The sequence below is a fragment of the Pantoea sp. JK genome, from assembly GCF_026130245.1.
GTDB classification, from domain to species: Bacteria; Pseudomonadota; Gammaproteobacteria; order Enterobacterales; family Enterobacteriaceae; genus Pantoea; species Pantoea trifolii.
Map to the genome: position 1 here is coordinate 173,015 of NZ_JAINFN010000010.1, position 57,671 is coordinate 230,685.

The window sequence follows — 57,671 nt, forward strand, 5'->3', positions numbered from 1 at the left end:
GGTTCAGCGGGCAATTTGTCGCTGCTGCTGGAGGATGGCAACTTGCTGGCGACGCCAACCGGCTCCTGCCTCGGCGAGCTGCAGGCCGATCGCCTGTCGAAAGTGACGATTCAGGGCGAATGGATCTCCGGCGACAAGCCGTCGAAAGAGGTGGCTTTTCACCGCGCGCTCTACCTGAACAATCCCGCGTGCAAAGCGGTGGTGCATCTGCACAGCCACTATCTGACGGCGCTCTCCTGCCTCAACAATCTCGACAGCGAGAACTGTATTCGTCCGTTCACGCCGTATGTGGTGATGCGCGTCGGCGATGTGCCGGTGGTGCCGTATTACAAGCCGGGCGATCAGCGCCTGGCAGACGATCTGGCCAATCTGGCCTCGCGCTATAACGCCTTCCTGCTGGCCAATCATGGTCCGGTGGTGGTGGGCAAATCCCTGCGCGAAGCCGCCAATAACACTGAAGAACTGGAAGAGACCGCGCGCCTGATGTTTACGCTCGGCGACCGCTCGATTCGTTATCTGACCGATAGCGAAGTCGCGGAATTGAGGAATTTCTAATGCCTAAGTTTGCAGCCAATTTATCAACGCAGTTCGGTGAGCTGCCGTTTATCGAACGCTTTGCCGCCGCGGCCAACGCCGGTTTTCGCGCCGTTGAATTCCTGTTCCCGTATGAGTTTCCGGCCGAGGTGATTAAAGCCGAGCTGGAAAAACATCAGCTGGAACTGGTGCTGTTTAACACCGCCGCAGGCAACGTGCAGGCGGGCGAGTGGGGCGTTTCCGCTATTCCGGGCCGTGAACAGGAAGCGCGTGCCGATATCGATCGGGCGCTGGAGTATGCGCTGGCGCTCAACTGCCAGCAGGTGCATGTGATGGCGGCAACGGTGCCAAACGGTGCCGATCGTGCAGCCTATGAAGAGACTTTCGTGCGTAACATGCACTATGCCGCCGAGCGTTTTGCGCCGCACGGCATTCGCCTGCTGCTGGAAGCGCTTAATCCAGTCACTAAGCCGAATTATCTCTACGCCAGCCAGTATCAGACGCTGGCGATGATGGCGCGTATCGATCGGCCCAACGTTTTTACCCAGCTCGATCTGTTCCATGCGCAGTTGGTGGACGGCAATCTGACGCATCTGATTCGCGAATACGCCGGTCGTTATCGCCATATCCAGATTGCTTCTGCGCCGCACCGTCACGAACCGGATGAAGGCGAAATCAACTATTCCTATCTGTTTAACCTGCTGGATGAAGTGGGCTACGACGGTTGGGTGGGATGTGAATATATCCCGCGTGGCCGCACCGAAGCGGGCCTTGGCTGGTTCGCGCCTTACGCCAAATAAATTCTTGTTTATCGCCAACGCAGCGGCCTATCCGCTGTGTTGGATAAGTCATATCTGAATCTGCCAATACCAGAGAAAGCTGTACCCTAAAAATACTTATAAAATAGAGGATTATCATGTCAACCGCGTTGTTGTTAGCTATCGCTACCGCCAGCATCGTGATTTTGCTGTTGCTGGTGATTAAAACCAAAGTTCACCCCTTTGTGGCGCTGCTGATTGTCAGCCTGCTGGTGGCGATTGCCACTGGCATTCCCGCCGACAAAATCATGGAAACCATCTTTAGCGGGATGGGTAACTTGCTGGGGCATATCACCATTATCATCGTGCTGGGGGCGATGCTCGGCGCAGTGATTGAAGCCTCGGGCGGTGCGGAGTCGCTGGCACAACGCTTCAGTAAATCGCTGGGCATCAAGCGTACCGTGGCGGCGCTGACCATGGCGGCGTTTATCCTCGGTATTCCGGTGTTCTTCGAAGTTGGCTTCATCATCGTGATTCCGTTGATTTATGGCTTCACCAAAGTGGCACGCGTATCACCGCTGAAGTTTGGCTTGCCAATGGCGGGCGTGATGCTGACGGTGCACGTAGCGCTGCCAACGCATCCGGGCGCGGCAGCGGCTGCAGGGATTTTGCATACCGACATGGGCTGGCTGATGATGCTCGGTATCCTGATCTCGATTCCGGTCGGTATCGTCGGTTACTACGTCGCAAAAGCGATGAACCTGCGTCAATATCACCTTTCCGTCGATGTGCTGGAGCAGTTGCAGCTGGCGAAGCCGGAAGGCAAGCCGAAAAACGACGCGCCACCGCCGGGTGCGCTAACCATTACCGGCCTGATTGTCGTGCCGATTCTGTTGATCGTGATGGGAACGGTAGCACACACCACGTTAGCAGAAGGCAGCACGCTGCGTTCGGTGATGACGGTGATTGGGACGCCAGCGATTGCACTGCTGATTGCGCTGGGACTGGCGGCGTGGCTGCTTGGCGTGCGTCGCGGCTGGAGCAAAGAGAAGTTAGAAGACCTCACCGGACGTGCGATTCCCAGCTCTGCCAGCGTTATTCTGGTGGCGGGTGCGGGCGGTGCCTTTGGTAAGGTTCTGGTGGAGTCGGGTGTGGGCAAAGCGCTGGCGCTGACGCTGGAAACCTTGCATCTGCCGCTGGTGCCAGCTGCGTTTATTTTGTCACTGGCGCTACGTGCGTCGCAGGGATCGGCAACGGTCGCCATTTTAACCACCAGTGGTTTGCTAAGCCAGGCGGTGGGCGATGTAACGGATATGCAGCGCGTGCTGGTAACGCTGGCGGCCTGTTTCGGCGGCTTGGGGTTGTCGCACGTGAATGATGCGGGGTTCTGGGTGGTGACGCGCTATTTGGGCCTGTCGGTAGCTGATGGCCTGAAGACGTGGACGGTGTTGACTACGGTGATGGGGCTGAGCGGTTTCGCGCTGACGTGGCTGGTGTGGGGGATGATTTAAGGGTTTTCCCTCACCCTAACCCTCTCCCGCGAGCGGGAGAGGGAACCGATCGGAGCAGGCATACGGCAGCATCTCCCTCTCCCGTGGGAGAGGGTCGGGGTGAGGGCATCAAACCGCAGAGGACAAACTAAGACACCAGCTCCTGCGCATACAAATACAGCGCCTTCAGCTGCGCCATCTTCTCCGCATTGCCTTCATGCAAACTCGCCAGCGACTCCAGCTCCAGCAGGAATGCCTGCACGCGCTCAGCATTCAACGCTTCGCGGCGATGCTGCAACCAGCGCTGCTGCTCAGCGTCATCCAGCGTGCCAGGGAAATTACGTGCGCGATAGCGGAACAATAGCTTAGCAATGCGCTTATCTTCGAAGCTCAAATCCAGCGCCGGTAAGTTTTGCGGCGGCGTCTGGCGGATAATATTCATACCCGCGCGATCGGCGTCGCTGAAGAAACCGTCATACAACTGCGCATCCACATCATCCGAAGGCGTAAACGGTTCGGCGTCGGCAAACAGCACCACCACTTTCTCACGTATTTCCGCGTGTTCGCGCAGCAGCTTAAGGTTAGCGAGACACTGCTGACGATCGATATTCAGGCGTGCGGCATCTTCCGGACGCAGCGTGCTCGCGGGCGCCAGCACCGGACACTTATTAATATGCACCAGCTTGATCGGCACCGCAGGCAGATCGCCTAAATCGCTGTGACGGGTATACAAACGCTCACGCAGTTCATCTGACCCAAGCTCCAGCAGCGGCGACATATCACCGGCCAAATCAACGACAATCAGCGCGTTACGGTTATCCGGATGCCACGCCAGCGGCACAATCCAGCTGGTGTTACCGCGCGCCGCGCCGAACATGCCGGAGACGTGCACCAGCGGTTTCATCTGCGGGATATCAATCAGCGTCATCAGTTTCTGTTTGTTGCGATGGGTAAACAGAAACTCAAATAGCTTCGGCTGCTTCTCTTTCACCAGTTTCGCCATCGCCAGCGTGGCATAAACGTCCGACATCGCATCGTGCGCCTGTTCGTGCGCCACGCCATTAGCCTTGGTGAGATGCTCCAGCTTAAAGCTTGGAAATCCATCGTCATTTTCTGGCCACTCAATGCCTTCCGGGCGCAACGCGTAGCAGGCGCGCATCACATCGAGTAAATCCCAGCGTGAATTGCCGTTTTGCCAGCTCCAGCCGTACGGATCATAGAAGTTGCGATAGAAGATATTGCGCGTCACTTCATCGTCGAAGCGCACATTGTTGTAACCAATCACACAGGTTTGCGGCTCGCTAAACAGGCCGTGAATGCGTTCGGCAAACGCCGCTTCTGTTACGCCACGCGCTTTGGCGGTTTGCGGCGTAATGCCGGTGATCATCACCGCTTCCGGCTGCGGCAAATAATCGTCCGCTGGCTGGCAATAAAACACCTGCGGTTCACCTACCGCGTTGAATTCTTTGTCGGTACGCAGGCCCGCAAACTGCGCAGGACGGTCCAGCGACGGGCTTTTACCGAAGGTTTCATAATCGTGAAATAAGAAGGTGAACTCAGAGGCGGGCACGGCGTTATCCTGGCAATGGAGAATCAACGCACAGGATAGTCGTCCGTGGATAGCAGTACAACCTCGATCATCCTCGCTGCGAGCGGGCGCGCAGCATTTATGCGCAGTTCATACTTTTTTTCAATTTATTCAGATCTGTAAGCGCTATTTGCCGTAAAACGTGCGGCGGTAAATTCATTTTTTGATTTTGAGGAAGAAGTGTTGAAAAGGCGTCTGCTGGTAACTGTATCTGGAATGATTATTTGGGCATCGTTGGCGCAGGCCGACGACAGCATGCCATTTCCCCTGACGCCACCGCCGATTGATGCGGCTTCGTGGGTGCTGATGGACGCCACAACCGGACAAATTCTCACTGCCGGCAATCCGGATGAAGAGCGTAATCCGGCCAGCCTGACCAAACTGATGACCGGTTATGTCGTGGATCGCGCGATAGATCAGAACAAAATCAGCCGCGATGACAAAGTCACCATTGGCAAAGATGCGTGGGGTGCGGGCAATCCGGTGTTTAAAGGTTCTTCGCTGATGTTCCTCAAGCCGGGCGATCAGGTCACGGTGCGCGACCTGATGCGTGGCGTGATTATCGATTCGGGTAACGATGCCTGCGTGGCGCTGGCGGATCACGTGGCTGGCAGCGAAGGCAGCTTCGTTACCATGATGAACAGCTATGTGCAGAAGCTCGGTCTGTCGCACACCCATTTCGAAACCGTGCACGGCCTTGATGCGCCGGGTCAGCACACCACCGCACGCGATCTGGCAGTGCTGTCGCGCGCTATCATCAGCGGCGAGCCCGATTTCTACGCCATGTACGGTGAGAAAACCCTGAGCTGGAACGGCATCACCCAGAACAACCGCAACGGCTTGCTGTGGGATCAAAATCTGCACGTCGATGGCCTGAAAACCGGCCACACCGAAAGTGCTGGCTTCAACATCATCGCCTCTAACGTCGTCGGACGTCATCGCTTGATCGCGGTGATCATGGGCGGCAAGAGCCCGAAAGGGCGTGAAGATCAGGCGCGCAAGCTGCTGGTGTGGGGCCAAAACACCTTTGATACCGTGCAACTGTTCCACGCAGGCAAAAAAATCGGCAGCGAAAACGTCTGGTACGGCAATCCGCATAAAGTAGATGTCGGTACCACGCAGGATATTTACCTGTCGCTGCCGCGCACCGAAGTGGCCAACGTGATGGCGAAATACGTTATCGATCGCAAAGATCTGGAAGCGCCGCTGAAAGCGGGCGAGCAGATTGGTGAAATTCAGGTGATGGATAAAGATAAGCAGCTGGCAAGCTATCCGCTCTACGCGCTGCAAGCGGTTGATCAGGCTGGCATCATTACGCGCATCAGCGATTACTTGAAACAGAAACTGTAATCCGTCGCGTATTTCCGCGTCATCATCGTCGCCGTGCTGCGGCGGTGATGGCACAATCGCTGTTTCTGCCGCTGATAAGAGGCAAGGTATGAAAGCATCGATTGTTGAACGTAATCCGCAAAGCTGGCTCGGTTACCATCTGCAAGGTCCGTGGCAGGAAACCGTGCCGCGCGGCTTTAACCAGCTGAAAAGTTGGGTGAGTGAGCACAAGGTTGAAGGCGAATGGCTGGCGATTTATTACGGCAATCCGCAGGAGCTGCGCGTGGAAACGGTGATTACCGCGCCAGAAGAGGTGATTCCGGCGGCGGGCGACGATATCGAAAAAGGATTATTGCCGGGCGGCCGCTATTTTCACGCGCGTGTTGAAGTGCTCAACAACGATTTTTTCAGCGCGTGGCGCAGTTTGTTCGATAGCTTAAATGCGCAGGGCGGCTGGCAAGTGGACAATCGTCCGTGCTTTGAGCATTACCTTTCTGATGGATCCGATAGCGGCGACTGGCTGGTGGATATGTATATTCCGGTACGTGTGGCTGATTAAATTACGCGGTCACCCTAAATGGCGCCCCTACAAAACCGCACCCGTAGGGTCGCCATTCATGGCGACCTTATCAATAACCGCACCAAACCCATTGCGTTACATCAATGTTTCCATTGGGAAAATTAGATGTAACACTCATGTTGTATTTCAGCAAAACACGAAAAATAATTGCGTTCGACCCTGATGATGCAGCCGTTGCCAGGGTAACATAGCGCGCAAATTTTTAGCGTTCCCGGACAACCATGTTACGCGCTGACAAGCCCATCTCGCAGATTGAGTTCTGGTTCTACCGCCACTATCGCGCCGTGCACGGCGTGCGCATCGCTATCGCTTTTGTGCTGTGCTTCCTGTTTGTACGCCTCACAGACATTCCCGAAGGCACCTGGCCGCTGATTACGCTGGTGGTGGTGATGGGGCCGATTTCTACCTGGGGCAACGTGCTGCCGCGCGTAGTGCAGCGTATTAGCGGCACCTTCGCCGGTCTGATATCCGGCCTAATCGCGCTCAAGCTTGAGCTATTTTCGCTGCCGGTCATGCTGGTGTGGTGCGCCATCGTGATGGTGGTCTGCGGCTATTTGACGCTGGGCAAGCATCCCTACATGGCGTTGTTGATCGGTATCACGCTCGGCGTGGTGGTAGGCGCACCGGCCGGGGATTTCACCATCGCCATGTGGCGCGGCGGCGACGTGATTCTTGGTTCGCTGATGGCGCTGCTGTTTAGCGCCATCTGGGCGCAACGCGCGTACACGCATTGGCGTATCCAGCTATCGGATGCATTTATCGCCATGGCCAAGCTGCATCACACCGGCTTCTCCGCCAATCTGCTGGAGAAACCGCGGCTGAATAAACCTTTCCAGAAACTGCTGAGCGGCGTGATCAAAATGCGTGCGCTGCTGGAACCGGCGAGCAAAGAGACGCGCATTCCGAAATCGGTGTTTGAGGCAATCCAAACGATTAACCGTAATATGGTGAACACCATGCAGATGCAAATTGATGCATGGTGGTCGTCACGTGAAAGCCACTTGATTATGCTCAACGCGCCCACGCTGCGTCGCACCCAGCAGATGACTGAAGACACGTTGAATGCGCTGGCAACGCTGATGGTGAAAGGCGAAACCGAGCAGATCACCGCCAATAGTCACGCGCTGGAGGAGATCACCCAGGAACTGGAGCAGCTAATTGCCAATCGCAGCGGACGTTCTGAAACCACGGCGATTTACGGTTACGTCTGGCTGAGCCTTGAACAGGCGCGTCAGCTGGAGCGTATGACCGATTTAGTGCGTCTGGCGCTGCGTAAATAGTTTTCTCAGGCAATGACTTAATGTGAATCACCCTTTCTTTGCGCTAAGATAAGCGCCAGTCCGAATTTAGCGGTGAGAATTGCAACCCTGGCGGCCAAGCCGCTAAGCTAAACGTTATGACTATTCCGCCTGCCGACGCAGGCCTCAAGAAAGGTGCCAACATGGAAAATGCCAAGCAATCATTTCAGGACGTACTGGAGTTTGTGCGTATGTTCCGTCGTAAAAACAAACTGCAGCGCGAAATCGTGGATAACGAGAAGAAAGTCCGTGATAACCAGAAACGTGTGCTGCTGCTGGACAACCTGAGTGAATACATCAAACCAGGCATGAGCATCGAGGCGGTGCAGGAAATTATCGCCAGCATGCGTGTGGACTATGAAGACCGCGTTGATGAGTACATCATCAAAAACGCTGACCTCTCCAAAGAGCGTCGCGAGCTGTCGAAGAAGTTGAAAGCGATGGGCGAGCCAAAAGCGCAATAAATCGTAGGGTCGCCATTCATGGCGACCTGGCGCGCAGTAATGCGCAATTCATATGAAACAGCGCGATAATCATCGCGCTGTTTTTTTTATTCCGCCGCCAACGCCCACCACAGCTTATCCAGCGCGTAATAACGGTCGCGTTCCGATTCAGGCTGATTCAAATCGCGTTTCCACGGTTTCGCCAGAATGAAGTGCAGGTTCTTCACTTCATCTTCGCGCCACATCTTGCTGTGCTGGAATGGCAAAGTTTTCAGCGCATTGTATTTATACGAAAGCGGCAGCCAGCGATCTTCGAACACTTCATTGAGTAAATCCTGCTCGGAGAACGGATAGCGACGCAAATCGGTAATGCCCGCCACTTTCTCCTGCAGCCACTCAAACACCGCCAGATCCGGCTTCAGCACCAGGAAACCGCCGTTCAGATAGCGATCAAGCGTGGAGGGTTCCGGTTCGCCGCGATCCTGCCAGGTATAGTGACAATTCTCCGGCTGCCAGCTGGCCGGATAGCTAGCGATCTTGTTGGGATTGCAGCGACAGGCGTGACACGCTGCCAGCGCATGCTTGCCCAGATCGAGCGTAAACAGCTCATCCATATTGCGCAGCACCAGCATATCGGCATCGAGAAACACCACGCGCTCGCAATCCACCAACTCCCACGCGCGCAGTTTGCTCCACACTTCACCGAACTGCGCCGAAGCGTAATGCTGCTCCAGTTCGGCATTTGGCATCAGCGGATCCACCGGATGGATTACGCAGCCCAGCGCTTGCAAGGCTTCACGCGTCTCCAGATCGATGGCATCGGTGACCATCACAATCAGCGGCCAACGGGTTTCACTGCGCTTCAGCGAGCGGTGCAGCGCCTTCACGCCAATAAAATAGTCCGGCTGCGTTAACAGCGTTACCCATGCAAACATGGTTTCTCCCCCTCAAACTTAATCAAACAAAGCAGTGACATAGTCATTGCTAAAACGGCGTTGCGGATCGAGCTGATTGCGCACCGCGCGGAAAGCGTCCCACTGCGGATAGATATCGCGCCACTGATAGCGCTGCGGGTCGTAATATTTGCCCCAGTGCGGACGTCCGCCTTCGGCTGCCAGCAGCTTCTCCACCTCAGTGAGAAAATGCAGGCCATCCTGCGACAGCGAACCGTCATCGGCGTAATAGACCACGAAGCCGAAGAAGCAGGTAGCGTGCTGATACGCCGGACTGAGCCAGGCTTCAGACGCGCCCGTGCAACGTAGAATGATCGGATAGTGCATATGCGGATGATTCTCGGCATACCACGCTTTGATCTTGCTGATAATCTGCGGCGTTTTCTCCAGCGGCACGCCGATTTCGACGTTGATCTGCGGTACGGCAATACCGCGACAAAACAGCTGATAGATATCGCCACTGATGTCGGTGAAATCGCGGAAGCGCGTCACGGTGCGGAACTGCTTGCCGCCTTTGCCGTGAATCTGCGTATCTCGATGCATCTGTGCCAGCGTCTGATCGATGGTCTCATTAAGGCTGCTGTCGGTGTCATCGCCATGCTCAATCACCTCACGCTGATTGGCATGCCAGGCTTCAGCCTCTTCGTCGCTGGCTTCATGCGCGTTCCATACGTGCATCAGGTTGTCATCGACAAACCACCAAGCTTTGCTCATCTCATACTGCTGATTCCACTCCACCAGATCCTTTTCCAGCGTATCGGCGGAGACGGCAAACTTGTGGCAGGTAAACAGGCGGAAAGGGCGGGTACGCAGCGTCACGGCGGTAACAATGCCTAAGGTGCCGAGCGAAACCTGCGCGGCGGCGAAATCGGGCTCGCCGCGCACGAATTCACGCACGCTGCCGTCGGCTAACACCATGCGGATGCGCAGCGCTTCATCGGCGATTGAGCTTTGTGCCAAACCCTGGCCGTGCGTGCCGGTGGCCATCGCGCCCGCCAGCGTTTGCACCGCGATCACACCCGGGGACGAAGCCAGCATGCGATCCATCTCGGTTAAGGTGCTGTAAACCTGCTCCAGCGGCGTGCCGGCGGCAAAGGTGACGCTGTCGGCATCTTGCGCAATCACGCCATTGAACGCGCTGAGATCCAGCAGCAAATCCTGCTCATTCACGCCCAGCATGCGGCCCGGCGACAAGCGACTGCCCAGTACGCGCACTTTGCCGCTGGCGGCGCGCAGCAGTTGTTGTAACTCCGGTTCAGTTTGCGGCTGTTGTAACTGACTGCGCTGACCAACCACCGTGTTCTGCGCCCAGTTCCACAGTGCGCTGTCCTGGTCAGTATTGTGCGTATGGCGTAAGGGATAAAGGTGGGGGTCTTTGTTCACTACGGCGTTCCTTAAATTGAGGTCTGTGACGGTCCCAGGATTTAAAGCGTAGACCATCACTGCAAAGCCGCAGTCTACGGGGCTTTGCGCACGTAACGCAGCGTGGCGGTGACGGCTAACTGACGGTTACGACGGATGCTGTCTTCCTCGCTATCGTTTGGCGTGAACAGCGTGTGAAAGGTGTAACGATTAGAGACGTGGTGCACACAAATGCTGCTGAGCAAGCGGTGCACGTCGACGGTGTCCAGCCCATCAATAAACAGCCCTTGCTGCTGGCCGCGCGTCAGAATGTCATCCAGCAGATCGAGCGCACTCTTATTCAATGCCTTGATACGTTCGGATTGCATGATGTAGCGCCCGCGCAGCAGGTTTTCGGTACACACCAGCCGCATAAAGTCCGGGTGGGAAACGTGGTAATCGAAGCTGGCTTCCACCAGTTTGGTCATTGCCAGTTCCGGCTCCATCTCGGCGAGATTGAGGCCCGTTTCGTGCTCACGAATCGCCTGATACACCTGCTCCAGCACCTCAATATAGAGCTGCTCTTTATTGCTGAAGTGGTACACCACCATGCGTTTGGTGGTTTGCGCGTGCTCAGCGATCTGCTCCAGCCGCGCGCCCTGCATGCCGAACTCGGCGAACATCTTCAGCGCACCGGCAAGGATGCGTTTCTTCAGCCCTTCAGGGTCATTTTTGCGTTTAGTTGTGGTGTCCGACATAGAGCTCAGTAATAAATCCATCAAAAGGAAAGGATAACACAGCCATTTTCTCGCTGGTGGCGATGCGAGCCACACGGCGGCTTTATGCTTTTCAGGAATAGCTTTCCTGAATAAATCATAATGCAGGAATAAGCAACTGCGTATACTGCGGTCATCTGTCGTTACGACAGCTTATTTTGACTCGCGCAATTATAACGATTAGGAAGCTTTTTATGCACACACGTCTGTCATCGGTAAAAAATAAATTCTTTTTAAGTGCTGGGGCTTTGCTGCTGGCCAGCGCGGCGTTGTCGCCGTTATCCATCGCGCACGCAGCGGATAAAACCTCGGTAAAAGTCGGCATCATCAGCGGCGAAGATGAAGATGTCTGGCGCGAAGTGATCAAACAGGCGGCGGCAAAAGGCTTAACGGTGAAAACCGTGATCTTCAACGATTACAACCAGCCGAACGAAGCGCTGCAAAACGGCGAAGTGGATGCCAACGCCTTCCAGCATCAGCCGTTCCTCAATAACCAAATCAAGGTGAATCACTACGACATCGTACGCGTCGGCGATACCGCCGTGTGGCCGATAGGTCTCTACTCGAAGAAAGTCAAAAGCGCGAAAGCGCTGAAAGAGGGCGCGGTGATTGGTGTGCCCAACGATCCCTCTAACGAAGCGCGCGGTCTGGTGCTGCTTGAGCAACAAGGCTTGATCAAACTGAAGCCGGGCGTCGGCATCGCGGCCACCACCGCGGATATCACCGCCAATCCGCATCATCTGAAAATCAAAGAGCTGGATTCCGGCATCATCGGCCGCTCCGTTCCAGATCTGGATGCCGCCGTCGTCAACACCGATTGGGCGCTGAAAAGTGGCCTGACCGCCGAAGACCGCATTGCGCAGGAGCCGGTAAAAGATAACCCGTACAACAACTTTATTGCGGTGAAGAAAGAGAACGTCAGCGCGCCATGGGTGAAAACGCTGGTGGCTTCTTATCAGAACGATGCCGTGAAGACCGTGTTTGACAAGGTCTACAAAGGCACGGGCGAAACGGCCTGGTAAGGAACGATAAAGATGACGTTATTCTCAGCAGCCGAAACGCCCTTTACCGCCGTGAAACGCGGCGTGGCGGAAAGTGCCCATGACGAGGCGCAGGTGAAGTTTCGCGACAGCGGCAGCGTGGTGCGCCTGCAAGGCGTGTCACGTCGCTTTGGACAAACCCAGGCGCTGCGCGATATCTCGTTGACGGTGCAGAAAGGCGAAATTCTTGGCCTGATTGGACGCAGCGGCGCGGGTAAATCCACGCTGATTCGCTGTCTCAACGGGCTGGAACAACCTGATGAAGGCGTCATTGAAATTGAAGGCCGCAACATTACCGGCCTGTCGGAAAAACAGCTGCAAACGGTGCGCAGTCGCGTTGGCATGGTGTTTCAGCACTTCAATCTGTTATCGGCCAAAACGGTGGCGCAGAACGTGGCGCTGCCGCTGAAAATTGCCGGCATGGATAAAGCGCAGCGCCAGCAGCGCGTGGCGGAACTGCTGGAGCTGGTGGGGCTGGCGGACAAAGCGCAAAGCTATCCGGCGGCGTTATCTGGCGGCCAAAAACAGCGCGTTGGCATTGCCCGCGCGCTGGCGGCAAGCCCGGCGCTGCTGCTGTGCGACGAAGCCACCTCCGCGCTTGATCCGGAAACCACGCGCTCGATTCTGGCGCTGCTCAAATCCCTGAATCAAAAACTCGGCATCACTATTCTGCTGATCACCCATGAGATGGAAGTGATCAAATCTGTCGCGCATCGCGTGGCGGTGATCGATGCCGGTGAAATCATTGAACAAGGTCCGGTATGGCAGGTGTTTGCGCATCCCTGGTCGCAATTGACGCGCACGCTGCTGCGCGGTTTGCTGCCGCAGCTGCCGGAAAATATTGCCGCGCGCCTCAGCGATGAGAAGCAGGGCGATGCCATTTACAGCGTGCACTTTGCCGGTGACGATGCGCAGGGCGATCTGCTCACCCGCTTTGCCGGTGCGCTGCCGGGCAAATTCCGCCTGCTGCAGGGCGGCATCGATCACATCCAGCACTACGCGGTGGTGCGTTTCTTTATCGCGCTCCCGGCGGCGAACGCGGCCGACGAGCAACAGATTCTCAGCTGGCTGCACGCGCAGCAGGCTCAAGTGGAGTTGGTGGGCTATGTCGCCAGTCATGATTGATCTTTTACTTAATGCGTTAGGCGAAACGGTATTAATGACGGTGATTTCCGGCCTGTTTTCGCTGGTGGCGGGCTTGCCACTTGGCCTGATTCTGGTGATGACCAGCCCCGGCGGCATCGCCGAGCATCGCGGCGTTAATCGCGTGCTGGGCTTGATCATCAACAGCTTCCGCTCGCTGCCGTTCATTATTCTGCTGGTGGCGCTGATCCCCTTTACCCGTTTTCTGGTCGGCACCTCGCTCGGCACCTGGGCAGCGATTGTGCCGCTGTCGATCACCGCCACGCCTTACTTTGCGCGCGTGGCGGAAGTGTCGCTGCGTGATGTCGATCGCGGGTTGATTGATGCGGTACGCGCCATGGGTGCCAGCAAGTTGCGCATTGTCTGGGATGTGCTGATCCCGGAAGCGCTGCCCGGCATTCTGTCTGGTTTTGTCGTCACGCTCGTCGCGCTGATTGGCGCTTCGGCAATGGCCGGCGCGATTGGCGCCGGCGGACTGGGTGATCTGGCGATCCGTTACGGCTATCAGCGCTTTGAAACCTCGGTGATGATCGCAGTGATCGCGGTGCTGATTGTGCTGGTGAGCGGCATTCAATGGGTCGGCGATCGGTTGGTGCAGCACATCGATAAACGTCATTGATTTACACCCCGCATTAATGCGGCCATTTAAACGGTGGCCATGAATGGCCACCCTACGTGAATTTGTAGGGTCGCCATTTATGGCGACCTAAACGCAACAAGGAAAATACTCATGTCGCTGAATCCGCTTCAGCTTACGCTCGAAAATACCCTCGAACAGCACAGCGCTAAATTCATCTCGGTCGCCAAAGCGATATTTCAAAACCCCGAAACCGGCAACAACGAATATTTCGCCAGCGAGCAGCTCACCCAGCTACTCACGGCGCAGGCTTTTGACGTCACGCGCAACGTCGCCGGGCATGAAACGGCGTTCTATGCGGTCAAGTCCAGTGACAAACCGGGCCCCACCATCGCTTTCCTCGCAGAATATGACGCGCTGATCGGCATCGGCCACGCCTGCGGTCACAACCTGATTGGCACCACCAGCGTGGCGGCAGCCATCACGCTGGCGCAGGTGCTGGATCAAACCGGTGGCCGCGTGGTGGTGTTAGGCACGCCAGCGGAAGAGGGCGGATTAGCCGGACCGGGCGGCCCGAAAGGCAACGTGAAAAAGCGCTTTGTCGAAGCCGGATACCTCAAAGATGTCGACGTGGCGCTGATGGTGCATCCCGCGGGCAAAACCCGGCTGACCGAATCGACGCTCGCCAATAATCATCTCTATTTCCACTTCTACGGCAAGCCGTCGCACGCTGCCAGCGCGCCACATGAAGGCATCAACGCGCTGGATGCGCTGGTGCTGCTCTACAACGGCATCAGCGTGCTGCGTCAGCAACTGCCGGATGGCGTGCGCGTGCACGGCATTATCACCAACGGCGGCCAGGCCCCGAACGTGATCCCGGAATACGCCTCGGCGCATTACTACATCCGCGCGGACAGCCGCGAAGTGGTGGAATCTCTTGAGCCGCGTCTGCGTGCCATTGCCGAAGGCGTGGCGCTGGCGACCGGCGCACGCGTCGAGATTGATCATCAAATTGGCCCACGCGATTTCAAACTGAACGCAGCGCTGGATGCCTTGCTGCTGGAAGAGTTCACGGCGGCGGGCGAAACCGTCGATCTGTCACCGCAGAAGAACAAAGTCTCGACCGATGCCGGCGACATCAGCCATGCGGTGCCGACGGCGCATCCGTGGCTGAAAATCGGCCCCGACGATCTGATTTTCCATACCGTGCCATTCCGTGAAGCGGCCAACTCTGAGCGCGGCTATCAGGCGCTGCTGATTGGCGCCCGCGTGCTGGCGCGCACCGGCTTACGTCTGCTGACCGATGCGGACGCCTTAAACCATGTCAAAGCGGATTTCGCGCGACAATTATAAAGGAGAGTGTTGTGTCGCAAACGTATCGCAGAAAACTGAAAACGCTGGTCAGCGCCAGCAGCGTTATTTCCGCCGCCAATGACAGCCAGCCGAGCGTGGGCATCACGCGCGCTATCGAACTGGCGAAGATTGCCGAGCGCGAAAAGATTACCGGGCTGTTTACCGCCGATTTGCTGCAAGCCGATCCGGCAGGATTAGCCGGCACCACCGGCACGCAAGATCCGCTGATTGCGCTGGCGGCATTGAGCCAGGTAACCTCGCATATCGGCTTGATCGCCACCGTCAGCACCAGCTGGCTGCATCCGTACAATCTGGCGCGTCAGGTCGGCACGCTCGATCACATTAGCGGCGGTCGCGCGGGCTGGAATGCGGTGACCTCATCGGTTGGCGAAGAGAACTTTGGTGAAAGCCAGCTGCCGCCTCCGCAGGAGCGCTACGCGCGCGCCACCGAATTTATCGAAGTGATGAACGCGCTGTATGACGCCAATGAACGCGCAGCAGTGCAGCGCACCGCCAGCGGTGGCATTAAGCTCGACCACACTAAACTGCATCCGATTAATTATCGCGGTGACTATTTCCAGGTGGCAGGTCCGCTCAACGTACCGCCGCCGCCACAGCGCCGTCCGGTGCAGTTTCAGGCGGGACAATCTGAAGCGGGCGTTACGCTCGGCGCACGTTATGCCGAAGTGATTTACACCTCCCAGCCCACGTTTGAGGCGGCACAATCCTTCGTGGCTGATGTGCAGCAGCGGGCGCGACGTTTCGGTCGCGAACACAATCCGCCGCTGATCATGAACTCTTTCCACGCCATCATTGGCGACAGCGATGCTGACGTGGCGCGCCGTCTGCGCGATAAGCATGAACGCATCAACTACGAGCAGGGCAGATTACGCGTGGCCGATATGCTGGGCGGTGAGGTGGATCTGCGCGATTTGCCGCTGGATCAACCGCTGCCCGCCGCCTTTATTCCCGAGCTGGCGCAGGTGCATCGTCGTCAGGGCCGTGCCGCCATTTTCCGTGGCTATGCGCTGGAAGGATTAACCTTGCGCGAGCTGATCGTTAAAGCCGAAGAGACCGGCCACTGGTTTGTCGCCGGTACGCCAGAAACTTTGGCCGATGCCATTGAACAGCGCTATCGCGCTGGCGTGCTGGATGTGATTTCACTGCATGGACTCGGCCAGACCGATCAGCAAGATTTGCTGCTTAACGGCCTGCTGCCAGAACTGCGTCGCCGCCAGCTGATTGATACGGATTATGTCGGCAACGATTTCCGCAGCAGTTTGGAGCTGGCTGCGTTGGCGTAGCGACCAGGCAAAACTGCAAAAACACAAAAGCCCGCTCAGGTTTCCCTGAGCGGGCTTTCTAAATTTGGCTCCTCTGACTGGACTCGAACCAGTGACATACGGATTAACAGTCCGCCGTTCTACCGACTGAACTACAGAGGAATCGTGTGAACGAGGCGCATATTAGCGATGCCGATCCCCGTTGTCAAAGCCCGACTGCACACTTTTGGTTTAAGTGCGCGTAAAAGCAGCGGAATGCTGCTTTTCTGCCTTGAATGATCAGATTCTAAACTGCCAGCAAGATCTCACTTTAAAACCAATTCCTTTGAGATGTTAGAGGCATGTCAAAGTTTTGTTATTTGCCGATTTTAAAACAATCATTTCAGTGCTTTTATGATGAAAGTTTCAATTGCAAGTTAGATGAAATAAATGAACTGTTAATCATCACCGACGAAACGAGTTCCTTCATCTAAAACGGCATTTCGAAAATAACTGGCTGATAAGTAGTGAGTTACATTGAAATGATGCAGTAAATCAATAGCGTTAGACCAGAAGCCTGACCTCTACAACCACATAAAAAACGCCAGCGACGTTGAGTGAATGTAAAAGATATTTTTCATTCGCGGTATCAGCCAACCTGAGCATGTTAACGATAAAGAAGGGTTCCCTATGAAATTCAAAAAAGCGTTATTAACTTCCCTGTTAGTTTGCATGTTACCTGCCGCCGTGATGGCAAAAGACCTTCAGGTAGGCGTTTCGATGGCGCTGTTTGATGACAACTTCCTCACTATTCTGCGCACCGCAATGCAGAAAGAGATGACCAAAGACAATATTAAGGGCCAGGTTGAAGACGCCAAAGGCGACGTGGCTCAGCAGCTGCAACAGGTGCAGAACTTCATTGGTCAGGGCGTTGACGCCATCATCGTTAACCCGGTGGATACCAACGCCGTGAAACCGCTGGTGGATGCCGCCGCGAAAGCCGGCGTGCCGCTGGTGTTCGTCAACCGTAAACCGGCTGGCGAGTTGAAAGACAAAATGGCGTTTGTGGGTTCGGATTCTGAACTGGCGGGCCGTCTGCAGATGGAAGCGCTGGCTAAAAAGATGAACGGCAAAGGCAACGTGGCGATTCTGCTGGGCGATCTGGCTAACGAATCGACGCGTGAGCGCACCAAAGGTGTTGAAGCGGTGGTAGCGAAATATCCGGGTATTAAAGTGGTACAGAAACAGACGGCAAAATTCACCCGTAATGATGCGGTCGATGTGGTGAGTAACTGGCTGACGGCGGGCGATGACATTCAGGCAATCGCCTCCAACAACGATGAAATGGCGATTGGTGCGCTGCAGGCGCTGGGCAAAAACCCGAATCACATCCTGGTCGCAGGTGTGGATGGTACACCGGATGCACTGCAGATGATCAAGAACGACAAAATGGTCGCTACCGTGTTCCAGGATGCGAAAGGTCAGGGTGAAGGCGCTGTGCAAACGGCGGTCAAACTGATTAACGGCGAGAAAGTGCAGAAAGTGGTCGATATCCCGTTCCAGCTGATCACCAAAGATAACTACGAAAAATTCGCCAGTCAGAACCAGAAATAAACCGTAACCGACTCAGCCGTACGGAGGTGATGTATGACCGCTTTTGCGCTTGAAGCCGAAGGCATCAGCAAGTTCTTCCCCGGAGTGAAGGCACTCGACAATGTCTCACTGCGTATTAAACCGGGGTCGGTACATGCCCTGATGGGCGAAAATGGCGCGGGCAAATCCACTTTAATGAAATGCCTTATCGGGATGTATCGTCCCGATAAGGGCACCATTCGCATTAAAGGGGAGCCAGTGCAGTTTCAGGACACCATGGATGCGCTGCGCTCCGGCATCTCCATGATTCACCAGGAACTCAATCTGGTGCCTTACATGACCGTAGCCGAAAACATCTGGCTCGGTCGCGAACCGATGAAGTACGGCTTTGTTGACCACGGCAAGCTGAACAAACAGACGCAGGAACTGCTAAACAGACTGAATATCCGTCTGAAAGCCGATCGTATGGTGGGCGAGCTGAGTATCGCCTCGCAGCAGATGGTGGAAATCGCCAAAGCGGTCTCCTGGAATTCGGACATCGTGATTATGGATGAACCGACCTCGGCACTGACGGAAACCGAAGTGGCGCATCTGTTCACCATCATCCGCGACCTGCGCGAGCAGGGCAAAGCCATCATCTATATCAGCCACAAGATGGATGAAATTTTCACCATTACCGATGAGATCAGCATTTTCCGTGACGGTGCGTGGGTAGGCAGCAATAACACCAGCGAATACACCCGCCAGTCACTGATTACGCAGATGGTAGGTCGTGAATTGACCCAACTGTTCCCGAAATTCAACGGGGAAATCGGTGGGGATGTGCTGACGGTACGCAATCTCACCTGCAAAGATCGTTTCACTGACATCAATTTCACGGTGCGCAAAGGCGAAATCCTCGGCGTGGCGGGATTGGTGGGTGCGGGACGCAGCGAAGTGATGGAAAGCCTGTTCGGCATGGAGAGTTTCGACAGCGGTGAAATCCTGATTGATGGCGTGCCGGTCAAGATCGATTCGCCTTCAACGGCGATTGAGAAGGGCATGGCGTTCCTGACCGAAGACCGTAAAAAGTCGGGGCTGTTCCTGGTGTTGTCGGTGATGGAGAACATGAGCATCGTCAACATGCCCGATTACACCCATAAAAGCGGTTTTGTCAGCCACATCAAAATGGCGCAGGACTGCATGGATCAGATTCGCAAGCTGAACATTAAAACCCCAACCATGGATCAGATCATCAATAACCTCAGCGGCGGTAACCAGCAGAAGGTGCTTATTGCCCGCTGGCTGCTGGCGCAACCGAAGATCCTGATTCTCGACGAACCAACGCGCGGTATCGACGTTGGTGCAAAAGCAGAGATTTATCGCTTAATCAGTGAACTGGCAAATCGCGGCGTGGCCATCATCATGGTGTCGTCCGAGCTGCCAGAAATTCTCGGCATGAGCGACCGCGTGATGGTTATGCACGGCGGACGTATAACCGGCATCCTCGATAAAGAAGAGGCCAATCAGGAATCCATTTTGTCGTTGGCATCCGAGTGAGGCGTGAGACATCTATGAGTAACGTAAAAATTACGGCCCCGCAGGCCGCAGATCAGAGTTCCTTCTTCAGCAACTTGCGTCACAAGCTGCCAAAAGACACCGGGATTTTTGTCGTGATGGTGGGCATTGCCCTGATTTTTGAAATTGCCGGTTGGTACGTACGTGACCAATCTTTCCTGATGAACACCAACCGCTTAGTGCTGATTATTCTGCAGGTGGCGATCATCGGCATCATCGCGGTGGGCGTGACCCAGGTCATCATCACCACCGGTATTGACCTGTCATCCGGTTCGGTTATTGCCTTAACCGCGGTGGTGGCGGCCAGTCTGGCGCAAACTTCAGACAGCCTGTCACCGATGTATCCCTCGCTGGTGAACCTGCCTGCGGTGATCCCTATCGTCGCCGGGATTGGCGTAGGGCTGCTGTGCGGCGTAATGAACGGCGTGCTGATCACTAAAACTGGTATTCCGCCGTTTATCGCCACGCTCGGCATGATGGTGTCGGCACGCGGTCTGGCGCAGTACTACACGCAGGGTAACCCGATTAGCTTCCTGTCAGATGGCTTCACCTCCATCGGCCAGGGCGCGATGCCAGTCATTATCTTCCTGGTGGTGGCGTTCCTGTTCCACATCGCGCTAAAACATACCCGTTACGGTAAATATGTCTACGCGATTGGCGGTAACATGACCTCCGCCAAGGTGTCCGGTATCAACGTTAATAAGTATCTGATCATCGTCTACACCATTGCCGGTGCGCTCTCTGGCCTGGCGGGTGTGGTGCTGGCGGCGCGCGTCAGTAGCGGCCAGTCAAGCATGGGGATGGCGTACGAACTGGATGCTATCGCCGCAGCCGTTATCGGCGGCAGCAGCCTGATGGGCGGCGTAGGACGCATTACCGGTACGCTGATTGGTGCGGTGATTCTTGGCCTGATCAAGAGCGGCTTCACCTTCGTCGGTGTGGATGCTTACGTGCAGGACATTATTAAAGGCATCATCATTGTTGCGGCGGTTTCGATTGATATGCATCGCAACCGTAAAAAAAGATAATCATGTAATTGTTTGCACGGTCAGTTCCCTCTCCCGCATGCGGGAGAGGGTTAGGGTGAGGGACAACGCGCACCGCCACCCACATAAGTTTTCCAACTGGTTAAACCCGTTCTTTTCCGCGCATTTGTTTCATTCCCGCTGTTTCTGCTCATTTTCTGCGTTATCTGCACCAAACCAACTCATCCGGTCATCACTTTTTTGCACGCCTGACTCGCATTTCCTGCCCCATTGCAGTGCAATTCGTTTGATTCTTACTCTTTTTGCGTCATTGCTCGCGCTTATTAACTCCTTCGAGGTAATCACAAACGCTTATTTTCCGTGCCATTAGGATAAATCCGGCAAGGCAATTTTGCATCGCGAACAAACCTGGCCTGCATATTGCAACTTCATTTCCACAAGCCAGCAGGCTGAGACGCCCAACCTGGGTATTCGGGGATTGACGGAGGCAACATGAATTTAAGACGACTCAAGTATTTTGTAAAAATCGTCGATATCGGCAGCCTGACTCAGGCAGCAGAAGTGCTGCACATCGCGCAGCCTGCGCTTAGCCAGCAGGTCGCTACGCTGGAAAATGAACTCGATCAGCAATTGCTGATCCGCACCAAGCGCGGCGTGACGCCGACTGAAGCCGGTAAAATTCTGTATGCCCACGCCCGCACCATTCTGCGCCAGTGTGAACAGGCGCAAACGGCAGTCATCAACGCCGGCCAGGCACTGAACGGCCAGGTTTCCATTGGTTTAGCGCCGGGCACTGCCGCATCCTCGCTTACCATGCCGCTGTTGCAGACGGTGCGTGAGCAGTTCCCGGATGTGCTGGTGTATCTGCATGAAAACAGCGGCACCTCGCTGAATGAAAAAGTGATGAACGGCCAACTGGATATGGCGGTGCTGTACGATCGTGCGCCAACAGCGGGCATCAACAGCATTCCCCTCATGAAAGAAGAGCTCTATCTGGTGGGCGCTACGGCATGTCCAGGTGCGACTGTCGATCTGGCGGACGTGGCGCAGATGAGCCTGTTCCTGCCACGCGACTACAGCGCGGTGCGTAAACGTGTCGATGAAGCGTTCTCGCTGCGTCGTCTGAGCGCGCGCATCATCGGTGAAATCGAATCGATCTCCACGCTGACGGCGGCGGTGTCCAGCGGCATGGGCGTCACGGTGCTGCCAGAATCTGCGGCGCGTGCGCTGGTGAGTTCCACCCATGCGTGGATGGCGCGGATTAACAGTCCATCGCTGAATCTGCCGCTGTCGCTGAACATCTCGGCGCGTCTGCCGCTGTCGCCATCGGCGCAGGCGGTGAAGAATATTCTGCTGTCGCTCGTGAATAAGCCAGCGGTAGAGGATCGTGAATTGATGTTGGTGGGATGAGTTAAACGTGCTTTTTCCCTCACCCTAACCCTCTCCCGCGCGCGGGAGAGGGGATCGATCCAGCCCTCACGTAGCACTATTATCACCTCACCATCCAGCCGCTCGATCAACTCCCTCGCCCGCTTGCGGGAGAGGGCTGGGGTGAGGGCATCCTTCAAACCCCTCCCTTATTACTATTCCGCATAACACACCGTTTTTTATTATTTGTTGCGATGACGCCAACTTCATAACATGGACGAAACAGGGGCAGGAATCAGGAGAAAAGGGCGTGAATTTCCAGCAACTTAAAATTATACGTGAAGCAGCCCGTTGCGAGTTCAACCTGACCGAAGTGGCGAATACATTGTTTACCTCCCAATCAGGAGTGAGCCGCCATATTCGCGATCTGGAAGATGAACTGGGCGTAGAAATTTTTATTCGTCGTGGCAAGCGACTGTTAGGCATGACCGAACCGGGCAAGGCGCTGTTGACCATTGCTGAGCGCATCCTTGATGAAGCGGGCAAAGTTCGCCGCTTAGCGGATGTGTTTACCAATGAGACCAGCGGTGTGCTGACCATCGCCACCACGCACACGCAGGCGCGTTACAGCCTGCCGCGCGTGATCAAAGCGTTTCGTCAACTCTATCCCAACGTACGTCTCGAACTGAATCAGGGATCGCCACAGGAGATCGTCGCCATGCTGCTGGCGGGTGAAGCCGACATCGGCATCGCCTCCGAGCAGTTGGTGAATAACAGCAGTCTCGCGGCGTTCCCGTGGTTCAGCTGGCATCACTCACTTTTAGTGCCGCACGATCATGAGCTGTTGCAGCATCAGCCGGTGACACTCGCCAGCCTTAGCCGCTATCCGCTGATCACCTATCGTCAGGGCATTACCGGCCGTTCGCGGGTCGATCGTGCGTTCCAGGCGGCAGGACTCAGACCGGATATCGTGCTTAGCGCGCAGGATTCTGACGTGGTAAAAACCTACGTTGAACTCGGTCTTGGGGTGGGCATTCTGGCCGATCAGGCGTGTGATATTTATGAAGGCGAAGACCTGGTAAAAATCGACACCCATCATCTGTTCGATGCCAACACTGTGTGGCTCGGCCTGAAACGCGGTCAGTTGCAGCGCAATTACGTGTGGCAGTTCCTGGAGCTGTGTAACGCTAATCTGTCGCTAGAGGAAATTAAGCGTCAGGCACTTTCCTACGAGACCGAAAACGAACCGGCCATCGATTTCCAGATTTAATGTTATCGGTCGCCATGAATGGCGACCCTACAAACCATCCTTCGTAGGGTCGCCATTAATGGCGACCTTCCTCCATACAGCATAAAATTTCTTTTCCCGCCGCAAAACAGACACCGACACAAATTCCCTCCGCCAGAAAAACATCCTGCGCTGTTGCGTCACGTTACAGTGAAATGACGAAGATACAGGGGATTGTCATGTCGCGAATTCAACTGAAAGATACGGAATTACTGCGCCAGCAGGCGCTGTTTGGCGGTCGCTGGCAGGATGCGCATCAGGGCGCAACGCTTGAGGTGATCGATCCCGGCACGCAGCAGCCGATTGCCACCATTCCGGCATTGGGTGCGGCGGAAACCGAGCAGGCGATAGATTATGCTGAGTCGGTGCGCGTCAGCTGGGGCAAAACCCCCAACGCCACGCGCGCCGCGCTGCTGGAAAAATGGCATCAGCTGATTATCGATAATGCCGACGATCTGGCGATCATCATGACCGCCGAGCAGGGCAAACCGCTGGCGGAAGCCAAAGGCGAAGTGCTGTACGGCGCCAGTTTCGTGAAATGGTTCGCTGAAGAGGCGCGCCGTATCTACGGTGACACCATTCCCGCGCCGAGCGACGATCGCCGTATTCTGGTACTCAAGCAGCCGGTTGGCGTGGCGGCAGCAATCACGCCGTGGAACTTCCCGATTGCGATGATCACCCGCAAAGTCGCGCCCGCGCTGGCCGCCGGTTGCCCGATTATCGTTAAGCCGTCGGAGTTAACGCCGCTGTCGGCATTAGCGCTGGCGGTGTTAGCCGAACGCGCCGGATTCCCCAGCGGCGTGTTGCAAGTGTTAACCGGCTTGCCGACCGAGATTGGCAGCACGCTGACCGCCAGCCGCACGGTGCGCAAAATCTCCTTTACCGGTTCCACCCGCGTCGGCCAGCTGTTAATGCAACAGAGTGCCGACAGCATCAAGCGCCTGAGCCTGGAACTGGGCGGCAACGCGCCGCTCATCGTCTTTGATGATGCCGATCTCGATGTGACCATTCCCGGCGTGATGGCGAGTAAATTCCGCAACGCCGGACAAACCTGCGTCTGCGCCAACCGCATTCTGGTGCAACGCGGCATCTATGAGCGCTTCAGTGAACGCCTGCTGGAGGCGGTATCCGCGCTGAAAGTCGGTGACGGATTTTCGCCGGACAGCACCATAGGGCCGCTGATCAACGACCGCGCCGTCGAGAAAGTTAACAGCCATATCGACGATGCACTCAGCCAGGGCGCGACCTTGTTGCGCGGCGGCATCAGCGCGCCAAACGGCACCTTTGTCGAGCCCACGGTGTTGGGCTATGTGACTAGCAGCATGCGTATTGCACATGAAGAAACCTTCGGCCCGGTAGCACCGCTGTTTGTCTTCGACACGGAAGAAGAGGCGATCAGCATGGCGAATGACACGCCTTATGGACTTGGGGCTTATTTCTTTACCGAGAATATTCGCCGGGCATGGCGCGTGGCAGAATCATTAGAATTTGGCATGGTCGGATTTAATACCGGTGCAATTTCATTAGACGCCGCACCCTTCGGTGGAATTAAATTATCCGGGTTAGGTCGGGAAGGATCGCGTTACGGTATTGAAGAGTATTTAGAACAGAAGACGTTTCATATTGGCAGTCTTTAATTTTAACTCGCCCTATTTGTAGGGTCGCCATTAATGGCGACCGCCAAAAAACAGCGCCGCAACCCTCAGGTTTGCGGCGCTGTTTATTTTGTGCGTCGCGTCATACTTTGCCGCCTATCCCCGTTTTAGTGCAAGTTTCATGCGCATTGCACCGTCGCGACGCACATATTTTGTGAAGTAAATCATCTGTTTATTCCTTCGGCAATTCCGCAAAATTTCGCTCACCAATACGGCAGAAAATTTTTTTGCGCTGTTTTTTACGCATTTTTATTTTTTACCGGGCTGGCATACTTTCTGCATTAGCTTATTAGCGTGACAGAAAAACGCAGTGCAAATCGTTAATTAGCGCGTCTGTGATGGGTGTAACAAATAAGGAATTTTCCATGTTAAGTTTCGACCCTGAAAAAGTTTTACTTCCTGCCGGTCATTATATTGGCGGGCAACATTTAAAAACGGCGGGCGCGCGTTTTGCCGTTAAACGTCCGTCCGATGGCAAAGTCTATGCCGAACTCACCGAAGCGCAGATTGAAGATGTTGATCGCGCCGTCACCACGGCGCATCAGGCGCTGAAAACCAGCGGCTGGCGCACCTGTGCGCCGCGTGAGCGCGGCAAAATCATGCGTCGCTGGGCCGACCTGATTGAGAACGATCCGTTACTGGCGCAGCTTGAATCGCTCGGCTCCACGCGACCCATCAGCGACGTGATGCAGCACGAAATTCCCTTCACCGCCGAAGCCATTCGCTTCTACGCCGAGTGCGCCGACAAATACAGTGGCGACCTGTTCCCCACCCAGGAAAGCAGCCTCGGCATGCTGATTGCTGAGCCGTACGGCGTGATCGGCGCAATTACCCCGTGGAATTTCCCGCTGTCGATGGCGTCATGGAAATGTGGTCCGGCGCTGGCAGCAGGAAATGCTGTGGTGCTGAAACCTTCGGAGCTGACGCCGTTCTCCACCGTGCGCATGGCCGAACTGGCGGTACAGGCCGGTTTACCGGCGGGCGTACTAAATATCGTTCAGGGCAGCGGCGCGGTAACTGGCAACGCGCTGGTCACCCATCCGCTAGTGCGCAAAGTCTCCTTTACCGGTTCCACGCTGACCGGCGCACGCATCATGGGCGATATCGCGCAGCACGGCATGAAACCGGTCACGCTGGAGCTGGGCGGTAAAAGCCCGCAGCTGGTGTTCGACGATGCCGGTGATATCGACGTGTTAGCGCAGCGTATTCTGCGCGGCTTCACCGCCAACGGCGGTCAGGCGTGCGTCGCCGGAACCCGTTTGATTGTGCAGCGCGGCATTGCGCAGCCGTTGCTGGAGAGATTGGTCGCGCTCTGTCAGCAGCCGCGTCCGGGCGTGACCTGGCAGGAGAGCAGCCGCTATGCGCCGCTGATCGATGCGCGTCAGGGCAACAAAGTGGCATCAGTAATCGCCGATGCCAAAGCACAGGGCGCGGAAGTGCTGGTCGGCGGCGAACGCTTTGCCGACACCGCAGAAGGCTGGTTCTGGCAGCCAACGCTGCTGTGCGGTGTTACCCACGATAATCCGGCGGTGCAGCAGGAAATTTTTGGTCCGGTGCTCACCGTGCAACAGTTTGACGACGAAGAGGAAGGGCTGGCGCTGGCGGCACACGAAACCTACGGCCTGTGCGCCGGCGTGCATACGCTGAGTCTGCCGCGTGCGCTGCGTGCGGTGCGCGCGCTGGAATCCGGCACCGTGTGGGTCAATCGCTATGGCCGCTCCGGCGATTTCATTATTCCAACCGGTGGCTTCCTTGGCTCGGGCATTGGCAAGGATCTGGGACGTCAGGCATTCCAGGCCTGTCAGCGCCAGAAGAGCGTGTTAATCGATTTCTAATATTGTGTTCTCAACCGCGAGGTCGCTTCATGGCACTGTTTAAACCGAAATTCATCACTTTTGATTGCTACGGCACCCTGATCAATTTTGACATGGCAGGCGCAGCCGAACGCTGCTTCAAAGATCGTGTTTCTGCGCAGGAGATGCTGGCATTTACCACCGATTTCGCCCGCTACCGTTTTGACGAAGTGCTCGGCGCGTGGAAGCCGTATTACGACGTGGTCAGCGATGCCATTCAGCGCACCTGCAAAAAGTGGGGTGTGGCGTGGAGCCAGGCGGACAGCGACTTTATCTACACTGACTGCGCCACATGGGGTCCGCATTCCGACGTGCCCGCCGGTTTAGCCAAAGTAGCCAAAGAGTTCCCGCTGGTGCTGCTCACTAACTCGATGAACGATTTGATCCCGCATCACGTGCCGCGTCTGGGCGCGCCAATCCATATGACCATCACCGCCGAAGAAGTCGGCGCCTACAAGCCGCAGATGAAAGGCTTCGAGTACATGCTCGACAAGCTGAACTGCGGCCCGGAAGAGATTCTGCATGTCTCCTCCAGCCTGCGTTATGACCTGATGACCTGCTACGACATGGGCATCAAAAACAAGGTATGGGTCAATCGCGGTCACGATCCGGCCAATCCGGCGTATCAATACACCGAAATCAACGATATCGGCGGTCTGCCCGCTGTGGTTGGACTCTAAGCCCGGAGGCGGCGATGAAACTCGAATCATTCTGGCAAGCCACAGCACCCACCTTTAGCGGCGCAGCCACTGGCGCACTGCCGAGCACCGCTGAGGTGGTGGTGATCGGCGGCGGCTTTACTGGCGTCTCGACGGCGCTCAACCTGGCACGCAGCGGCATCAACGTGGTGCTGCTGGAGAGCGGCGAGGTAATGAGCCAGGCGTCGGCGCGTAACGGTGGACACTGCAATACCGGCGTGGCGCAGAACTTTGCCTCGCTGGTGGAGAGCCAGGGAATCGAGCAGGCCAGCCGCTTCTATCGCGCCTATGACGATGCGGTGAGCTACGTCGAACAGCTGGTGCGCGAAGAGCAGATTGATTGCGATTTCCGCCTGTGCGGCAAGCTGAAACTCGCCAGCAAAGCCTCGCATTTTCCTGGTCTGCGCAGCGCGTGGCAGATGATGCGCGACACCGTCGATCCGGAAATCGAGCTGATTAGCAAAGATGAGATTCGCCGTGAAGTGGGCAGCGATGCCTTTCACGGTGGTCTGCTGCAGAAGCGCGGCGGCCAGATGCACATGGGCAAGTTTGGTATCGGGCTGGCGGAAGCGGCGGCGCGCAGCGGGGCGAAGATCTTCCCGCATCACGCGGTGACCGGCCTAACGCGCCTTGACGGCTACCGCCACCGCGTTAGCACTGCGCAGGGCGAGATCATCGCCGACAAAGTGATGATGGCAACCGGCGTCTCCAACGAAGGGCCTTTCCCGTGGTTCCAGCGCCGCATCGTGCCGGTCGGCAGTTTTATTGTGGTGACGGAACCGCTCGGCGACGAACTGATCAATCAGGTGCTGCCGCAAGACCGCACCTATGTGACCTCGCTGAATATTGGCAACTACTTCCGTACCACGTCGGATCGTCGATTGGTGTTTGGTGGCCGCGCGCGCTTTGCGGTGAGCAATCCGACGTCAGATACGCGCAGCGGCGACGTACTGCGTGCGGCGATGACCGCGCTGTTCCCGCAGTTGGGCAAATCGCGCATCGATTACTGCTGGGGCGGCATGGTGGATATGACCGCCGACCGCTTGCCGCACGCCGGTGAACAGGATGGCGTGTTTTATTCGATGGGCTACAGCGGCCACGGTACGCAGATGTCGGTGTGGATGGGCCGCGTGATGGCCGATCTGCTGGCGGAAAAACGCAATGAAAATCCCTGGCAGCGCGATACCTGGCCTGCGCTGCCCGGTTACCACGGGAAACCGTGGTTTTTGCCCCTGGCGGGTTTGTATTACAAAGCCAAGGATCGGTTGTCGTGAAAACCTGGATCGTGCGGTCATCGAAACGGTCGCCATAAATGGCGACCCTACAACACCCGCATTCTCGCCGTAGGGTCGCCATTAATGGCGACCGCCTAAAAGACGAACAACGAAATCAACAACAATTCATATTGAGGGTGTGCAGATGAGTAAATTCGATAAAGAGTCTGACGCTGTAAATCCGGCCTTAACCCGCATGCTGACCGAAGGGTCAATGTCGCGCCGTGGCCTGATGAAGTTGTTGTCTGCCGGTGCCGTGATGAGCAGCGGTTTAGTCGCTTTCCCGCAGATGAGTTTTGCGGCAACTACTCCAGTGAAAGGTGGCAAGCTGCGCGCCGCCATGTCTAACGCCTCCGCCACCGACACGCTCGATCCGGCCAAAGGCAACAACAGCGGCGATTACACCCGTCAATTCATGGTCTACAGCGGTCTGACCGAACTGGATAAAAGCCTCGCGGTGCAACCGGCGCTGGCGGAATCTATCGACTCCAGCGACGGCATTACCTGGCAGATCAAACTGCGCAAAGGCGTCACTTTCCACGACGGCAAACCGCTGACCGCCAAAGATGTCATTTACTCGCTGAGCCGCCACAAAGATCCGGCGGTAGCGTCCAACGCCTTCAAGCTGGCCGATCAGTTTAAAACCTTCACCGCCGTGAATGACAACGAAGTGACGCTGGAGCTGGCGCAGGCCAACTTCGACGTGCCGTTTATGCTGGCCAGCGCGCCATTCCTGATCGTGCAGGACGGCACCAAAGACTTTAGCAAAGGCATCGGCACCGGCCCGTTCAAGCTGAAAGAGTTCACGCCGGGCGTGCGTTCAGTCGGTGTGAAAAACCCCAACTACTTCAAGCCGGGCCTGCCGCATCTGGATGAAGTCGAGCTGCTGGGCGTCACCGATCAGGCGGCGCGCGTCAATGCGCTGATGTCGGGCGATCTGCACATCGTCTCCACGCTGAGCGCCGCCGACTGCAACCGCATCAAAGCCACCTCGGATTTCGGCGTGCTGGAGAGTAAATCCGGCATGTACACCAACTTAATCATTCGTACTGACGTGAAGCCGGGCAGCAACGAAGATTTCGTGCTGGCGATGAAGTACCTGCAGCCGCGCGACATCCTGGTGAAAACCGTGCTGCAAGGCTACGGCGATGTCAGTAACGATACGCCGGTACCGCCGTGGCATCCGCTGTATAACGCCGATCTCAAACCGCGTCCGCTGGATGCCGAGAAAGCCAAATTCCACATTGAGAAAGCCGGCATGAAAGGCGCGACGGTGGAGATCATCACCACGCCAAACATTGAAGGCTCGGTGGAGGGCGGCCAGCTAATCCAGCAGGTTTCGCGCAGCACTGGTCTGAACATCAAAGTGCGTCGCGTGCCGTATGACGGTTACTGGTCAACGCACTGGACCAAAGATCCTGTCGGCTACGGCTCAATCAACCCGCGCCCGACGCTGGATATGCTGTTCTCGCAGTTCTATCTCTCCACCGCATCAAACAACGAATCGGGCTGGAAGAATGCACAGTTTGATCAGCTGGTGGTGGCGGCGCGCGGCGAGCGTGAACAGACCAAACGCAAGCAGATGTACGGTGACATGCAGAAGCTGATTTACGATCACTGCGGCACCATCATCCCAACCTTTATCAGCTCCACCGACGGTTACAGCAAGAAAGTGGGCGGCGTGGAAGCCTGGCCAAGCGGCATGATGATGGGTTACCGCTTCCATGAGTTTGCCTGGCTGAATGCCTGATTGTTCGGCATCACGCCATATACGCACCGCACCGTAGGGTCGCCATTTATGGCGACCGCACAATTAGCGCCTGAAGATTCTGTACAAGGAGATCGCCGATGAACCGATACATGTTGTTCCTGATTGCCCGGCGCGCAGGCGCAGGCATCCTGACCTTGCTTATCGTCTCGGCGGTGGTGTTCTTCATTACCAGCCTGCTGCCCGGCGACGCTGCGCAGATGATTCTCGGGCAAAACGCCACGCCGGAAACGGTGGCGGCGTTGCGCCAGCAGCTGGGACTCGATCAACCGCTACTGGTGCGCTACTTCAGCTGGCTTACCGGCATGTTGCAGGGTGATTTTGGCACCTCGTTCGCCAGCCATCTGCCGGTGTTGCAGTTGGTGGAGCAGCGCATTCCCGCCACGCTGGAGTTAGCCGGCATCACCACGGTGATCTGCGTGCCGCTGGCGCTGATTATCGGCATTGTGGCGGCAATGAATCGCGGTTCGGCGCTGGATCGCTTTCTGGTGATCAGCACCATGGCAACCGTCGCGGTGCCGGAGTTTTTAGTAGCCACGGTGGCGGTGCTGATCTTCGCGGTAAAACTGCATTGGGTGTCGGCGATGTCGTTCGGCAGCCCGGACATGGACGTAATCAGCTACCTCAAAGCCTACGCGCTACCGGTGTTAACCCTGTGCTGCGTGCTGGTGGCGCAGATGGCGCGCATGACGCGCTCCGCCATCATCAACCAGCTCGACAGCCCGTATCTGGAGATGGCGCTGCTGAAAGGCGTTTCGCCGCTGCGTGCGGTGCTGCGTCACGCACTGCCGAATGCGGTCGGGCCGATTGCGAACGCCATCTCGCTCAGCCTGTCGTATCTGTTCGGTGGCGTGATCATCATCGAATCCATCTTCAGCTATCCCGGTCTGGCGAGTGCGCTGGTAGATGCGGTGAGTAACCGCGATCTGCCGGTGGTGCAGCTGTGCGTCATGCTGTTCGCCGCCTGTTATCTGGTGCTGCTGCTGGCGGCCGATATCCTCACCATCGCCTTTAACCCGAAATGGAGAAGCTGATGAATACGTTACTGCTGCCTGTACGTCTGTTTCAGTCGCTGTCGCTTTCGGGCCGCATCGGACTGCTGATCTCGCTGTTTTGGCTGCTGATGGCGCTGTTTGGTAACCAACTGGCGCCGCATAACGTCGAAGACATTGGCGGCGGGCCGATGCTCGGTGGCATGACGTCTGCCAACCTACTCGGCACCGATTATCTGGGGCGCGATATCCTCAGCCGCATTCTCTACGGCGCGAAATTCTCCATTGGCCTGGCGCTCACCGCCGCGCTGTGCGCCAGTATTATCGGCACCTTACTGGCATTGCTGGCGGCGGTTGCCGGGCGCTGGCTGGAAGAGGTGCTGGGACGCGTTAACGATGCGCTGCTGGTGCTGCCGGGCAAAGTGCTGTCGCTGATGATTGTCGCGGTGTTCGGTTCATCGCTGCCGATGCTGATCCTCACCGCCATCTTCACTTACTGGCCGGGCGCGTTCCGTATCGCCTTCGCCATGGCAAGCAGCCTGCGCAATATGGATTACGTGCGTGCCTCGCGTCTGCGCGGGGAAAGCCGCTGGTACGTGGCGATCCACGACATCCTGCCCAATATGGTGCACCCGATGCTCACTGACTTCGGCCTGCGCTTTGTCTATATCGTGCTGCTGTTGAGCGGCTTGAGTTTCCTTGGCCTCGGCGTGCAACCGCCGTATGCCGATTGGGGCACGCTGGTACGTGAAAACATTCAGGGCCTGTTTAACGGTTCGCCAGCGGTGCTGATGCCAGCAGTGGCTATCGCCAGCCTGACCATTGGCGCGAACCTGTTTATCGACAGCCTGCAGCAGATGCGTCCGTTGACGCTGGCGAAGGAGGGAGCATGAACGTGACGCCACATACCGCCATGCCGGTGATCTCGGTGGAGAACCTGCGCGTAACGGCGCAGACCGACAAAGGTGAAGAGATCGATCTGGTTTCCGATATTCGTTTCACGGTGCAGAAGGGCGAAGTGCTGGCGCTGATTGGTGAATCCGGCTCCGGAAAAACCACCATTGCGATGGCGCTGATGGGCTATGCGCGCCACGGCTGTCGCATCGCCGACGGTAATATTCACATGGCGGGCACCGATGTGCGCAGCCTGTCGCCGGGCCAGTTGCGTGAGTTTCGCGGCAACAAAGTGGCGTACATCGCGCAGAGTGCGGCGGCATCGTTTAATCCCGGCATGCGCATTCTCGATCAGGTAATTGAGCCGGTGGTGATTCACGGCACCATGAAGCGCAAAGACGCCAGACAAAAGGCGATTGCGCTGTTCCGCGAACTGGCGCTGCCTAATCCCGACACCATCGGCGACCGCTTTCCGCATCAGGTTTCCGGCGGTCAGCTGCAACGCCTGATGACGGCGATGGCGCTGATTGGCGATCCGGATGTAGTGATCCTCGACGAACCGACCACCGCACTCGACGTGACGACGCAGGTGGAAGTGCTGAAAGCGTTTCGTCGCGTGGTGGCGCAGCGCGGCGTGACGGCGATCTACGTCAGCCACGATTTAGCGGTGGTGGCGCAGATGGCCGACCGCATTCTGGTGCTGCTGCGCGGCCAGATGGCCGAATACGGCACCACCGAACGACTGATTGGCGCACCACAGGCGGATTACACCAAACTGCTGATGGATGCGGCGCGGCAAAAAGAGCGCCCAAGCAGCTGGACCTGCGCCGATGCGGATATGCAGCCGCTGATGGAAGTACGCGATCTCAGCGCCGGTTACGGTCCGCGCGACAGCAACGGCCAGCCGAAAATCCGTATTCTCGAAGACATCAATCTGAAGCTTTGGAAAGGCCAGGCGATTGGCATTATTGGCGAGTCCGGTTCGGGTAAAACCACGCTGGCGCACGCCATTGCCGGACTCAACGCGCCGAGCCACGGCCATATTCTGTTTAACGGCCACTACATTGACGGCGACATGCATAAGCGCCCGGACAATGAGCTGCGCCGCATTCAGTATGTGTTCCAGATGGCCGATACCGCGCTGAATCCGGCGCACAGCGTTGAGCAGATTCTGTCGCGTCCGCTGGTGCTGTTCCACGGATTAAAAGGTGCGGCGCTCAAAGCGCGGCTGCATCAGTTGCTGGATCTGGTGAAGCTGCCGCGCACCGTGCTGTGGCGTCGTCCGTGGGCGCTGTCTGGCGGACAGAAGCAGCGTGTGAATCTGGCGCGCGCGCTGGCCGCCGAGCCAGATTTGATTCTGTGCGATGAAGTGACATCTGCATTGGATACCGTGGTGGCTGCGGCGGTGCTGGATTTGATCAGCGAACTGCGTCGCGAGCTGGGATTGTCAGTGCTGTTTATCAGCCACGATATGCACGCGGTGCGCGCGGTGTGCGACGATATCGTGGTGATGAAATCCGGCAAGATCGTTACGCAGATTGCCCGCGCCGATTACGATAAGCCGACCAGCGAACTCTATTTCGAACGCCTGAAACGCGCCGTGCCAGAGTTGCGGCAAGGTTGGCTGGACGAGCACGAAGAGGTGTTGAAGGCGGAGTGAGATGCGATTTTTCCCTCACCCTAACCCTCTCCCGCAGGCGGGAGAGGGGACCGACCTCTGCGGCCTGAAAGATTTGCATAATACAGTTCCCTCTCCCTTTGGGAGAGGGCTAGGGTGAGGGAAACCCCATACAGAACCTAAGGAACAACCATGATCACACTACGCGCAATGACGCAAAACGACATCGAACACGGCTACGCCATCACCCAACAGCTCAAATGGCCGCACCGCCGGGAAGACTGGCAGCAGGCGCTGGCGCTGGGTGAAGGCGTGGTCGCTGAAGAAAACGGCGAATTCGTCGGCAGCGCCTTTGGCTGGCGCTGGGGCGAGCAGGCCGCAACCATTGGTTTGGTGGTGGTGAATCCGCAGTTTCAGGGACGCGGCACCGGCAAGCAATTAATGCTGGCGCTGCTGGAAAAATTCCCCGACTACAACATTCGCCTGCACGCCACTGAAATGGGCAAAGGGCTGTATCAGAAGCTCGGCTTTGAGGTCACCGGCCACATTCAGCAGCATCAAACGCGCGAACTGGCGGCGGTGCCAACCGTCACTATTCCAGCCGGTTTAACGCTGCGTAACGCACAAGCCGCAGACGCCGATCTGCTGATCGAACGCGATCATCAGGCGAACGGCATGTGGCGTCCGGCACTAATTCACAGCCTGATTACTGATTTCCAAACCGTGCTGCTGCAGGATGCCAAACAGCGCGTGCACGGTTTTGCCAGCCTGCGCCGCTTCGGTCACGGCTGGGCGATTGGTCCGGTGATCGCGCTGAATGTCGATATCGCGCAAACGCTGATTTCCGCCTTGATGCAAGGCCTGCGCGGCGAGTTCGTGCGTATTGATACCGATGGCGCGCTGCCGCTGGCGAGCTGGCTGGAAACCCTGGGCCTGGCGCAGGTCGATGCGCCGACCACCATGATTCGGGGAACGCCGTGGTCACCGCAACAAGGTGAGATGCAGGCGTTCGGGTTGATGACCCAGGCGATGGCCTGATGCATATCGTCTATAAATCAGAAGCCACGCGTGGCGCGCACTGGCAGCGCTGGCTGGCGCAACATGCGCCGGATATTCAGCTGCACATCTGGCCGGATATCGGCGATCCCGAGCAGGTTGAACTGCTGGTGGCGTGGCAGCCGCCGGAAAACCTGATGCGTACCTTTCCCAATCTCAAAGCGCTGTTATCGGTCGGCGCGGGCGCGGATCAGTTCGATCTCACGCAGCTACCGCCGGATTTGCCGGTGGTGCGTATGATCGAACCGGGGCTGACGCAAGGCATGGTCGAGTACGTCACTTTCGCGGTACTTGGCTTACATCGCGATATGCCGCGCTACTTTCAGCAGCAGCGCGCCGAGCAGTGGCAAACTCACCCAATTCGCACCGCCAGCCAGCGCCGTGTGGGCGTGATGGGCCTCGGCGAACTCGGCCAGGCTTGCTTAAAACAACTGGTGTCGCTGGGTTTTGATTGCGCCGGCTGGAGCCGCACGCCGCGTGAAATTAGCGACGTGCATTGCTGGCACGGCAGGGATCAGCTGGGCGATTTCCTCGCCCGCAGCGACATTCTGGTGTGCCTGCTGCCGCTCACCGACAGCACGCGCGGCTTGCTCAATAAGCAGCTATTCACGCAGCTACCTGACGGCGCAGCGCTGGTGCAGGTGGGACGCGGTCCGCAGCTCAACGAAGCGGATTTACTGGCTGCGCTGGCAAGCGGCAAACTCAGCGCGGCGGTGATTGATGTCACCGATCCCGAGCCGCTGCCCGCCGGACATCCGTTCTGGCAGCATCCGGCCATTTGGCTGACGCCGCACATCGCCAGCGCAACACAAACCGACAGCGCCGTCGCCGCGCTGCTCGACAATCTGCGCCGCTACCAGCGTGGCGAACCGATGGTCGGCCTGATCGATCGCAACCGGGGATACTGAGATGCAACTGGAACAATTAGTCGCGCTGCGACGGGATCTGCACGCCCATCCCGAGCTGGGTTATCAGGAGCAGCGCACCAGCGACATTGTGGCGCAGCTGTTAAATGAGCACGGCATTGAGGTGCATCGCGGGCTGGGTAAAACCGGTGTGGTCGGCGTGCTAAAACGCGGCAACGGCACGCGCATGATTGGCCTGCGCGCCGATATGGATGCGCTGCCGATGCAGGATAACGGCAATCAGCCGTGGAAAAGCGTGCACGATAATGTGTGCCACGCCTGCGGCCATGATGGTCACACTGTAATGCTGCTGGGCGCGGCGATTGAACTGGCCGAGCAGGGCGATTTCGACGGCACGCTGGTGTTTATCTTCCAGCCAGCCGAAGAGGGATTGGCGGGCGCGAAAGCGATGATCGATGACGGCCTGTTCCAGCAGTTTCCCTGCGACGCGGTGTTTGCGCTGCACAACTGGCCGGAACTGCCTCTCGGCGACGTGCAAACGCGGCCCGGCGCAATCATGGCGGCAGCGGATCGCTTCGATATCACCGTCAAAGGCGGTGGCGGACATGCCGCGCAGCCGCATCTGACGCGAGACACGTTGCTGGCCACCAGCGAACTGGTGGTGCAGCTCAACACGCTGGTGGCGCGCGCGCTCGATCCCTGCGAGCCAGGTTTGCTCAGCGTGACGCGCATGCAGGGCGGCTTCTCGCACAACATGATCCCGGCAGAAGCCAGCATCACCGGCACGGTGCGCACCTTCAGCCCTGCGGCGCAGGACATCATCGAAAATCGCCTGCGGGAAATGGCGCTGCACGTCACCGCCGCACACGGCTTGCAGGCGGAGGTGAACTATCTGCGTTATTACCCGGCCACGGTGAATAACGCGGCAATGGCGCAGCTGGCGATAGACGCGCTGGATCAGGCCGGAATTCACGCACAGCAGGCCAAACAGCCAGCGCTCACCTCCGAAGATTTCGCCTTTATGTTGCAGGCGCGACCCGGCGCGTATCTGTGGATTGGCTCTGCGCCGAGCCAGCCGCTACATCACTCGGCCTACGACTTTAACGATCAGCTGATTCCGCACGGCATCCAGACGCTGACGGCACTGGCACGGCATGCGCTGGGTGCAGAATTTCCCTGCTGATTGGCGGTGGATTTTGACAGGAAATGCCGCTGCCCGCTGGATTACGGCAGCGTGAGAAACCAACAGGTTGCGATACTTGAGCCATCCGAACGTTACGTGGAAAGGGGTTTTAAAAATGCAGAATGTCATGGCGGAGCAGCAAACATATTCCGATAACAGCCTGTTACTGGACGCGCGTGAGCAGCATGTGCCACGTGGCGTCATCACGGCGCATCAGTTGGTGATCGAGCGGGCGAAAGGCAGCGAAGTGTGGGATGTTGAAGGCAATCGCTATCTCGATTTCGTCGGCGGCATCGGCGTGCTCAACGTTGGTCATAATCATCCGGCGGTGGTCAACGCGGTCACTAAACAACTCGGTTTGGTGTCGCACGCCTGTTTCCAGGTGGTGGCGTATCCGGGCTACATCGAGCTGGCTAAGCGCCTCAATGCGCTGGTCGGCAACGGTGAAGATTTCAAAAGCGTGTTCTTTACCAGCGGCGCGGAAGCGGTAGAAAATGCCGTGAAGATTGCGCGCGCCCACACCAAACGCAGCGGCATCATCGCCTTTGACGGCGCGTTTCATGGCCGCACATTGCTCGGCACCACGCTGACCGGCATGTCCGCGCCTTACAAACAGAACTTCGGCCCGTTCCCCTCCGATATCTATCGTCTGCCTTTCCCGAATGCGTTCCACGGCGTGAGCGATGACGACTGCCTGAAAGCGCTGGATCAGCTATTCGCGGTGCAGATTGCGCCAGAACGCGTGGCGGCGATCATCATCGAACCGGTGCAGGGCGATGGCGGCTTCCTGCAGGCTGGCGCTAACTTTATGCAGGCGCTGCGCCGCATCACCGAGAAGCACGGCATTGTGCTGATCCTTGATGAAGTGCAAACCGGCTTTGGTCGCACCGGCAAGATGTTCGCTTTCCAGCATTTCGGCATCACGCCGGACTTGGTGACGGTGGCGAAAAGTATCGGCGGCGGTTTGCCGATCTCAGGCGTGGTGGGTAAAGCGGCGATGATGGATGCGCCACAGCCGGGTGGTTTAGGCGGCACTTACGGCGGCAACGCGCTGGCCTGTGCGGCGGCGCTGGCGGTGCTGGATTTGCTGGAAAATGACAACCTGCTGGCGCGATCCAATCAACTGGGCGAGCAGCTTAACGCGCGCCTGCAACAGCTGGCGGAGAAGTACGCTTGCATCGGTGATGTGCGCGGCATTGGCTTTATGCAGGCGGTTGAGATCGTAGATTTCGAGACCAAAAAGCCGGATGCGGCGATGACGCAGAAAATTCTCGACTGCGCCTGTCAGGAAGGTTTGCTGCTGATTAAGTGCGGTATTCATCGCAACACCGTGCGCTTCCTCGCGCCGCTGGTCACCACCGATTCGCAACTGGAAGAAGCGCTGCATATCTTTGATATCGCGCTGGCGCGCGCCAGCGGTCGACTGGGTTAAAAAGCGCTTCCTCATTGAAATTATTGCAGTAATTTGAAAACCTCCCGCTGGTATAACCAGTTAACGAGATAGCACATTTACCTTAAAGCGTGTTATATCTTCGGGAGGTTAAACCTAATCGGTTGGCAATGAGGGGTGCTATGAACGGCTTAATGAAACTCGACCGCATCGACATCAATATTCTGGTGCAACTCCAGAAAGATGGCCGTATCAGCAACGTCAATCTCGCCGATGCCGTTGGACTTTCGCCCAGTCCGTGCCTGCAACGCGTCAAGCGTCTGGAGCAAGCCGGATTTATCAACGGTTATGAAGCCCACATCAATCTGACCAAAATCACCGATTCCGTGACGGTATTTACCGAAGTCACGCTCTCTGGCCATCGCCGTGAAGATTTTATGAAATTTGAAAACGCGGTGCGTGAGGTGGATGAATTAATGGAATGCCATTTAATCACCGGCGGCTACGACTATTTGCTGCGCTTTATTACCCGCAGCATTGAACATTACCAGGAAGTGATTGAAAAGATGCTGGATGCGCAGATTGGCATCGATAAATATTTCAGCTATATCGTGATTAAATCACCGATTATGAAAAGCAGCGTGCCGTTGCGATCGTTAATTTCAAAACAGAACTCGGTGGAGTTCGGTTGAGTTAATTATGTGTCTGTAATGAAGGTCGCCATAAATGGCGACCCTACGAATGCGAGGTTTTGTAGGGTCGCCATTTATGGCGACCTGGACTAAAGCAGCACATTAGCGTAACGAACCGCACCTTCCGTAGCAGCACAATAATTGTGCGATGCCACGTTATAAATAAGTCACCATCCATTCCACGCGAATAATCGTGCCGTGACAAAACTCTTTTTTGCATTAAAAAGCCATCGCGCTATCAGCGATGGCTTTTATTTAATCGTCTTTATCGATTAACTCATGCCCGTTAAACCAGTTCTGTTTTCACCCCTTGCTGCACCAGCAATTCCGCATCGTCGTGATGATAAACCTGATATTCCACGCCCGCCACGGTCACCGTACCTTCCTGATGCTGCCATTCGCTTAAATCGCTGCCTGCAGGCAGAATATCTTTCAGCTGCACCACGTCACCTTCGTTACCTTTCACCATCAGCTGCGTTTTACCGTCTTCAATAAACAGCTCTTTTTCGCCGTGCTGGAGCAGGGCGTTGAGATCCAGCTTCAGGATGTTGTTGCCGGCTCCGGTGATATCGAAGATCTCAATGGAGTCGATTTTGCTGCGTAATGCGTTGAGATCCAACAGCTGATCTTTACCGGTAATTTCTAATGTGTCGATTCTGGCTTCGCTTCCAAATGCTTCAGATTGCGCAAATTCCTCAATGCCAGAGAAAGAATGCAGGTCGTTCTCTTCAGCAGCTAATGTAAAATTACCGATGCTGCTGGCTCTTGATTCCCAGCTAAAGTTATCGATTATGATGGGAGAGTTATAAGAATTGTTTAAGTCCGTGTTAGCTATGCCTATATTGTAAATCATTGAAGGGGCAACATTTGATGAATTAACAAGATCTCCGAGGCTAATATTATTAACTCCTGGTTTCAACTCATATTCATATGTCACTTGAGGGTCCTGGTAATTAGGGGATGATAGGGCTATAATTATCTTGAAATTTTTTATGTCGGTGTTATAAATATCAAGGCTAAAGTTCGTCGCGAGATGCGCATAAGCATCTTGCTTGCTAAAATAAACATAAATCTGTTGTTTTTGAGAAATTTCAACTGATTGCGAACCAAATGAAGGTTCTCCAATTAGTTTTGTAGAAACAAACTTGGGATTACCATAACCACTTGCTGCACCGTTATTCGAAACCAAGGAAACACCATTTCCAAAGTCATAAAACTTTCCATCCTCAAAAGTTGTTGGGACTCCGGCTGGTGGATTATCAAAATCAATAATATAAGAAAACGCGCCCGAGTTCTTAATATTCAAATCAAAGGCATCACCGAACCCGGAATCCTTCGATTTACTGACCTTGAACGACCAGTTGCCCAATGCAAGCTCAGTGGAGGGCGTCCACTCCCAGTTGCCGCTCGAATCCGCTTTCAGGCTGAAAATCTGTGTATCCGTCCCCTTTTTCGCCTGCAGATAAACCAGGCTGTTGGCGGCGGCGGTACCGTGCAGGGTCGGGGTGGTGTCATCGGTGGTATCACCACTGTGCAGATCATCCTGCTTGCTACCCACATTATCTCCGGCATAGGCAATTTCCGGGCTGCGGTCGGAGGTGGTATCGATGTTTAAAACCATGTTGTTCCAGCCGCTCTGGCCGGCTTTCTGAACCTCAAAAGTCCACTGGCCATTCGCCAGCGCCGATGGCGTCCAGCTCCAGTCCCCCTTGCTGTCGGCGGTCAGCTTGATGGTGGTCCAGCTTTGATTGCCCAGACGATAGCGCAGGCTGAACTCACTGTTGGCGGCGGCAGTACCGTGCAGGGTCGGGGTGGCGTCATCGGTGGTGTCGCCGCTGTGCAGATCAAATTGCTGGCTGCCAACGTTATCCTCAGCGTAGGCAATTTGCGGGCTGCGGCCGGAGGTGGTATCGATGTGCAAAACCATGTTGTTCCAGCCGCTCTGACCGGCTTTCTGAACCCCGAAGGTCCACTGGCCGTTCTCCAGCGCCGATGGCGTCCAGCTCCAATTCCCCTTGTTGTCGGCGGTCAGCTTAATGGTGGTCCAGCTTCCTTTGCCCAGACGATAGCGCAGGCTGAACTCACTGTTGGCCGCAGCGGTGCCGTGCAGGGTTGGCGTGGTGTCGTCGGTGGTGTCGCCACTGAAGAGATCGTCGCGCAGGCTGCCGACGTTATCGCTGGCATATTCTATAAGCGGAGTGCGGTCAGAAGTGGTATCGATGATGAGTGATAACGCATTCCAGCCGCTCTGACCGGCTTTCTGCACTTCAAAGTTCCAGCTGCCGTTGGCCAGCGCGGGTGGTGTCCAGCTCCAGTTGCCTGCGCTGTCGGCATCAACCTGGACAGAAGCGTAACTGCCGGTTCCGCTGCGGTAGCGCAGGGTTAAGGTGCTGTTGGCTTCCGCGCGGCCATGCAGGGTTGGCGTGGTGTCATCGGTGGTGTCGCCGTTAGCCAGGTTAACCGGCGTGCCGACGTTATCGTAAGCGTGGGTGATAATCGGGTCAAAGCCGCCGCTACCGGTAATGCTCAGCGAGAAGGTGTCTGACCAGTTCGCGCTGCCCTGCGGCTGCACCTCAAAGTTCCAGCTGCCGGTCGGCAAACCGGAAGCCGGCGTCCACGTCCAGTGGCCGCTGCTGTCGACATCGACAACCACGGAGCTGCTTGACTGGCCCGGCTGGCCGTATCGAATCACCACTTTGCCGTTGGCTTCGCCGCGACCGCTGAAGGTTGGCGTGGCGTCATCGGTGATGGCGCGATGACTGAGCGGGCCCTGCCAGCTACCCACATTATCCTCTACCAATTCAATGCGGGTTTTCCTCTGGATGTCAGTGGCATTGGCGATGTCGAGGGTGAACAGCGCGCTGGCGGTGTTGCCGATGCTGGCCTGGAACTCGTACTGACCAGTGGCCAGTGCGCTGTCTGGCGTCCAGCTCCAGCTTTCGCCGTTCAGACTGGCGGTGGCGCTGCCCAGCCAGGTGTTGCTGCCAACAAGGCGATAGTAGACGATAACGCTGCTACCCGCCGATGCGGTACCGCGCAGTTCCGGAACGGTGTCATCGGTTAGCGCGCCGTTATTCAGGGGGCCGGTGGCGCTACCGACGTCATCGATAGCATGGGTAATGGTGATGGTATCCGGCGGCAGGGGGCTGTCATTGTGCACAATAATGCTGAAAGGCGCAGAAGGGGAACCTTCGCGGGTCACGCCGCCAAAGACTTCCTGGGCGACAAGGCGCAGCTCATTGCTGCCTTCGTCAAGATCCTGAGAGGGTTCCATCTTCCATACGCCGGTGGTTTTATCCGCGATTGCGCTGCCGATTTTTTTACCCTGGTCATTGATCAGGAAAACCGTGGTGCCTTTCTGCGCTACGCCGGTCAGCTCCGGGCGCTTGTCGTCGGTGGTTTCGCCGGGCTCAAAGCCGCGCTTGTCTGCACCGAAGTCATCGTACAGTTTGATTAAAATTGGGGCTTCCGGCGGAAGGGTATCGACAATGATCACGCCCTGCGTCGGGTGCGAGAGGTTGCCAGCCTCATCAAACTGGCGTATGGAAAAGCTGTAATTGCCGTCTTCATACGTTGTGTCACTTTTCCAGCGCCAGAAGCCATTCTCATCAACCGGGATGAAAAAGCGTTCTTCACCAATAACCAGTTCGATGGTACCGAATTCTTGCAGAGGTTTAGTGTTGCCCATGACCAGGTCGCCGCTGGCTCGTTGGTAATAATGAGTTTCATCATGTTTGAATAAATCGATCATAAGAATTTTCCATCAAGTTTTTAAAAGTGTTGTAAGCCGACGGACTTATGCGATCGCGTGGCGGCGAGCAGGTTAGTGCAGTGCTCAACAGGCCGAATTAAGACCCGTCTGCAATGGATTTAAACTCCGGCTTTTATAGGCACCTTAAATTGGTGATGCGTCGATGACCGACCGCCACAGCATAAAATTTCTTCTCATCGTTAAATTCACCGTATCTTGCGGATAAACACCCGCGCTTCAGCCGGTAAACTCAGCGCGTCGCTTTTACACTGTTTTCAACCGTTACAAGGAGTTGTTATGAGCACACTCACCATTCCCGAGCACATCTGGCAGCGCGATGCCTTCACGCTCTCCACCGAGCGCGCACGGCTGGATTTTGATTACATCCACCAACAGCTGACGGAAAAATCGTACTGGGCGAAAGACCAGCCGCGTGCCAAAACCGAGCGCGCCTTTGCTGGTTCATTGCCGTTCGGGCTGTATCACCAGGATCAGCAGATTGGCTTTGCAAGATTGGTAACCGATTACACCCGTTTCGGCTGGCTGTGTGACGTGATGATTGATGAAAACTGGCGCGGTCACGGATTAGGCAGCTGGCTGGCAACGTGCGTGCGGGCGCATCCGGAGCTGGCCACAGTGCACCGCTGGATGCTCTCGACCAATGATGCGCATCCGTTGTATCAGCGCCTTGGCTGGCGCGTGGTGCAGGATCCGCAAAAACTGATGGAATTTCCTCCCTCCTGACACTGGAGTTTTCACATGGGTTACCGCGTTGGCGTCGATATTGGCGGGTCGTTTACCGATTTCGCCGTGCTGGATGAACACACCAATCAAATTCACACGCTAAAAGTGCTGTCGCGACCGGATCAGCCCGGCAGCGAAATTCTCACCGGGTTAACCCAGCTGCAGCAGCGCGATGGCCTTGATCCAAAACAGATTGAGTACTTCACGCACGGCACCACCGTTGGCATTAATGCGGTGATCCAGCGGCGCGGCGTAAAGCTGGCGTTGTTCGCCACCGACGGTTTTTGCGATGTGCTGGAGCTGGCGCGCCTGAAGATCCCGCACATTCATGACTTGTTTTCGCGCCGCCCGGCACCGCTGATTTCGCGCGATCGGGTGTTTGCCATTAAAGAGCGCACCGATCGCCACGGCAACGTATTGACCGAGGTCGATCGGCAAAGCGTGCTGGAGGCGATCAACGCCGCGCGCGCCGCCGGTTGTCAGGGGATTGTGGTATCGCTGCTGCACAGCTATCGCAACCGCCACAACGAAGCGGTGGTGAAAGCCATCATTAATCAACACGCGCCCGACTTGCTCACTTCCTGTTCCGCCGATATCTGGCCGATCATTCGTGAATACGAACGCACCATTACTGCCACCATCAACGCCTACGTGCAGCCGATGGTGATCAACTACCTCGAATCGTTTGAGCGCGCGCTAAAAACCATGGGCGTTAAACCGCCACCACGCATCACCAAATCCAACGGCGGCGTGATGGGCGTCGAGCAGGCGAAAAGTGAATGCGTGCAGATGGTGCTGTCCGGCACCGCATCGGGCGTGATCGGTGCCAGCTTCCTCGCCAGCGCCTGCGGCTTCGACAAAATCCTTAGCCTTGATATTGGCGGCACCAGCGCCGACGTGGCGGTGATCGTTGAAGGCCAGGTCGCGCAGGGTAACGGCGAAATCATCGGTGATTTCCCGATCTACATTCCGTCGGTGGCGGTGACGTCCGTTGGGCAGGGCGGCGGTTCGCTGGCGTGGATCGATAATCAAGGCGTGCTGCAAATGGGGCCGGACAGCGCCGGATCGCTGCCAGGTCCGGTGTGCTTCCAGCGCGGCGGCACGCAGCCGACCGCCACCGATGCTTTTGCCGCCTGCGGCATGATTGGTCACGGCGACCTTGGCTACAACGCGGTGCAGGTGGATGTCGCCGCCGCGCGCGCTGCGTGGCAGCCGCTGGCGGATAAGCTCGGCATCAGCATTGAAGAGACCGCCGAAACCGCCATCGAGCTGGCGATCTCCAGCATGTATGGCGACACCAGCGGTTTGCTGTCGCGCTTCGGCCTCGATCCGCGTGAATTCTGGTTCCTCGCCTTTGGCGGCGCAGGTCCGATGATGGGCTGCTTCCTCGCGCGCGAGCTGAACATGAAAGGGGTAATTGTGCCGCCGACGCCAGGCGTGTTATCGGCGCTCGGCGGTTTGGTGGCAGATATCCGTAACGACTTTATCCGCACGCTGTATAGCGATCTCGATGCTTCATTGGCGGATCGTCTGGCGACCGAAGCCGAGGCGCTGAGCCTGCGCGCGCGTGACTGGCTCAGCAGCCAGCATGGCGCAAATATGCCGTTCACGCTGCACTACAGCGCTGACATGCGCTATCGCGGCCAGTCATTTGAAATTGAAGTGGCGCTGGAGCCGCACTGGCTGGCGCAGGCCGATGTCGCGGCGTTGCATGACGCGTTTGATCGCCAGCATCAGCAGCTGTTTGGTCACTTTGATGCCGACGCGCCGGTGCAAATCATCAACCTGCGCTTAGTGATCGCCTCGCCCACGCCGAAACCGACGCTCAATCAGCTGGCCGCCGCCGACGCACCGGTTGAGGTGGCGCAGCAGGTTAGCGCGTGGATCGATGGCGCGGCGCATCAGGTGGATGTGGTGTTGCGCGCCACGTTGCGCGCCGGACATAACCTGATCGGCCCGGTGATTGTGGCGCAGGACGACTGCACCACCTGCGTGCCGCCCAACATGAAAGTGGATGTGGATAGCTTTGGCAACCTGCTGATCACGCCAGTGGAGGCGAACTAACATGGCGATTGACGGACGTAACCTGCAAATTCTGGCCAACTACTGCGCGGCCGCCGCCGATGCGATGGCCTTCACCTTGATGCGCACCGCGCACTCCACTTTCGTCAAAGAGACGGAAGATTTTTCCTGCCAGATTGTCAGCCGCGACGGCCTGGCGTTTGCTTCACCGCGCAGCTTCGGCGCACCCTGGTACAGCGGAATTGATTACGGCCCGGTTTTGGCATTGATCGACAGCTACGAAGAAGGCGATATCTGCATCACCAATGATTCCTACGCCGGTAACGTCGCCACGCACTCGCCGGATATCCATATCTGGAAGCCGGTGTTTCATGGTGGCGAGATTGTCTGCTTTGTAGTGGGACACATCCACAACACTGACGTCGGCGGCGCGGTACCTGCATCGTTATCGCGCTCGCTCACCGATATCGTGCAGGAAGGGATTCGCATTCCGCCGCTGAAAATCGTGCGCAATGGCGAGCTGAATGAGGAAGTGGCGCGCATCATGCGCCTCAACGTGCGCGCGCCGGAGCAGAACTGGGGCGACTTCAAAGCTCAGATCGCCTCGGTTAACGTCGGTGAACGTAAGATCCACGACATCATTGCGCGCTTTGGCGTCACCGATTTTCTGCAAGGCATTGAAGGCATTCTCGATTACGCCGAGGCGCAGGCGCGTAGCATCATCAACACCATTCCGGATGGTGAATACTTCTACGCCGATTTTGCCGACGAAGATGGTGATGGCGGCTTCCCGTGTCGCGTGGCGATCACCTTGCGCGTCAGCGGCGACACGCTGGAGCTGGATTACACCGGCAGCGATCCGCAGCTGGCTTCGTCGCTGAACATGCCAACCGGCGGACGCGAGCGTCATCCGCTGGCGCTGGTTGGCGTGACGTATGTGCTGTCGACGCTGGATCGTAACCTGCTGCTCAACGCCGGCACTTTGCGGCCAACGCGCGCCATTCTGCCGCCGGGCACGGTGATGAACTGCGAAGCCCCGGCGGCGGTCGGCATGCGTTCGCTGACCTGCGCGCTGTCGCAAATCGTTACGCTCGGCGTATTTTCACAGGCAATCCCCGATCGCTTACCGGCCAATTCGCCGGGCGGCAACTCGATCATGAACATCCGCACCACCAACAGCGCCAACCGCAGCGTGGTGGCCTCGCTGGGTCCAGTCGGCGGCGGGGCAGGTGGCACGCCCCGCCACGATGGCCCGGACGGATCGGGCGGGTTATCGGCGTTCCTGAAAAACACGCCGATTGAAATTAATGAAGCGGAAGTGCCAATCCATTTTCATCGCTACGGCTTAGCCGCCGACAGCGCCGGAGCCGGGCGTTTTCGCGGTGGTTTAGCCACCGAGATGGCGTTTGAAGTTTTTGCACCAAATACCACAGTGACGGCGCGCAACCGCAACCGTTCGGTGTTCGCCTCGGCGGGCGTGCTGGGCGGCGAATGTGGCGGCCTTTCGCACTTCCGCACGCTGCGTAACGGCACCACAATAGAGCACGGCAACACCGATGTCATTCACTGCCAGCCGGGCGATATCGTCGAAGTGCGCGGACCTGGCGCGGGTGGTTACGGTTTGCCGGTGGAGCGCGATGTGCAGCACGTGTTGGAGGATGTGCGCTGCGGGTTTGTCTCTGAGCAGGTGGCGCGTGACAGCTACGGCGTGGCGCTGCGCGATGGTGAGATTGATGAGGGCGAAACCGCGCGGCTGCGGGCTGCGATGCTATCTTCGGCGGCGCAGCATTTCGATCATGGAGCGGCGCGTACTGCGTTTGAAGCGGTTTGGACGCCGGAGCGCTATCGCGTGCTGACGGCATTTTTGGCCGCCGCGCCGGTGAGCTGGCGTCACTTCCTTAAGCAGCAGGTGTTTACGGCGGTAGCCGCAGACAGTGATGTGCCGATGGATGTCGTTTTCGCGGATCTCAGAGCGCGTTATTCGGTGTGAAGGTTTAACCAGGTCGCCATAAATGGCGACCCTACAAAAGCTCTGCGAACCGTCATTAATGCCGGCGTCACAACACCTCCGTAGGGTCGCCATTTATGGCGACCTTGCCGATAACCGCACTACCTCAACGATCAACATACAACCGATCCCATTGCCACTGCTGTGGGTTGTCTGCAATATATTGGCGCAACGCCAATAACTCCCTCTCATCCCGAATCACACGATCATAAAAACTGCGTTGCCACACCTTCACACCTGTTTCACGCGTAATCTCGGCTTTAAACCAATTAACAATATTTAGCAGGGTTCTCTGCGCGCTTTCATTCAGCCAAATAATGCCGTGCAGGTGATTCGGCATCAGGACAAAGGCATCGAGGGTGATAGAGGAATCGCGTTGAGGCAAAGCCCGCCAGGTTTTGATGACGTAATCACCAATCGAAGTCAGACAGAATTCCGCTGCGATAAATTGACCAAATAAAGGTGCACGGCGATAGCAAACCAGCGTGATGAAATACGCGCCATTGGCGCGGTAATCATGATGTTTTAATCGTGGATATTTGCGGTTTTTCATAATGGCCTCCTTGCCGGAATGATTTTGCAAAATGTCTGGCGAGAGGGCGATGATGGGATGCAGAACCTGAGGGGCGTATTCAGAATAATTTATACGGCGCGGCGGGATTATTGGCCAGGTCGCCATAAATGGCGACCCTACGGAGATGTCACTCACATCATCTTCTCAATCTCACTAAACGGCACCGCGTGGCTAAACAAATACCCTTGCAGCTGATTGCAGCCTGCATCGGCCAGCGCGTTTTTCTGGCCTTCGGTTTCCACCCCTTCGGCGGTCACCGTCAATCCCATCGCGTGGCCCAGCCGCACCACCGATTCAACAATCGCGGTCGAGTTTTGCGCCACGCCCAGCGACTGGGTAAAGGATCGGTCGATTTTGATCTTGTCCACCGGGAAGGTGCTGAGGTAATTAAGGCTCGAATAGCCGGTACCAAAATCATCCAATGCAATGCGTAAACCGGCTTCGCGCAGCGCGATGATACTATTGCGCGCCTCGTGTTCATCCTCAATCAGCACGCCTTCGGTGATCTCCAGCTCCATACGTTTCGGATCGGCGCCTTCTTCCTGCACGATATGGATGATGCGCTCGACAAAATTCACCGCGCGGAACTGCACCGGCGAGACGTTCACCGCCACCACAATATCCGGCAGCTTCAGCGCGGTTTTGCAGGCTTCGCGCAGCACCCATTCGCCGAGCGGAATGATCATGCCGGTCTCTTCGGCGATGGCGATGAAATCACCGGGCGAAACGTCGCCGCGCATGGCGTGATGCCAGCGCAACAGCGCTTCCAGGCCCACCACATGCTGGCCGCTGATATCCATCAACGGCTGATACCACACCGCTAATCCTTCAAATTTCACCAGCGCCTGACGCAAATCCGCCGCCATCTGCTGGCGGGTGCGCAGCGATTCATCCATCACTTTCTCGAACTGGCGATACTGACCGCGCCCGTGATTCTTGGCGTCATACAGCGCGATGTCCGCTTTACGCATCAGCTCCATTCGATCAATGCCATCCTTCGGTGCCAGCGCCAGACCGACGCTCACGCCAATCCACAGCTCGCTACCGACCAGCTGATACGGTTCGCTCAGGCGGCTGATAATGCGTTTCGCCAGCGATTGCACCTGACCAATATTCTCCACATCCGGCATCACAATAATGAACTCGTCGCCGCCGATGCGCCCCACGGTATCGCTGGCGCGCACAATCTCGTTGAGTCGACGCGCCACCTCAATAATCAGTTCATCGCCAGCGTGATGGCCGTAGGTATCATTGATATTTTTGAAGCGATCGAGATCCAGCAGCAGCAGCGCCAAGCGCTGATCGTGGCGTCCGCCTACCGCCAGTGCCTGGGTTAAGCGATCTTCCACCAGTGAACGATTCGGCAAACCGGTTAACACATCATGAAAGGCCAGATGCTGCGCCTGCGCTTCACTGGCACCGAGTTTCAGCAGCGACTGCGAAAGCTTAAGTGACGAGGTCCAGATGCGCCGCACCATCACCAAACACAGCAGAGTAATCAGCAGCACCGACAACAAAGTAGAAGGGCCAATAGTGCGCATCATCTGCGCGCCCGGTTTATCCGGATTCCAGCTGAGATAGCCGACCGGATCGCCCTGTTGTGAATTCAGCAGAAAGCGCGCTTTGGTTTCTCCGGCCGGTTCGCTGTCGCTGAAGTGCAGCTGGCGCAGTTGGCTGCGATCGGAAAGGTTGCGCAGATAGCCAGCATCGAGAAACTTAATGCTCACCAGACGATAGCGACCGGCCTGTTTGGTGCTGCTGATATCGCCCACCGCCAGCGCGGCAGCGCGTTGGCCGATGCGCACGAAATCGGCGTGATCGGTTGGGCCCGCCACCACATCGCTGTTTTGCACCAGCGGGCTGTTCAGCATGTCCTGCAAATAAGGACCGATGCGTTTGTCCGGCACCGGCTGGCCGTTGCGCCACACGTTGATCAGCTGGTTATCACGATCCAGCAGCACCACCAGCTGGTGATCAAACATGTCATACAGCCAGCCGCCAACATTTTGTGTCAGCCAGCTTTGGTCGGGATGCGGCGACGCCAGCTGATCGGCCAGCGGTGACCAGCGCGTCAGGCTGCGCAATTGGCGCAGATGTTCCGTTAGGCTCTGGGTGAACGAAGCCTCGATCATGCGCTGTTGCTGATCGCGCGCTTCGATATTGGTTAATGATGTTCCCCAGAACAGACCCACGCCCGCGCCGACAAAGGTCAGTAGCAAAATCGCCATCAGCGGCAAAATTACTTCACGAACAAAGTTGCGGCGAAAACCATCCGATAGTTTTATTGCGTTAATCATTTCAAGGTAGGCCTGACAAGAAGGGTTCATCTTTTAACTTAGCAGAACATCCACAGGCTGTATTCTGTGAGGCTGTTGAAATCGTGATGTAAATAAGCGGTAAATTTTTGAACACTGTCACAAACAGAACAGTTAAAAATAATTTATTAAAACCGCTGCCGTTTCGCTGCGATTCTGCTGCCCTAAAACAAATTCATCCGCCCGTCATTGAGCCGTCACGGCGCTGTCATCTGACATGCGCAATGTAATCGCCATCCCGCAGCAAGCCCGCTGCGTTCCTCAACCAATGCGAATGAGGTATTGAGCGTGATGGAGATATCCAGACATCCGACCACTGTGTATCAGGCCGTTGCCGCCCAACTGGAGCAGGCGCTGCAGGAGCGCTATCGCTGCGGCGACTATCTGCCTTCCGAACAGCAGCTGGCCGATCACTACGAAGTGAATCGCCACACTTTGCGCCGTGCGGTTGACGAGCTGGTCAACAAAGGTCTGCTGCAACGGCGTCACGGCGTCGGCATTTTGGTGCTGATGCGTCCTTACGATTATCCGCTGCATGCGCAAGCCCGCTTCAGCCAGAACCTGATGGAGCAGGGCAGCCATCCCACCAGCGAACGTCTGCTGGCGGTGCTGCGTCCGGCGAGCAGCGATGTGGCCAGCGCGCTGGGCGTAAATGAAGGCGACAACGTCATTCACTTGCGCACGCTGCGCCGCGTCAATGGCGTGGCGGTGTGCGTCATCAACCACTTCCTGGCGGAACTCAGCTGGTGGCCGGCGTTGCAGCAGTTCCACAGCGGTTCGCTGCACGATTTTATGCAGCAGCAGCTCGGCCTGAGCCTGACGCGTAGCCAAACCCGCATCAGCACCCGTCGCGCGCAGGCCAAAGAGTGCAAGCAGCTGGAGATTGCGCTGCAGTCGCCGCTGCTGTGCGTACGCACCCTGAATAAACACCGCGACGGTCAGGTAGCGGAATACTCCGTCAGCCTGACGCGTGGCGACATGATTGAACTGACTCTGGAGCACGAATGACACAGCAAACAGCCCGCCAGCATTGGCTCTCGGTGCTGGCGCACAGCGATGCCAACCAGCTCGAGGCGCACTGGCAGCCGTTACGCCTCAACGCGGATTTTGAACGTATCCGTCCGGCAGAAACCGGCTTAACCCGTTTGCAGGCGTGTATGGGCGGCAGCGGCAAGCGCTTCGTGATGGGCGATGCCACGGTAACGCGCGCGGTAGTGAAACTGCACGACGGCACGCTCGGCTTTAGCTACGTGCTGGGGCGCGACAAAGCGCACGCTGAACGCTGCGCGCTGATTGATGCGCTGCTGCAACAGCCGGAAACCCAGGCGCTGTTGCAGGAAAAATTGATTGCCCCGCTGGCGGCACTGCGTGAAGAGCAGCGTCAGCTGCGCGCGCGTGAAATCGCCAGCTCCAAAGTGGATTTCTTTACGCTGGTTCGCGGAGATAACTGATGACTTTACTGGCAAGTTTTAACCATCCGGTGGCTGATGCCCAACGTGCCTTTCGCCGCATTCTCAAAGCGATGAGCGAGCCGGGCGTGGTGGTGTCGCTGCCGCTGCAACAGGGCTGGGGCGATCTCTCGCCAGCGGCCACGGCGGTGCTGCTGACGCTGGTCGATCAGGAGAGCGCATTGTGGCTGGATAATCGCATTGATAATGACGTGGTGCGCAGCAACCTGCGTTTCCATACCGGCGTGCCGATTGTCGATGAGCGCGATGCCCCCTTTGCGCTGACGCACGCCGCAGCCAATCCCGATCCGGCGCTGTTCGCCTCTGGCGACAACCAGTCCCCGGAAAAAAGCACCACGCTGATTGTGGAAGTGCCGTCACTGAGCGGCGGTTTAACGCTGCGCCTTTCCGGTCCCGGCTTACGTGAATCGCGCGCCATTGCGCCGCAGCTGCCGGAAGCGATTCTGCATTATCTGCGCGAGCGTCCGCATCCGTTCCCACAGGGCGTGGATCTGATTTTCACCTGCGGTGAAGCGATGATGGCGCTGCCACGCACCACCGACGTGGAGGTGTGCTGATGTACGTTGCGGTGAAAGGGGGCGAAAAGGCGATTGCCAGCGCCCATGAGCTGCAGGCCGATCTGCGCCGTGGCGATCGCGACGTCGCCGAACTGGGCTGCGATCAGGTCGCGCAACAGCTGGGTTTAGCGGTCGATCGCGTGATGACCGAAGGCGGCATCTACGATCCGCAGCTGGCGGCCTTAGCGATTAAACAGGCGAGTGGCGATCTGGTCGAAGCGATCTTCCTGCTGCGCGCCTATCGCACCACGCTGCCGCGCCTCGCCGACAGCCTGGCGCTAAAAACAGAGGAGATGCGCCTCGAACGCCGTATCTCCGCCGTCTACAAAGATCTGCCGGGCGGCCAGGTTCTCGGTCCAACCTACGATTACAGCCATCGTCTGCTTGATTTCACGCTGTTAGCAAACGGCGAAACGGCCGCCGCACCGCGTGACCATCAGGCGCTGCCCGAGCGCTGTCCGCACGTGTTCAGCATGATGACTGCAGAAGGATTAGCAGCACGCGAAGAGGATGACGGCAGCGAGCCGTGCGACATCACCCGCGAACCGCCGGGTTATCCGGCCACGCGTGCCGCACGCCTGCAACAGCTGGTGCGCGGCGACGAAGGTTTCTTGCTGGCGCTGGGCTACTCGACGCAGCGCGGCTACGGTCGCAACCATCCGTTCGCGGGCGAAATTCGTACCGGCTATCTCAGCGTCGCCATCTGCCCGGAAGAGCTGGGCTTTGAAATTGAGATTGGCGAAATCCTGCTGACCGAATGCGAGATGGTCAACGGCTTCACCACCGAAACTGACAGCGCACCGCACTTTACGCGCGGTTACGGCCTGGTGTTTGGTCGCTCCGAACGCAAAGCGATGGCGATGGCGCTGGTGGATCGCGCGTTGCAGGCGTCTGAGTACAACGAACGCATTGCCGGTCCGGCGCAGGACGAAGAGTTTGTGCTGTCGCATGCCGACAACGTGGAAGCGGCGGGCTTTGTCTCGCATCTGAAACTGCCGCACTACGTCGATTTCCAGGCGGAGCTTGAGCTGCTGAAACGGCTGCGCCAACAGCATCAGGAGCAGAACCATGAGTGAGTTAACCGGCTACAACAACGGTTATCTGGATGAGCAGACCAAACGCACCATCCGCCGCGCCATATTGAAAGCGGTGGCGATTCCCGGTTATCAGGTGCCGTTTGCCGGACGCGAAATGCCGATGCCGTACGGCTGGGGCACCGGCGGCATTCAGATCACCGCCAGCATCATTGGCGATGCCGATGTGCTCAAGGTGATCGATCAGGGCGCGGATGACACCACCAATGCGGTATCGATTCGCCGCTTCTTCCAGCGCGTCAGCGGCGCGGGCACCACCGAAGCGACCCGTGACGCCACGCTGATCCAGACGCGTCACCGCATTCCGGAAACGCCGCTCGAGGAAGACCAGATCCTGATTTTCCAGGTGCCAATCCCCGAGCCGCTGCGCTTTATCGAGCCGCGCGAGACCGAAACCCGCACCATGCACGCGCTGGAGGAGTACGGCATCATGCAGGTAAAACTGTATGAAGATATCGCCCGCTACGGCCACATCGCCACCACTTACGCTTATCCGGTGAAGGTCAACGATCGCTACGTGATGGATCCGTCGCCAATCCCCAAATTCGACAACCCGAAGATGCACATGATGCCGGCGCTGCAGCTGTTTGGTGCCGGGCGGGAAAAACGCATTTATGCGCTGCCGCCCTACACCAAAGTGGAAAGCCTCGACTTCGACGATCACCCGTTCAGCGTGCAGCAGTGGGAAGAACCCTGTGCGCTGTGCGGTTCGCGCCACAGCTACCTCGACGAGGTGGTGATGGATGACGCCGGTACGCGCATGTTTGTCTGCTCCGATACCGATTTTTGCCACCAGCAGCAGGAACAACAGCATGCACAGTGAACAACCGCTGCTTGCGGTCAACAATCTCACCCACCTTTATGCGCCCGGTAAAGGCTTTGAAGAGGTGAGTTTTGAGCTCTATCCCGGCGAAGTGCTAGGCATCGTGGGGGAATCCGGATCCGGTAAAACCACCTTGCTGCGCAGCCTGTCGGCACGCCTGGCGCCGCAGCACGGCAACATTCTCTATCGCGCCCAGGATCTCTATCAGCTGAGCGAGAGCGATCGCCGCCGCTTGCTGCGTACCGAATGGGGCGTGGTGCATCAGCATCCGCTCGACGGTTTGCGTCCGCAGGTGACAGCGGGCGGCAATATCGGCGAGCGCCTGATGGCGGTAGGTCAGCGTCATTACGGCGATATCCGCAAAGAGGCGATGCGCTGGCTGCAGGATGTGGAGATCCCTGCTAATCGCATCGACGATCTGCCCACCACGTTTTCCGGCGGCATGCAGCAGCGTTTACAGATTGCGCGCAACCTGGTGACGCAGCCAACGCTGGTGTTTATGGATGAACCGACCGGCGGGCTGGATGTATCAGTGCAGGCGCGCCTGCTGGATCTGCTGCGCACGCTGGTGCGCGAGCTGAACCTGGCGGTGGTGATTGTGACGCACGATCTCGGCGTGGCGCGGTTGCTGGCACATCGCCTGCTGGTGATGAAGCAGGGCCGCGTGGTGGAGAGCGGGTTGACCGATCGGGTGCTGGACGATCCGCATCATCCCTATACCCAGCTGCTGGTTTCATCGGTGCTGAGTTGAGATGAACAAGGTCGCCATAAATGGCGACCCTACATATGGCACGTCGTAGGGGCGCCATTTATGGCGACCTTCTCCAAAACCATCAGGACATCACTATGCAACCTTTACTGCGCGTCGAGCATCTGAGCAAAACCTTTGTGCTGCACAACCAAAGCAGCGCTGCGCTGCCGGTATTGCAGGACGCCAATCTTGAAGTCAGCGGCGGCGAATGCGTGGTGCTGCATGGCCGCTCCGGCAGCGGAAAATCCACGCTGCTGCGTGCGCTGTACGGCAACTATCAGGCCAACAGCGGCCACATCTGGCTGCAACATCAGGGCGAATGGATCGACATGGCCAACGCCCCCGCGCGGCAGATTCTGGCGATTCGCTGTCACACCGTCGGCTGGGTCAGCCAGTTTTTGCGCGTCATTCCTCGCGTGCCGACGCTGGAGATCGTCATGCAGCCGCTGCTGGAGCGTGGCACCGAGCGCGCCTTCTGCGAGAAGCGCGCCAAAGAGCTGCTGACGCGCCTTAACGTGCCGGAGCGTTTGTGGTCGCTGGCGCCGTCCACCTTCTCGGGCGGCGAGCAGCAGCGCGTCAACATCGCGCGCGGTTTTATCGCCGACTATCCGGTGCTGCTGCTGGATGAGCCAACCGCCTCGCTCGACAGCGCCAACAGCGCCGCCGTAGTGGAACTGATTGAACAGGCGCGCGCCCGCGGTGCCGCCATTGTCGGTATTTTCCATGACGAAGCGGTGCGCGAACGCGTAGCCGATCGCCTGCACGTCATGCAGCCAATGAAAGCAGGAGCAGAAGCATGATCATTAATAACGTCCGGCTGGTGCTGGAGCAGGCCGTAGTGGCGGGTTCACTGGAGATTCGCGACGGGCGCATCGCCAGCTTTAGCGACAGTGTCAGCCAGTTGCCGGGCGCGCTGGATGGCGAAAACGCCTTCCTGCTGCCGGGTTTGGTGGAGCTGCACACCGATAATCTCGACAAGTTCTTCACGCCACGCCCCAAAGTGGATTGGCCAGCGCACTCGGCGATGAGCAGCCACGATGCGCTGATGGTCGCCAGCGGCATCACCACGGTGCTGGATGCGATTGGCGTCGGCGACGTGCGCGATGGTGGGCATCGCATTGAAAACCTCAACAAGATGATTGAGGCGATTCAGGACAGCAATCGCAAAGGTATTAATCGCGCCGATCACCATTTGCATCTGCGCTGTGAGCTGCCGCATCACACCACGCTGCCACTGTTTGAAAAGCTGATGAACACGCCAGAACTGTCGCTGGTGTCACTGATGGATCACTCGCCGGGTCAGCGTCAGTACGCCTCGCTGGAGATGTATCGCACCTATTATCAAGGCAAATATCAGCTCAACGACGAGCAGATGGATCAGTTTGAGCGTGAGCAGCTGGCGCTGGCCGCCGAGTTCTCCACGCCGAATCGCAACGCCATCTCCAGTTTGTGCCGTTCGCGCGGTATTCCGCTCGCCAGCCACGACGACGCTACGGCGGCGCACGTGGCGGAATCTCATGACGTCGGCAGCGCCATCGCCGAATTCCCCACCACGCTGGAGGCGGCACGCGCCTCACGTGAATGCGGCATGCAGGTGCTGATGGGCGCGCCCAACATCGTGCGCGGCGGTTCGCACTCCGGCAACGTGGCGGCGGCGGACCTCGCCAGCCACGGCCTGCTGGATATTCTCTCCTCCGACTACTATCCCGCCAGCTTGCTGGATGCGGTGTTCCGCCTGGTGGCCGATGAGCGCAACACGCTGACGCTGCCGCAGGCGGCTGCGCTGGTGACCAGTAATCCGGCGCGGGCGATTGGCCTGCACGATCGCGGCCGCATCGCCGAAGGGCTGCGTGCCGATCTGGTGCTGGCGCATACCGAACATGGTCATTCGCACATTCGTCACGTCTGGTCGCAAGGCAAGCTGGTGTTCTGATGGCGCGCCTGATCTGGCTTACCGGGCCTTCGGGCTCGGGAAAAGACAGCCTGCTGAACGCGCTGCGGGAAGCGCCGCCGGAGAATCTGCTGATCGCCCATCGCTACATCACGCGCGCCGCCGATGCGGGCGGCGAGAACCATGTGGCGCTGAGCGAGGCGGAATTCCGACGGCGCGAGGCGCTGGGGTTGTTCGCCGTGAGCTGGCAGGCGCACGGCATGCATTACGGGCTGGGCGAGGAGATCGATCTGTGGCTGGCGCGCGGGCTGAACGTGCTGGTTAACGGTTCACGCCTGCATCTGCCGATTGTGCAGCAGCATTACGGCACGCAGCTGCTGCCGCTGGTGTTGCAGGTTTCGCCAGCGGTGCTGGAGACGCGATTGCGACAGCGTGGGCGCGAGTCGGAAGCGGAGATCGAAAGACGGCTGGCGCGC

Annotated in this window: 49 protein-coding genes and 1 tRNA gene (2 of these 50 running past the window's edge); 42 read left to right on the forward strand and 8 right to left on the reverse strand. The window is 57.3% G+C overall.

What is annotated here, in order from left to right; translation table 11 throughout:
• From PanJK_RS20160 to PanJK_RS20170, 3 genes are all read left to right on the forward strand, one after another.
• Positions 1–555, forward strand: partial view of an aldolase gene (locus PanJK_RS20160; protein WP_265302416.1) — the 3' portion only. Its footprint begins 72 nt before the window's first position; only the last 555 of its 627 coding nucleotides appear in the window; the start codon falls outside the window, past its left edge; the stop codon is at positions 553–555.
• A complete protein-coding gene (locus PanJK_RS20165) occupies positions 555–1,334 on the forward strand; it encodes an HPr family phosphocarrier protein (RefSeq protein ID WP_265302419.1) in 780 nt (259 codons plus the stop codon). The genes PanJK_RS20160 and PanJK_RS20165 overlap by 1 nt, the downstream gene beginning before the upstream one ends.
• 116 nt (positions 1,335–1,450) lie before the next feature.
• Positions 1,451–2,803 (forward strand): GntP family transporter, encoded by a 1,353-nt coding sequence (locus PanJK_RS20170; RefSeq protein ID WP_061717692.1) that lies wholly within the window; start codon positions 1,451–1,453, stop codon positions 2,801–2,803.
• A 127-nt stretch (positions 2,804–2,930) separates the two neighbouring features.
• Here the strand turns inward: PanJK_RS20170 and sbcB are convergent, their stop codons facing one another.
• Positions 2,931–4,352, reverse strand: coding sequence for an exodeoxyribonuclease I (gene sbcB, locus PanJK_RS20175; protein WP_265302421.1), 1,422 nt, complete (start codon positions 4,350–4,352; stop codon positions 2,931–2,933).
• 201 nt (positions 4,353–4,553) lie between these two features.
• On the opposite strand from sbcB, the gene dacD reads away from it, so the two are divergent.
• From dacD to tmaR, 4 genes are all read left to right on the forward strand, one after another.
• Positions 4,554–5,720, forward strand: a complete 1,167-nt coding sequence (dacD, locus tag PanJK_RS20180) for a serine-type D-Ala-D-Ala carboxypeptidase DacD (RefSeq protein WP_265302422.1) — start codon at positions 4,554–4,556, stop codon at positions 5,718–5,720.
• Positions 5,721–5,808: 88 nt separating this feature from the next.
• The gene (locus PanJK_RS20185) at positions 5,809–6,258 is read left to right on the forward strand and encodes a GyrI-like domain-containing protein (protein ID WP_265302425.1); all 450 of its coding nucleotides are present in this window, start codon (positions 5,809–5,811) and stop codon (positions 6,256–6,258) included.
• A 242-nt stretch (positions 6,259–6,500) separates the two neighbouring features.
• A complete protein-coding gene (locus PanJK_RS20190) occupies positions 6,501–7,559 on the forward strand; it encodes an FUSC family protein (RefSeq protein WP_008110562.1) in 1,059 nt (352 codons plus the stop codon).
• A gap of 161 nt (positions 7,560–7,720) precedes the next feature.
• Complete coding sequence (gene tmaR / locus PanJK_RS20195) at positions 7,721–8,041, forward strand: PTS system regulator TmaR (protein WP_008110563.1); 321 nt, start codon at positions 7,721–7,723, stop codon at positions 8,039–8,041.
• 86 nt (positions 8,042–8,127) lie between these two features.
• Here tmaR and PanJK_RS20200 read toward each other — a convergent pair whose 3' ends face one another.
• The 3 genes from PanJK_RS20200 to PanJK_RS20210 form a co-directional block, all read right to left on the reverse strand.
• The gene (locus PanJK_RS20200) at positions 8,128–8,955 is read right to left on the reverse strand and encodes a glycosyltransferase family 8 protein (protein WP_265302431.1); all 828 of its coding nucleotides are present in this window, start codon (positions 8,953–8,955) and stop codon (positions 8,128–8,130) included.
• An 18-nt stretch (positions 8,956–8,973) separates the two neighbouring features.
• On the reverse strand, positions 8,974–10,356 hold the full coding sequence (locus PanJK_RS20205) for a D-arabinono-1,4-lactone oxidase (RefSeq protein ID WP_265302433.1): 1,383 nt from the start codon (positions 10,354–10,356) through the stop codon (positions 8,974–8,976).
• Between the two features lie 74 nt (positions 10,357–10,430).
• Positions 10,431–11,072: a TetR family transcriptional regulator gene (locus PanJK_RS20210; protein WP_154157341.1), complete on the reverse strand. Its 642-nt coding sequence runs from the start codon at positions 11,070–11,072 to the stop codon at positions 10,431–10,433.
• Between the two features lie 212 nt (positions 11,073–11,284).
• Between PanJK_RS20210 and PanJK_RS20215 the strand changes: the two genes are divergently transcribed.
• From PanJK_RS20215 to PanJK_RS20235, 5 genes are all read left to right on the forward strand, one after another.
• Entirely contained in the window at positions 11,285–12,112 is an 828-nt protein-coding gene (locus tag PanJK_RS20215) for a MetQ/NlpA family ABC transporter substrate-binding protein (RefSeq protein WP_265302436.1), read from the forward strand.
• A 12-nt stretch (positions 12,113–12,124) separates the two neighbouring features.
• On the forward strand, positions 12,125–13,255 hold the full coding sequence (locus PanJK_RS20220) for a methionine ABC transporter ATP-binding protein (RefSeq protein WP_265302438.1): 1,131 nt from the start codon (positions 12,125–12,127) through the stop codon (positions 13,253–13,255).
• Positions 13,236–13,892 (forward strand): methionine ABC transporter permease, encoded by a 657-nt coding sequence (locus PanJK_RS20225; protein ID WP_265302439.1) that lies wholly within the window; start codon positions 13,236–13,238, stop codon positions 13,890–13,892. Before PanJK_RS20220 ends, PanJK_RS20225 begins: the two co-directional genes overlap by 20 nt.
• A 111-nt stretch (positions 13,893–14,003) precedes the next feature.
• Complete coding sequence (locus tag PanJK_RS20230) at positions 14,004–15,203, forward strand: M20 family metallopeptidase (RefSeq protein WP_265302440.1); 1,200 nt, start codon at positions 14,004–14,006, stop codon at positions 15,201–15,203.
• 11 nt (positions 15,204–15,214) lie between these two features.
• Positions 15,215–16,507: an NtaA/DmoA family FMN-dependent monooxygenase gene (locus PanJK_RS20235; RefSeq protein ID WP_265302443.1), complete on the forward strand. Its 1,293-nt coding sequence runs from the start codon at positions 15,215–15,217 to the stop codon at positions 16,505–16,507.
• Between the two features lie 65 nt (positions 16,508–16,572).
• Here the strand turns inward: PanJK_RS20235 and PanJK_RS20240 are convergent.
• Positions 16,573–16,648: transfer RNA gene (locus PanJK_RS20240), tRNA-Asn, on the reverse strand.
• A 507-nt stretch (positions 16,649–17,155) separates the two neighbouring features.
• Between PanJK_RS20240 and PanJK_RS20245 the strand changes: the two genes are divergently transcribed.
• The 18 genes from PanJK_RS20245 (at position 17,156) to PanJK_RS20330 (ending at position 39,196) form a co-directional block, all read left to right on the forward strand.
• Complete coding sequence (locus PanJK_RS20245; protein WP_256696806.1) at positions 17,156–18,079, forward strand: sugar ABC transporter substrate-binding protein; 924 nt, start codon at positions 17,156–17,158, stop codon at positions 18,077–18,079.
• Between the two features lie 33 nt (positions 18,080–18,112).
• Positions 18,113–19,597 carry a sugar ABC transporter ATP-binding protein gene (locus PanJK_RS20250; RefSeq protein WP_256696805.1) on the forward strand — a complete coding sequence of 495 codons (1,485 nt, stop codon included), beginning with the start codon at positions 18,113–18,115 and terminating at the stop codon, positions 19,595–19,597.
• Positions 19,598–19,611: 14 nt separating this feature from the next.
• The gene (locus PanJK_RS20255; RefSeq protein ID WP_091003268.1) at positions 19,612–20,643 is read left to right on the forward strand and encodes an ABC transporter permease; all 1,032 of its coding nucleotides are present in this window, start codon (positions 19,612–19,614) and stop codon (positions 20,641–20,643) included.
• 450 nt (positions 20,644–21,093) lie between these two features.
• A complete protein-coding gene (gene nac / locus PanJK_RS20260; RefSeq protein WP_265302447.1) occupies positions 21,094–22,011 on the forward strand; it encodes a nitrogen assimilation transcriptional regulator NAC in 918 nt (305 codons plus the stop codon).
• A 268-nt stretch (positions 22,012–22,279) separates the two neighbouring features.
• Positions 22,280–23,239 (forward strand): HTH-type transcriptional regulator Cbl, encoded by a 960-nt coding sequence (gene cbl / locus PanJK_RS20265; RefSeq protein WP_008109354.1) that lies wholly within the window; start codon positions 22,280–22,282, stop codon positions 23,237–23,239.
• 197 nt (positions 23,240–23,436) lie between these two features.
• Positions 23,437–24,894 carry an NAD-dependent succinate-semialdehyde dehydrogenase gene (locus PanJK_RS20270; RefSeq protein ID WP_265302449.1) on the forward strand — a complete coding sequence of 486 codons (1,458 nt, stop codon included), beginning with the start codon at positions 23,437–23,439 and terminating at the stop codon, positions 24,892–24,894.
• A gap of 383 nt (positions 24,895–25,277) precedes the next feature.
• Positions 25,278–26,747: an aldehyde dehydrogenase family protein gene (locus PanJK_RS20275; RefSeq protein WP_256696802.1), complete on the forward strand. Its 1,470-nt coding sequence runs from the start codon at positions 25,278–25,280 to the stop codon at positions 26,745–26,747.
• A gap of 29 nt (positions 26,748–26,776) precedes the next feature.
• On the forward strand, positions 26,777–27,445 hold the full coding sequence (locus PanJK_RS20280) for a haloacid dehalogenase type II (RefSeq protein ID WP_256696800.1): 669 nt from the start codon (positions 26,777–26,779) through the stop codon (positions 27,443–27,445).
• Between the two features lie 14 nt (positions 27,446–27,459).
• Positions 27,460–28,737 carry an NAD(P)/FAD-dependent oxidoreductase gene (locus PanJK_RS20285; protein ID WP_256696799.1) on the forward strand — a complete coding sequence of 426 codons (1,278 nt, stop codon included), beginning with the start codon at positions 27,460–27,462 and terminating at the stop codon, positions 28,735–28,737.
• 145 nt (positions 28,738–28,882) lie between these two features.
• Positions 28,883–30,487, forward strand: coding sequence for an ABC transporter substrate-binding protein (locus PanJK_RS20290; protein ID WP_265302453.1), 1,605 nt, complete (start codon positions 28,883–28,885; stop codon positions 30,485–30,487).
• Positions 30,488–30,585: 98 nt separating this feature from the next.
• A complete protein-coding gene (locus tag PanJK_RS20295; protein ID WP_256696797.1) occupies positions 30,586–31,539 on the forward strand; it encodes an ABC transporter permease in 954 nt (317 codons plus the stop codon).
• Complete coding sequence (locus tag PanJK_RS20300; protein ID WP_008109591.1) at positions 31,539–32,390, forward strand: ABC transporter permease; 852 nt, start codon at positions 31,539–31,541, stop codon at positions 32,388–32,390. The genes PanJK_RS20295 and PanJK_RS20300 overlap by 1 nt, the downstream gene beginning before the upstream one ends.
• Positions 32,387–34,051, forward strand: coding sequence for an ABC transporter ATP-binding protein (locus PanJK_RS20305; protein WP_265302458.1), 1,665 nt, complete (start codon positions 32,387–32,389; stop codon positions 34,049–34,051). Before PanJK_RS20300 ends, PanJK_RS20305 begins: the two co-directional genes overlap by 4 nt.
• 150 nt (positions 34,052–34,201) lie before the next feature.
• Positions 34,202–35,047 (forward strand): GNAT family N-acetyltransferase, encoded by an 846-nt coding sequence (locus PanJK_RS20310; protein WP_265302460.1) that lies wholly within the window; start codon positions 34,202–34,204, stop codon positions 35,045–35,047.
• Complete coding sequence (locus PanJK_RS20315) at positions 35,047–35,973, forward strand: 2-hydroxyacid dehydrogenase (protein ID WP_265302462.1); 927 nt, start codon at positions 35,047–35,049, stop codon at positions 35,971–35,973. Before PanJK_RS20310 ends, PanJK_RS20315 begins: the two co-directional genes overlap by 1 nt.
• Positions 35,974–35,980: 7 nt before the next feature.
• Positions 35,981–37,114 (forward strand): M20 aminoacylase family protein, encoded by a 1,134-nt coding sequence (locus tag PanJK_RS20320; protein ID WP_265302502.1) that lies wholly within the window; start codon positions 35,981–35,983, stop codon positions 37,112–37,114.
• A gap of 115 nt (positions 37,115–37,229) precedes the next feature.
• Positions 37,230–38,546 carry a 4-aminobutyrate--2-oxoglutarate transaminase gene (gabT, locus tag PanJK_RS20325; RefSeq protein WP_265302464.1) on the forward strand — a complete coding sequence of 439 codons (1,317 nt, stop codon included), beginning with the start codon at positions 37,230–37,232 and terminating at the stop codon, positions 38,544–38,546.
• A 140-nt stretch (positions 38,547–38,686) separates the two neighbouring features.
• Positions 38,687–39,196, forward strand: coding sequence for an Lrp/AsnC family transcriptional regulator (locus PanJK_RS20330; protein ID WP_008109584.1), 510 nt, complete (start codon positions 38,687–38,689; stop codon positions 39,194–39,196).
• 286 nt (positions 39,197–39,482) lie between these two features.
• On the opposite strand, the gene PanJK_RS20335 is transcribed toward PanJK_RS20330, so the two are convergent.
• Entirely contained in the window at positions 39,483–42,947 is a 3,465-nt protein-coding gene (locus PanJK_RS20335) for an Ig-like domain-containing protein (protein ID WP_265302468.1), read from the reverse strand.
• 297 nt (positions 42,948–43,244) lie between these two features.
• Between PanJK_RS20335 and PanJK_RS20340 the strand changes: the two genes are divergently transcribed.
• Genes PanJK_RS20340 through PanJK_RS20350 form a run of 3 tightly spaced genes read left to right on the forward strand, consistent with a single transcriptional unit; the run spans position 43,245 to position 47,703 of the window.
• Positions 43,245–43,691, forward strand: a complete 447-nt coding sequence (locus PanJK_RS20340; protein ID WP_265302469.1) for a GNAT family N-acetyltransferase — start codon at positions 43,245–43,247, stop codon at positions 43,689–43,691.
• A gap of 15 nt (positions 43,692–43,706) precedes the next feature.
• Positions 43,707–45,755, forward strand: coding sequence for a hydantoinase/oxoprolinase family protein (locus tag PanJK_RS20345; protein WP_265302471.1), 2,049 nt, complete (start codon positions 43,707–43,709; stop codon positions 45,753–45,755).
• A 1-nt stretch (position 45,756) separates the two neighbouring features.
• On the forward strand, positions 45,757–47,703 hold the full coding sequence (locus PanJK_RS20350) for a hydantoinase B/oxoprolinase family protein (RefSeq protein ID WP_265302473.1): 1,947 nt from the start codon (positions 45,757–45,759) through the stop codon (positions 47,701–47,703).
• 124 nt (positions 47,704–47,827) lie between these two features.
• Here PanJK_RS20350 and PanJK_RS20355 read toward each other — a convergent pair whose 3' ends face one another.
• Complete coding sequence (locus PanJK_RS20355; RefSeq protein WP_265302475.1) at positions 47,828–48,430, reverse strand: transposase; 603 nt, start codon at positions 48,428–48,430, stop codon at positions 47,828–47,830.
• Positions 48,427–50,592, reverse strand: coding sequence for an EAL domain-containing protein (locus PanJK_RS20360; protein ID WP_265302477.1), 2,166 nt, complete (start codon positions 50,590–50,592; stop codon positions 48,427–48,429). Before PanJK_RS20360 ends, PanJK_RS20355 begins: the two co-directional genes overlap by 4 nt.
• A 309-nt stretch (positions 50,593–50,901) precedes the next feature.
• Here PanJK_RS20360 and phnF point away from each other — a divergent pair, with 309 nt between their 5' ends.
• The 9 genes from phnF to phnN all read left to right on the forward strand — a co-directional run.
• Positions 50,902–51,618: a phosphonate metabolism transcriptional regulator PhnF gene (gene phnF / locus PanJK_RS20365; protein WP_256696784.1), complete on the forward strand. Its 717-nt coding sequence runs from the start codon at positions 50,902–50,904 to the stop codon at positions 51,616–51,618.
• On the forward strand, positions 51,615–52,061 hold the full coding sequence (gene phnG, locus PanJK_RS20370; protein WP_265302481.1) for a phosphonate C-P lyase system protein PhnG: 447 nt from the start codon (positions 51,615–51,617) through the stop codon (positions 52,059–52,061). Before phnF ends, phnG begins: the two co-directional genes overlap by 4 nt.
• On the forward strand, positions 52,061–52,636 hold the full coding sequence (phnH, locus tag PanJK_RS20375) for a phosphonate C-P lyase system protein PhnH (RefSeq protein ID WP_265302483.1): 576 nt from the start codon (positions 52,061–52,063) through the stop codon (positions 52,634–52,636). The genes phnG and phnH overlap by 1 nt, the downstream gene beginning before the upstream one ends.
• A complete protein-coding gene (locus tag PanJK_RS20380) occupies positions 52,636–53,712 on the forward strand; it encodes a carbon-phosphorus lyase complex subunit PhnI (protein WP_265302485.1) in 1,077 nt (358 codons plus the stop codon). The genes phnH and PanJK_RS20380 overlap by 1 nt, the downstream gene beginning before the upstream one ends.
• Positions 53,705–54,553, forward strand: coding sequence for an alpha-D-ribose 1-methylphosphonate 5-phosphate C-P-lyase PhnJ (locus PanJK_RS20385; protein WP_256696780.1), 849 nt, complete (start codon positions 53,705–53,707; stop codon positions 54,551–54,553). The genes PanJK_RS20380 and PanJK_RS20385 overlap by 8 nt, the downstream gene beginning before the upstream one ends.
• The gene (gene phnK, locus PanJK_RS20390) at positions 54,543–55,304 is read left to right on the forward strand and encodes a phosphonate C-P lyase system protein PhnK (RefSeq protein ID WP_265302488.1); all 762 of its coding nucleotides are present in this window, start codon (positions 54,543–54,545) and stop codon (positions 55,302–55,304) included. Before PanJK_RS20385 ends, phnK begins: the two co-directional genes overlap by 11 nt.
• Before the next feature lie 95 nt (positions 55,305–55,399).
• Positions 55,400–56,104, forward strand: coding sequence for a phosphonate C-P lyase system protein PhnL (gene phnL, locus PanJK_RS20395; protein WP_008105503.1), 705 nt, complete (start codon positions 55,400–55,402; stop codon positions 56,102–56,104).
• Complete coding sequence (phnM, locus tag PanJK_RS20400; protein WP_265302492.1) at positions 56,101–57,237, forward strand: alpha-D-ribose 1-methylphosphonate 5-triphosphate diphosphatase; 1,137 nt, start codon at positions 56,101–56,103, stop codon at positions 57,235–57,237. Before phnL ends, phnM begins: the two co-directional genes overlap by 4 nt.
• Positions 57,237–57,671 carry the 5' portion of a ribose 1,5-bisphosphokinase gene (gene phnN, locus PanJK_RS20405; RefSeq protein WP_256696777.1) on the forward strand. Its footprint extends 96 nt past the window's final position, so only the first 435 of its 531 coding nucleotides appear in the window; it begins with the start codon at positions 57,237–57,239; its stop codon lies off the right edge, out of view. Before phnM ends, phnN begins: the two co-directional genes overlap by 1 nt.

Bases quoted from the DNA above. Each gene is read 5' to 3' on its own strand.
- PanJK_RS20165 (WP_265302419.1), top strand. From the start codon at position 555: ATGCCTAAGTTTGCAGCCAATTTATCAACGCAGTTCGGTGAGCTGCCG.
- PanJK_RS20170 (WP_061717692.1), top strand. From the start codon at position 1,451: ATGTCAACCGCGTTGTTGTTAGCTATCGCTACCGCCAGCATCGTGATT.
- PanJK_RS20185 (WP_265302425.1), top strand. From the start codon at position 5,809: ATGAAAGCATCGATTGTTGAACGTAATCCGCAAAGCTGGCTCGGTTAC.
- PanJK_RS20190 (WP_008110562.1), top strand. From the start codon at position 6,501: ATGTTACGCGCTGACAAGCCCATCTCGCAGATTGAGTTCTGGTTCTAC.
- tmaR (WP_008110563.1), top strand. From the start codon at position 7,721: ATGGAAAATGCCAAGCAATCATTTCAGGACGTACTGGAGTTTGTGCGT.
- PanJK_RS20200 (WP_265302431.1), bottom strand. From the start codon at position 8,955: ATGTTTGCATGGGTAACGCTGTTAACGCAGCCGGACTATTTTATTGGC.
- PanJK_RS20210 (WP_154157341.1), bottom strand. From the start codon at position 11,072: ATGTCGGACACCACAACTAAACGCAAAAATGACCCTGAAGGGCTGAAG.
- PanJK_RS20215 (WP_265302436.1), top strand. From the start codon at position 11,285: ATGCACACACGTCTGTCATCGGTAAAAAATAAATTCTTTTTAAGTGCT.
- PanJK_RS20220 (WP_265302438.1), top strand. From the start codon at position 12,125: ATGACGTTATTCTCAGCAGCCGAAACGCCCTTTACCGCCGTGAAACGC.
- PanJK_RS20225 (WP_265302439.1), top strand. From the start codon at position 13,236: ATGTCGCCAGTCATGATTGATCTTTTACTTAATGCGTTAGGCGAAACG.
- PanJK_RS20230 (WP_265302440.1), top strand. From the start codon at position 14,004: ATGTCGCTGAATCCGCTTCAGCTTACGCTCGAAAATACCCTCGAACAG.
- PanJK_RS20245 (WP_256696806.1), top strand. From the start codon at position 17,156: ATGAAATTCAAAAAAGCGTTATTAACTTCCCTGTTAGTTTGCATGTTA.
- PanJK_RS20250 (WP_256696805.1), top strand. From the start codon at position 18,113: ATGACCGCTTTTGCGCTTGAAGCCGAAGGCATCAGCAAGTTCTTCCCC.
- PanJK_RS20255 (WP_091003268.1), top strand. From the start codon at position 19,612: ATGAGTAACGTAAAAATTACGGCCCCGCAGGCCGCAGATCAGAGTTCC.
- nac (WP_265302447.1), top strand. From the start codon at position 21,094: ATGAATTTAAGACGACTCAAGTATTTTGTAAAAATCGTCGATATCGGC.
- PanJK_RS20270 (WP_265302449.1), top strand. From the start codon at position 23,437: ATGTCGCGAATTCAACTGAAAGATACGGAATTACTGCGCCAGCAGGCG.
- PanJK_RS20275 (WP_256696802.1), top strand. From the start codon at position 25,278: ATGTTAAGTTTCGACCCTGAAAAAGTTTTACTTCCTGCCGGTCATTAT.
- PanJK_RS20280 (WP_256696800.1), top strand. From the start codon at position 26,777: ATGGCACTGTTTAAACCGAAATTCATCACTTTTGATTGCTACGGCACC.
- PanJK_RS20285 (WP_256696799.1), top strand. From the start codon at position 27,460: ATGAAACTCGAATCATTCTGGCAAGCCACAGCACCCACCTTTAGCGGC.
- PanJK_RS20290 (WP_265302453.1), top strand. From the start codon at position 28,883: ATGAGTAAATTCGATAAAGAGTCTGACGCTGTAAATCCGGCCTTAACC.
- PanJK_RS20295 (WP_256696797.1), top strand. From the start codon at position 30,586: ATGAACCGATACATGTTGTTCCTGATTGCCCGGCGCGCAGGCGCAGGC.
- PanJK_RS20300 (WP_008109591.1), top strand. From the start codon at position 31,539: ATGAATACGTTACTGCTGCCTGTACGTCTGTTTCAGTCGCTGTCGCTT.
- PanJK_RS20305 (WP_265302458.1), top strand. From the start codon at position 32,387: ATGAACGTGACGCCACATACCGCCATGCCGGTGATCTCGGTGGAGAAC.
- PanJK_RS20310 (WP_265302460.1), top strand. From the start codon at position 34,202: ATGATCACACTACGCGCAATGACGCAAAACGACATCGAACACGGCTAC.
- PanJK_RS20315 (WP_265302462.1), top strand. From the start codon at position 35,047: ATGCATATCGTCTATAAATCAGAAGCCACGCGTGGCGCGCACTGGCAG.
- gabT (WP_265302464.1), top strand. From the start codon at position 37,230: ATGCAGAATGTCATGGCGGAGCAGCAAACATATTCCGATAACAGCCTG.
- PanJK_RS20330 (WP_008109584.1), top strand. From the start codon at position 38,687: ATGAACGGCTTAATGAAACTCGACCGCATCGACATCAATATTCTGGTG.
- PanJK_RS20335 (WP_265302468.1), bottom strand. From the start codon at position 42,947: ATGATCGATTTATTCAAACATGATGAAACTCATTATTACCAACGAGCC.
- PanJK_RS20340 (WP_265302469.1), top strand. From the start codon at position 43,245: ATGAGCACACTCACCATTCCCGAGCACATCTGGCAGCGCGATGCCTTC.
- PanJK_RS20345 (WP_265302471.1), top strand. From the start codon at position 43,707: ATGGGTTACCGCGTTGGCGTCGATATTGGCGGGTCGTTTACCGATTTC.
- PanJK_RS20350 (WP_265302473.1), top strand. From the start codon at position 45,757: ATGGCGATTGACGGACGTAACCTGCAAATTCTGGCCAACTACTGCGCG.
- PanJK_RS20360 (WP_265302477.1), bottom strand. From the start codon at position 50,592: ATGATTAACGCAATAAAACTATCGGATGGTTTTCGCCGCAACTTTGTT.
- phnF (WP_256696784.1), top strand. From the start codon at position 50,902: ATGGAGATATCCAGACATCCGACCACTGTGTATCAGGCCGTTGCCGCC.
- phnG (WP_265302481.1), top strand. From the start codon at position 51,615: ATGACACAGCAAACAGCCCGCCAGCATTGGCTCTCGGTGCTGGCGCAC.
- phnH (WP_265302483.1), top strand. From the start codon at position 52,061: ATGACTTTACTGGCAAGTTTTAACCATCCGGTGGCTGATGCCCAACGT.
- PanJK_RS20380 (WP_265302485.1), top strand. From the start codon at position 52,636: ATGTACGTTGCGGTGAAAGGGGGCGAAAAGGCGATTGCCAGCGCCCAT.
- PanJK_RS20385 (WP_256696780.1), top strand. From the start codon at position 53,705: ATGAGTGAGTTAACCGGCTACAACAACGGTTATCTGGATGAGCAGACC.
- phnK (WP_265302488.1), top strand. From the start codon at position 54,543: ATGCACAGTGAACAACCGCTGCTTGCGGTCAACAATCTCACCCACCTT.
- phnL (WP_008105503.1), top strand. From the start codon at position 55,400: ATGCAACCTTTACTGCGCGTCGAGCATCTGAGCAAAACCTTTGTGCTG.
- phnM (WP_265302492.1), top strand. From the start codon at position 56,101: ATGATCATTAATAACGTCCGGCTGGTGCTGGAGCAGGCCGTAGTGGCG.